The sequence below is a fragment of the Methylophilus sp. TWE2 genome, from assembly GCF_001183865.1.
Taxonomy (GTDB): Bacteria; Pseudomonadota; Gammaproteobacteria; order Burkholderiales; family Methylophilaceae; genus Methylophilus.
The window spans coordinates 115343-171149 of record NZ_CP012020.1; the positions used below are offsets into that span (position 1 = coordinate 115343).

Annotated in this window: 59 protein-coding genes and 1 riboswitch (2 of these 60 cut by a window edge); of the genes, 26 read left to right on the top strand and 33 right to left on the bottom strand. The window is 48.7% G+C overall.

Annotated features, from left to right (window positions below; genetic code table 11):
- The 10 genes from lipA to ACJ67_RS00580 all read right to left on the bottom strand — a co-directional run.
- Positions 1–920, bottom strand: the 5' portion of a protein-coding gene (gene lipA, locus ACJ67_RS00535; RefSeq protein ID WP_049637449.1) for a lipoyl synthase. The gene continues 91 nt to the left of window position 1, outside the view; the window shows 920 of its 1011 coding nt (coding positions 1–920); its start codon is at positions 918–920; its stop codon lies off the left edge, out of view.
- A complete protein-coding gene (gene lipB, locus ACJ67_RS00540; protein ID WP_049637450.1) occupies positions 910–1524 on the bottom strand; it encodes a lipoyl(octanoyl) transferase LipB in 615 nt (204 codons plus the stop codon). The genes lipA and lipB overlap by 11 nt, the downstream gene beginning before the upstream one ends.
- Before the next feature lie 16 nt (positions 1525–1540).
- The gene (locus tag ACJ67_RS00545; protein ID WP_049637451.1) at positions 1541–1828 is read right to left on the bottom strand and encodes a YbeD family protein; all 288 of its coding nucleotides are present in this window, start codon (positions 1826–1828) and stop codon (positions 1541–1543) included.
- A gap of 22 nt (positions 1829–1850) precedes the next feature.
- Positions 1851–2948 carry a D-alanyl-D-alanine carboxypeptidase family protein gene (locus ACJ67_RS00550; protein ID WP_049637452.1) on the bottom strand — a complete coding sequence of 366 codons (1098 nt, stop codon included), beginning with the start codon at positions 2946–2948 and terminating at the stop codon, positions 1851–1853.
- 83 nt (positions 2949–3031) lie between these two features.
- Positions 3032–4054 (bottom strand): septal ring lytic transglycosylase RlpA family protein, encoded by a 1023-nt coding sequence (locus tag ACJ67_RS00555; protein ID WP_049637453.1) that lies wholly within the window; start codon positions 4052–4054, stop codon positions 3032–3034.
- Positions 4055–4083: 29 nt separating this feature from the next.
- Entirely contained in the window at positions 4084–5181 is a 1098-nt protein-coding gene (rodA, locus tag ACJ67_RS00560; protein ID WP_049637454.1) for a rod shape-determining protein RodA, read from the bottom strand.
- Complete coding sequence (gene mrdA / locus ACJ67_RS00565) at positions 5174–7117, bottom strand: penicillin-binding protein 2 (RefSeq protein WP_049637455.1); 1944 nt, start codon at positions 7115–7117, stop codon at positions 5174–5176. Before mrdA ends, rodA begins: the two co-directional genes overlap by 8 nt.
- Before the next feature lie 4 nt (positions 7118–7121).
- Complete coding sequence (mreD, locus tag ACJ67_RS00570; RefSeq protein ID WP_049637456.1) at positions 7122–7598, bottom strand: rod shape-determining protein MreD; 477 nt, start codon at positions 7596–7598, stop codon at positions 7122–7124.
- Positions 7595–8683, bottom strand: a complete 1089-nt coding sequence (gene mreC / locus ACJ67_RS00575; RefSeq protein WP_049637457.1) for a rod shape-determining protein MreC — start codon at positions 8681–8683, stop codon at positions 7595–7597. Before mreC ends, mreD begins: the two co-directional genes overlap by 4 nt.
- A 29-nt stretch (positions 8684–8712) precedes the next feature.
- A complete protein-coding gene (locus tag ACJ67_RS00580; RefSeq protein WP_018985380.1) occupies positions 8713–9756 on the bottom strand; it encodes a rod shape-determining protein in 1044 nt (347 codons plus the stop codon).
- 127 nt (positions 9757–9883) lie between these two features.
- Here ACJ67_RS00580 and gatC point away from each other — a divergent pair, with 127 nt between their 5' ends.
- Genes gatC through gatB form a run of 3 tightly spaced genes read left to right on the top strand, consistent with a single transcriptional unit; the run spans position 9884 to position 13159 of the window.
- On the top strand, positions 9884–10171 hold the full coding sequence (gene gatC, locus ACJ67_RS00585; protein ID WP_018985381.1) for an Asp-tRNA(Asn)/Glu-tRNA(Gln) amidotransferase subunit GatC: 288 nt from the start codon (positions 9884–9886) through the stop codon (positions 10169–10171).
- A gap of 50 nt (positions 10172–10221) precedes the next feature.
- Positions 10222–11712: an Asp-tRNA(Asn)/Glu-tRNA(Gln) amidotransferase subunit GatA gene (gene gatA, locus ACJ67_RS00590; protein ID WP_049637458.1), complete on the top strand. Its 1491-nt coding sequence runs from the start codon at positions 10222–10224 to the stop codon at positions 11710–11712.
- Position 11713: 1 nt separating this feature from the next.
- On the top strand, positions 11714–13159 hold the full coding sequence (gene gatB / locus ACJ67_RS00595) for an Asp-tRNA(Asn)/Glu-tRNA(Gln) amidotransferase subunit GatB (protein ID WP_049637459.1): 1446 nt from the start codon (positions 11714–11716) through the stop codon (positions 13157–13159).
- 78 nt (positions 13160–13237) lie between these two features.
- On the opposite strand, the gene ACJ67_RS00600 is transcribed toward gatB, so the two are convergent.
- On the bottom strand, positions 13238–13645 hold the full coding sequence (locus ACJ67_RS00600; protein WP_049637460.1) for a hypothetical protein: 408 nt from the start codon (positions 13643–13645) through the stop codon (positions 13238–13240).
- A gap of 137 nt (positions 13646–13782) precedes the next feature.
- Positions 13783–13895, top strand: a riboswitch (TPP riboswitch).
- Positions 13896–13925: 30 nt separating this feature from the next.
- On the opposite strand from ACJ67_RS00600, the gene thiC reads away from it, so the two are divergent.
- From thiC to ACJ67_RS00615, 3 genes are all read left to right on the top strand, one after another.
- On the top strand, positions 13926–15806 hold the full coding sequence (gene thiC / locus ACJ67_RS00605; protein ID WP_049637461.1) for a phosphomethylpyrimidine synthase ThiC: 1881 nt from the start codon (positions 13926–13928) through the stop codon (positions 15804–15806).
- A gap of 155 nt (positions 15807–15961) precedes the next feature.
- Positions 15962–17617: a hypothetical protein gene (locus ACJ67_RS00610; RefSeq protein WP_049637462.1), complete on the top strand. Its 1656-nt coding sequence runs from the start codon at positions 15962–15964 to the stop codon at positions 17615–17617.
- A gap of 156 nt (positions 17618–17773) precedes the next feature.
- Complete coding sequence (locus tag ACJ67_RS00615) at positions 17774–18238, top strand: hypothetical protein (RefSeq protein WP_231587207.1); 465 nt, start codon at positions 17774–17776, stop codon at positions 18236–18238.
- A gap of 38 nt (positions 18239–18276) precedes the next feature.
- Here ACJ67_RS00615 and ACJ67_RS00620 read toward each other — a convergent pair whose 3' ends face one another.
- Positions 18277–18819, bottom strand: a complete 543-nt coding sequence (locus tag ACJ67_RS00620; RefSeq protein ID WP_049637464.1) for a YaeQ family protein — start codon at positions 18817–18819, stop codon at positions 18277–18279.
- 161 nt (positions 18820–18980) lie between these two features.
- Here ACJ67_RS00620 and ACJ67_RS00625 point away from each other — a divergent pair, with 161 nt between their 5' ends.
- The 4 genes from ACJ67_RS00625 to ACJ67_RS00640 are packed head-to-tail and all read left to right on the top strand — an operon-like array spanning position 18981 to position 25318.
- The gene (locus tag ACJ67_RS00625) at positions 18981–19655 is read left to right on the top strand and encodes a TetR/AcrR family transcriptional regulator (RefSeq protein ID WP_049637465.1); all 675 of its coding nucleotides are present in this window, start codon (positions 18981–18983) and stop codon (positions 19653–19655) included.
- Positions 19648–21078, top strand: a complete 1431-nt coding sequence (locus ACJ67_RS00630) for an efflux transporter outer membrane subunit (protein WP_049637466.1) — start codon at positions 19648–19650, stop codon at positions 21076–21078. The genes ACJ67_RS00625 and ACJ67_RS00630 overlap by 8 nt, the downstream gene beginning before the upstream one ends.
- Before the next feature lie 2 nt (positions 21079–21080).
- Entirely contained in the window at positions 21081–22244 is a 1164-nt protein-coding gene (locus ACJ67_RS00635; protein ID WP_231587208.1) for an efflux RND transporter periplasmic adaptor subunit, read from the top strand.
- Positions 22245–22246: 2 nt separating this feature from the next.
- Entirely contained in the window at positions 22247–25318 is a 3072-nt protein-coding gene (locus ACJ67_RS00640) for an efflux RND transporter permease subunit (protein ID WP_049637467.1), read from the top strand.
- Positions 25319–26114: 796 nt separating this feature from the next.
- On the opposite strand, the gene ACJ67_RS00645 is transcribed toward ACJ67_RS00640, so the two are convergent.
- From ACJ67_RS00645 to nudB, 3 genes are all read right to left on the bottom strand, one after another.
- Positions 26115–26543: an HIT family protein gene (locus ACJ67_RS00645; protein WP_049637468.1), complete on the bottom strand. Its 429-nt coding sequence runs from the start codon at positions 26541–26543 to the stop codon at positions 26115–26117.
- Positions 26543–27640, bottom strand: coding sequence for a quinolinate synthase NadA (gene nadA, locus ACJ67_RS00650; protein WP_049637469.1), 1098 nt, complete (start codon positions 27638–27640; stop codon positions 26543–26545). The genes ACJ67_RS00645 and nadA overlap by 1 nt, the downstream gene beginning before the upstream one ends.
- Positions 27641–27740: 100 nt before the next feature.
- Positions 27741–28196, bottom strand: a complete 456-nt coding sequence (gene nudB, locus ACJ67_RS00655; RefSeq protein WP_049639688.1) for a dihydroneopterin triphosphate diphosphatase — start codon at positions 28194–28196, stop codon at positions 27741–27743.
- Between the two features lie 91 nt (positions 28197–28287).
- Here nudB and ACJ67_RS14765 point away from each other — a divergent pair, with 91 nt between their 5' ends.
- Positions 28288–28488: a hypothetical protein gene (locus ACJ67_RS14765; protein WP_156171614.1), complete on the top strand. Its 201-nt coding sequence runs from the start codon at positions 28288–28290 to the stop codon at positions 28486–28488.
- Positions 28489–28630: 142 nt separating this feature from the next.
- On the opposite strand, the gene ispH is transcribed toward ACJ67_RS14765, so the two are convergent.
- A complete protein-coding gene (gene ispH, locus ACJ67_RS00660) occupies positions 28631–29596 on the bottom strand; it encodes a 4-hydroxy-3-methylbut-2-enyl diphosphate reductase (protein WP_049639689.1) in 966 nt (321 codons plus the stop codon).
- 104 nt (positions 29597–29700) lie between these two features.
- Between ispH and purU the strand changes: the two genes are divergently transcribed.
- Positions 29701–30555, top strand: coding sequence for a formyltetrahydrofolate deformylase (gene purU, locus ACJ67_RS00665; RefSeq protein WP_018986955.1), 855 nt, complete (start codon positions 29701–29703; stop codon positions 30553–30555).
- A 64-nt stretch (positions 30556–30619) separates the two neighbouring features.
- On the opposite strand, the gene lysA is transcribed toward purU, so the two are convergent.
- Entirely contained in the window at positions 30620–31864 is a 1245-nt protein-coding gene (gene lysA / locus ACJ67_RS00670) for a diaminopimelate decarboxylase (RefSeq protein WP_049637470.1), read from the bottom strand.
- Positions 31861–32055, bottom strand: a complete 195-nt coding sequence (locus ACJ67_RS15210; protein ID WP_369799108.1) for a lipoprotein — start codon at positions 32053–32055, stop codon at positions 31861–31863. The genes lysA and ACJ67_RS15210 overlap by 4 nt, the downstream gene beginning before the upstream one ends.
- Here ACJ67_RS15210 and ACJ67_RS14770 point away from each other — a divergent pair.
- Genes ACJ67_RS14770 through ACJ67_RS00705 form a run of 7 tightly spaced genes read left to right on the top strand, consistent with a single transcriptional unit; the run spans position 31997 to position 39400 of the window.
- Entirely contained in the window at positions 31997–32167 is a 171-nt protein-coding gene (locus ACJ67_RS14770) for a hypothetical protein (protein WP_156171615.1), read from the top strand. The genes ACJ67_RS15210 and ACJ67_RS14770 overlap by 59 nt on opposite strands.
- A gap of 14 nt (positions 32168–32181) precedes the next feature.
- Positions 32182–32592, top strand: a complete 411-nt coding sequence (locus tag ACJ67_RS00680) for a type IV pilin protein (protein ID WP_049637472.1) — start codon at positions 32182–32184, stop codon at positions 32590–32592.
- Positions 32593–32594: 2 nt separating this feature from the next.
- A complete protein-coding gene (locus ACJ67_RS00685) occupies positions 32595–33107 on the top strand; it encodes a GspH/FimT family protein (protein WP_049637473.1) in 513 nt (170 codons plus the stop codon).
- Positions 33101–33505, top strand: coding sequence for a hypothetical protein (locus ACJ67_RS00690; protein WP_049637474.1), 405 nt, complete (start codon positions 33101–33103; stop codon positions 33503–33505). Before ACJ67_RS00685 ends, ACJ67_RS00690 begins: the two co-directional genes overlap by 7 nt.
- Complete coding sequence (locus tag ACJ67_RS00695) at positions 33502–34659, top strand: PilW family protein (RefSeq protein ID WP_049637475.1); 1158 nt, start codon at positions 33502–33504, stop codon at positions 34657–34659. Before ACJ67_RS00690 ends, ACJ67_RS00695 begins: the two co-directional genes overlap by 4 nt.
- A complete protein-coding gene (locus ACJ67_RS00700; RefSeq protein WP_049637476.1) occupies positions 34649–35344 on the top strand; it encodes a pilus assembly PilX N-terminal domain-containing protein in 696 nt (231 codons plus the stop codon). Before ACJ67_RS00695 ends, ACJ67_RS00700 begins: the two co-directional genes overlap by 11 nt.
- 9 nt (positions 35345–35353) lie before the next feature.
- Positions 35354–39400 carry a pilus assembly protein gene (locus ACJ67_RS00705; RefSeq protein WP_231587209.1) on the top strand — a complete coding sequence of 1349 codons (4047 nt, stop codon included), beginning with the start codon at positions 35354–35356 and terminating at the stop codon, positions 39398–39400.
- A gap of 260 nt (positions 39401–39660) precedes the next feature.
- On the opposite strand, the gene ACJ67_RS14905 is transcribed toward ACJ67_RS00705, so the two are convergent.
- Positions 39661–39810, bottom strand: coding sequence for a hypothetical protein (locus ACJ67_RS14905; protein WP_018986944.1), 150 nt, complete (start codon positions 39808–39810; stop codon positions 39661–39663).
- Positions 39811–39976: 166 nt separating this feature from the next.
- On the opposite strand from ACJ67_RS14905, the gene ACJ67_RS00710 reads away from it, so the two are divergent.
- Positions 39977–40387 carry a hypothetical protein gene (locus ACJ67_RS00710; RefSeq protein ID WP_049637477.1) on the top strand — a complete coding sequence of 137 codons (411 nt, stop codon included), beginning with the start codon at positions 39977–39979 and terminating at the stop codon, positions 40385–40387.
- A 4-nt stretch (positions 40388–40391) separates the two neighbouring features.
- On the opposite strand, the gene ACJ67_RS00715 is transcribed toward ACJ67_RS00710, so the two are convergent.
- From ACJ67_RS00715 to ACJ67_RS00735, 5 genes are all read right to left on the bottom strand, one after another.
- Complete coding sequence (locus tag ACJ67_RS00715; RefSeq protein ID WP_049639691.1) at positions 40392–40895, bottom strand: DUF1993 family protein; 504 nt, start codon at positions 40893–40895, stop codon at positions 40392–40394.
- A 10-nt stretch (positions 40896–40905) separates the two neighbouring features.
- Positions 40906–41508 carry an ATP-binding protein gene (locus ACJ67_RS00720; RefSeq protein WP_053092870.1) on the bottom strand — a complete coding sequence of 201 codons (603 nt, stop codon included), beginning with the start codon at positions 41506–41508 and terminating at the stop codon, positions 40906–40908.
- Between the two features lie 150 nt (positions 41509–41658).
- Positions 41659–42027, bottom strand: coding sequence for a hypothetical protein (locus ACJ67_RS00725; RefSeq protein WP_019880923.1), 369 nt, complete (start codon positions 42025–42027; stop codon positions 41659–41661).
- Positions 42024–42398 (bottom strand): HTH domain-containing protein, encoded by a 375-nt coding sequence (locus ACJ67_RS00730; protein WP_019880925.1) that lies wholly within the window; start codon positions 42396–42398, stop codon positions 42024–42026. The genes ACJ67_RS00725 and ACJ67_RS00730 overlap by 4 nt, the downstream gene beginning before the upstream one ends.
- Before the next feature lie 47 nt (positions 42399–42445).
- A complete protein-coding gene (locus ACJ67_RS00735) occupies positions 42446–42874 on the bottom strand; it encodes a hypothetical protein (protein WP_019880926.1) in 429 nt (142 codons plus the stop codon).
- A gap of 124 nt (positions 42875–42998) precedes the next feature.
- On the opposite strand from ACJ67_RS00735, the gene ACJ67_RS00740 reads away from it, so the two are divergent.
- Positions 42999–43355, top strand: coding sequence for a helix-turn-helix domain-containing protein (locus tag ACJ67_RS00740; RefSeq protein ID WP_019880927.1), 357 nt, complete (start codon positions 42999–43001; stop codon positions 43353–43355).
- 173 nt (positions 43356–43528) lie between these two features.
- On the opposite strand, the gene ACJ67_RS00745 is transcribed toward ACJ67_RS00740, so the two are convergent.
- The 5 genes from ACJ67_RS00745 to ACJ67_RS00765 form a co-directional block, all read right to left on the bottom strand.
- Positions 43529–45118, bottom strand: coding sequence for a hypothetical protein (locus ACJ67_RS00745; RefSeq protein ID WP_019880928.1), 1590 nt, complete (start codon positions 45116–45118; stop codon positions 43529–43531).
- Positions 45119–45158: 40 nt separating this feature from the next.
- On the bottom strand, positions 45159–45344 hold the full coding sequence (locus ACJ67_RS00750) for a hypothetical protein (protein WP_019880929.1): 186 nt from the start codon (positions 45342–45344) through the stop codon (positions 45159–45161).
- A 510-nt stretch (positions 45345–45854) separates the two neighbouring features.
- Positions 45855–46304: a DUF6527 family protein gene (locus tag ACJ67_RS00755; protein ID WP_019880930.1), complete on the bottom strand. Its 450-nt coding sequence runs from the start codon at positions 46302–46304 to the stop codon at positions 45855–45857.
- On the bottom strand, positions 46294–47463 hold the full coding sequence (locus ACJ67_RS00760) for a ThiF family adenylyltransferase (protein WP_019880931.1): 1170 nt from the start codon (positions 47461–47463) through the stop codon (positions 46294–46296). The genes ACJ67_RS00755 and ACJ67_RS00760 overlap by 11 nt, the downstream gene beginning before the upstream one ends.
- A complete protein-coding gene (locus tag ACJ67_RS00765) occupies positions 47438–47719 on the bottom strand; it encodes a multiubiquitin domain-containing protein (RefSeq protein WP_019880932.1) in 282 nt (93 codons plus the stop codon). Before ACJ67_RS00765 ends, ACJ67_RS00760 begins: the two co-directional genes overlap by 26 nt.
- A 128-nt stretch (positions 47720–47847) precedes the next feature.
- Between ACJ67_RS00765 and ACJ67_RS00770 the strand changes: the two genes are divergently transcribed.
- The 5 genes from ACJ67_RS00770 to ACJ67_RS00790 all read left to right on the top strand — a co-directional run bounded on the left by ACJ67_RS00770 (position 47848) and on the right by ACJ67_RS00790 (position 51143).
- The gene (locus tag ACJ67_RS00770; RefSeq protein WP_019880933.1) at positions 47848–48435 is read left to right on the top strand and encodes a sigma-70 family RNA polymerase sigma factor; all 588 of its coding nucleotides are present in this window, start codon (positions 47848–47850) and stop codon (positions 48433–48435) included.
- Positions 48432–48836 (top strand): hypothetical protein, encoded by a 405-nt coding sequence (locus ACJ67_RS00775; protein WP_019880936.1) that lies wholly within the window; start codon positions 48432–48434, stop codon positions 48834–48836. The genes ACJ67_RS00770 and ACJ67_RS00775 overlap by 4 nt, the downstream gene beginning before the upstream one ends.
- 487 nt (positions 48837–49323) lie before the next feature.
- Entirely contained in the window at positions 49324–49752 is a 429-nt protein-coding gene (locus tag ACJ67_RS00780; RefSeq protein ID WP_019880937.1) for a ProQ/FinO family protein, read from the top strand.
- A gap of 106 nt (positions 49753–49858) precedes the next feature.
- The gene (locus ACJ67_RS00785) at positions 49859–50581 is read left to right on the top strand and encodes a ZIP family metal transporter (protein ID WP_019880938.1); all 723 of its coding nucleotides are present in this window, start codon (positions 49859–49861) and stop codon (positions 50579–50581) included.
- 115 nt (positions 50582–50696) lie between these two features.
- The gene (locus tag ACJ67_RS00790) at positions 50697–51143 is read left to right on the top strand and encodes an MgtC/SapB family protein (RefSeq protein ID WP_231587210.1); all 447 of its coding nucleotides are present in this window, start codon (positions 50697–50699) and stop codon (positions 51141–51143) included.
- A 352-nt stretch (positions 51144–51495) separates the two neighbouring features.
- Here the strand turns inward: ACJ67_RS00790 and ACJ67_RS00795 are convergent, their stop codons facing one another.
- The 4 genes from ACJ67_RS00795 to ACJ67_RS00810 form a co-directional block, all read right to left on the bottom strand.
- Complete coding sequence (locus tag ACJ67_RS00795; RefSeq protein ID WP_049637478.1) at positions 51496–52551, bottom strand: DMT family transporter; 1056 nt, start codon at positions 52549–52551, stop codon at positions 51496–51498.
- A gap of 39 nt (positions 52552–52590) precedes the next feature.
- Entirely contained in the window at positions 52591–53031 is a 441-nt protein-coding gene (gene flgB / locus ACJ67_RS00800; RefSeq protein ID WP_019880941.1) for a flagellar basal body rod protein FlgB, read from the bottom strand.
- 35 nt (positions 53032–53066) lie between these two features.
- Positions 53067–55313: a cation-translocating P-type ATPase gene (locus ACJ67_RS00805; RefSeq protein ID WP_231587211.1), complete on the bottom strand. Its 2247-nt coding sequence runs from the start codon at positions 55311–55313 to the stop codon at positions 53067–53069.
- Positions 55314–55410: 97 nt separating this feature from the next.
- Positions 55411–55807, bottom strand: the final stretch of a protein-coding gene (locus tag ACJ67_RS00810; RefSeq protein WP_049637480.1) for an efflux RND transporter permease subunit. 2693 nt of this gene lie beyond the right edge of the window; the window shows 397 of its 3090 coding nt (coding positions 2694–3090); the start codon falls outside the window, past its right edge; its stop codon occupies positions 55411–55413.

Genomic DNA, 55807 nt, shown 5'->3' on the forward strand with positions numbered 1-55807 from the left:
GCAGCGTTGTCAAAGCCCATGGCATCCGCTTGCTGTTTAAACCAGGCAAACGTATCCGGGGTCACGTAACGCAACACCGGTAAATGATGCACGCTGGGTTGCAGGTATTGACCCAATGTCAGCATGCTCACGCCATGGGCGCGCAAATCACGCATGACTTCCAGTATTTCCTCGTCGGTCTCACCCAAGCCCAGCATGAGGCCAGATTTGGTGGGGACATCCGGATACATTTCGCTGAATTGCTTGAGCAGGTCAAGAGAGTGCTGGTAATCCGAGCCAGGGCGCGCCTGCTTATACAAGCGGGGCACGGTTTCCAGGTTATGGTTCATGACATCCGGCGGCGCTTCACGCAATATTTTGAGCGAAATGTCCAGGCGACCACGAAAATCCGGCACCAGAATTTCGATCTTGATATCGGGCGATTGTTGGCGGATGGCACGGATACAGTCGACAAAATGCTGGGCGCCGCCGTCGGGCAAGTCGTCACGGTCGACCGAAGTCACGACCACATAACGCAACTTCATCTGCGCAATGGTGCGGGCTAGGTTTTCAGGCTCTTTTGGGTCTGGCGGCAGCGGTTTTCCATGCGCCACGTCGCAGAATGGGCAGCGACGCGTACAAATATCGCCAAGAATCATGAAGGTGGCCGTGCCGCCGCTAAAGCATTCGCCAATATTGGGGCAACTGGCTTCTTCACATACGGTGTGCAGGTTGTTGTCGCGCAGCACGTGTTTGATTTCCTGGAAGCGGGCCGAATCCGGCACCTTCATGCGTATCCATTCCGGTTTGCGCAGCATGGGTTGCGGCACGATCTTGATCGGGATGCGCGAGGTCTTGGCGGCATCAATTTCTTTGACGCCTGCTATTTTTTTCGCCGGGCGCGCGTTCGCAGGATGCTCTGGGGTCGAATTATCTGACATGCGCCAGTTTCTCTTTCAATCGTTGGGAGAGTTCCGCTGCAATTTCAGTCATGTTCAGCGGTATGTTCAAATCCCGGGTTTGTGTCATTTGCATGCCAGCATAACCGCAAGGGTCAATCTCGGCAAACGGCTGTAAGTCCATCTCAATGTTCAAGCTCAGGCCATGATAGCAGCACTGGTTTTTCAGGCGTAATCCCAGCGAAGCGATTTTTTTGCCATTCACGTAAACACCAGGGGCGTCTGCGCGGGCTTCGGCAGATATGCCATGCGCTGCCAGAAACGCTATCAGGCTGTCTTCCAAGATGGAGACAAGTTGCCTGACATTCAAGTGGCTGCGTGCCAGATCAATGAGGCAATAAATAATGAGCTGGCCGGGGCCGTGGTAAGTGATTTTGCCGCCGCGGTCTACATTCACGAGCGGAATGTTGTTTTGAGGCAAGCGTACGCCGCGCCGGTTAAGGCCCAGCGTATACACGGGTGGATGCTCGGTGATCCAAAGCTGGTCAGGCGTCTCCGGGCCACGCTGCGCGGTGAAGGCCTGCATTTCAGCTAAAGTCGCAGCATAATCAGTCAGACCCAGCTGGCGGATTTCCAGGGCAGGCATGTAAAGCAAAGGGGGGTTAAAGCACAACCTTGACCATGGGGTGAGAGGTCAGGCTACGATAAATATCGTCTAGTTGCGGTTTTGAAGTCACGTATACCAGGCAGGTCAGGCTCAGGTATTTACCATTGCTGCTGCCACGGATTTCGATCAGGTGTGTATCGAACTCGGGCCAATGCGCCTGGATCGTGCGAGTGATTTCGCTTGCAAAATCATCATGTGTTTCGCCCATGACCTTGATCGGGAAATTGGTCGGAAACTCAATCAAGGTTTCTTCTACATCTGGCAATGGCTCGAGCTTGGTCATGGTTAGCTACCTTTGGTGATGATTACTGCAAATACAGTCGGACCTGGTCTATCATGCGCGAGAAGATATTGCTGGCTTCTACCGCATGTACAGTCACCAACGGTACGCTATGCACGACTTTGCCTCCCAGGCTGAAATCGACAGAACCGACTTTTTGATGTGCGGTTAACGGTGCCTCCAGCGGTTTGGTGATGCGTATATTTGCCTTCATATTGTCATACTCGCCTTGTGGCAAGGTTAAATATACCGGCTTGGCCACGGTCAAATCTATTTCGCTTTCAGTACCTTTCCAGACTTTCTGGCGGGTAATGGGTTTGTTGGCTGCATAAATCAGCTTGGATTCGTAAAACTGGAAACCAAAATTCAGCAGCTTCTGGCTTTCAGCTGCACGTACATTATCTGAAGTGGTGCCGAGGACCACAGAAATCAAGCGGAAGTCGTTCCGTTTTGCCGAGGAAATCAGGCAGTAACCCGCTGACTCGGTATGACCGGTTTTCATGCCATCCACCGTAGGGTCAAGAAACAGCAGGCGGTTACGGTTAGGTTGCGTAATCTTGTTATAGGTATAAGATTTTTGTGAATACAGGCGTGCATAGTCCTGAGGGAAGTCACGGATCAAGGCGTTGGCCAAGATGGACAAGTCACGTGCTGTCGTCGTATGGGTGGGATCGGGCAAACCAGTAGAATTGACAAAGTGGCTGTTTTTCATGCCCAAGGCAATGGCCTTTTTGTTCATGAGCGTGGCAAACAGCTCTTCACTACCGGCAATGCCTTCTGCCAGCGTAATGGCAGCATCATTGCCTGACTGGATAATCAGGCCATGCAGCAACTCATCCACCGTGACAGTCATGGTGGTGTCGATAAACATCTTGGAACCTTCGACTTTCCAGGCTTTCTGGCTCACCGGCAAGGTTTGCGTCAGTGCCAGGCGCTTTTGCTTCACTGCTTCAAAGGTGAGGTAAGCCGTCATCACCTTGGTCAATGAGGCAGGCTCCACCGGCATATCCGGGTTGCTGGCTGCCAGCAAGCTACCAGTGTTGGCGTCGCGTAATACAAATGCTTTGGCAGCCAACGTTGGGGTGGGCACATTGCCAGTGATGGCTTCAGCCGCCACAGTCATTAAAGGAATAGAAAGTAGAAAAGCAATAAAAGAACGCCACATGGTCATCATTTAACGAGAAAAAATACTTTAACGAGAAAAAGTTACCGGGAAAAAATTAGCGCAGGTAACTGCAGTTGGTCACGCATCTGGCTCGCGGCCTGTGCCGCCAATGCGTGATCTGGATAGGGCCCCAGCACGATCTGGAACACTTTTCCATTATACACTTTGTTGAGCAGGGATTGTGTTTCAGGCAAGACGCTGAAGATACGTTGTTGCAGGCGGTCAGCATTCTCTTCCTGGCCAAAGGCTCCTACCTGTACATATATTCCATTCGTCTCCAGTGCAGAAGCGGGTTTTGCCGATGTGACAGTGCGGGTGACCTGCACAACTTCTTTGCTAGATGTTTGTGTTTCTGCACTCGGTTGCGCGGTGGTCACGGGGGTGTCTAATGGCTGTGATGGATCTATCAATGTCACCTGTACCTGGGCCGAGCCATGGCGGATGATATCCAGCTGTTTGGCAGCGGCATAAGAAAGATCAATGATGCGGTCGCGACCAAAAGGGCCACGGTCATTGACACGTGCCATGATGGTTTTGCCATTGCTTAGGTTTGTGATGCGCACATAACATGGAATCGGGAGGGTTCTGTGTGCAGCTGTTAATTTAAACATGTCATACGGCTCACCGCTGGCTGTTTTGCGGCCATGAAACTTTTTACCGTACCAGGAAGCATGGCCCGTCTGTGTAAATGGCGTATTGATCTCGGACATGGGCGTTACCGTTTCACCGTTGACGATGTAAGGCTTGGTAGTCCCTTTGACAATCGGCTCCAGTTTAGGGGTGACAGTGGTTTCTAGCGGGGTGTTAGGGTCTATCCCGTCAGTGGGGTTGCCGGTGGTTTCCGGTTTAGGGTCTATATTAATGACTTTAGGTCCGCCCCCCGCCGGGTAACTGTTGGGTGGGGTCGTCATCGTGGTGCCAGGCGTTGCCGGGCGCTCTGATGGCATGGGCTTTGTTGCGGGCGGTACTGATGGTGGCGTTTGCCTTGGCGGCATGCTGCTGTTACAAGCCACCAGCCAGGCCGCCAGCATCAGGATACTTAATCGTTGCACGTAAGATGACATCTAAATCCTTGGAGTGTGTTCGTAGATGGCTAATCCGTGGCGACCAGCCGCTTGTGGGACTGCACACTCATCAGCAAGCCCATGCTCAATCCCAATGTCAGCAATGAGGTACCGCCATAGCTGACCAGAGGTAAGGGAATGCCGACCACGGGCAGGATGCCACTCACCATGCCCATATTCACAAAACAGTAGGTGAAAAAAGTAGCGGCGATACTGCCTGCCAGCAATCGGGCAAAAGTACTCTTGGCTTGTGACGCGATAATAAAGGCGCGGCCAATAATGATGGTAAACAGCAACAGTAGCAAGCTGCAACCCACCAGCCCAAACTCTTCGGCAAACACGGCAAAAATAAAGTCAGTCGTCCGCTCGGGGACGAAGTCTAGCTGCGATTGGGTACCATTGAGCCAGCCTTTACCGGTCATGCCGCCAGAACCAATTGCAATCGTGGCCTGAATAATATGGTAACCGGCCCCCAGTGGATCCTGGCTGGGATCTATGAGGATTTCAACGCGGCGGCGCTGGTAATCATGCAGCATGGACCACAGGATAGGGAGGGCAGCACCAAAGGCAATCGCGCTGCCAAAAATAAATTTCCAGCTCAGTCCCGCCAGGAAAATAACATAAAAGCCGGACGCAAACACCAGGGTGGCTGTGCCCAGGTCTGGCTGTTTGGCAATCAGCAATACCGGCACCAACAAAATCACACCTGCCACCACATAATCTGCGGTGCGTAACATGCTCTCGCGTTTGGAGAAATACCATGCAAGCATGATAGGCACAGCCAGTTTCATGAGTTCCGAAGGTTGTATTTTCGTGATGCCCAGGTTCAGCCAACGGCGTGCGCCATGACTAATATCGCCAATCAGTGCGACAGCAATCAGCAGGGTCAGCCCAAACAGGTAGGCTGGCAAGGCGATGCGTTCTATGTGCTGTGGCTGAGTATTGGCTACCAGCAGCATCACCACCATCATGACCACAATATTAATCAGCTGCGCATTCACCTTGAGCAAGGATTGTCCTGATGCGCTATACAGCACCATCAGTGCGACCACTAACACCATCAACACAGTTGCCAGCAGGATGGAATCGATATGCCGGATAAAATGGCCTATCCATTGTCTAATCATGAGGTTCCTCCTCTACTTCAGGCGCATTAATCACGGTGCTGTCCGCCGCTGGTGCTGTGCTGGGGTCAACGGCAGGGTCAACAGGTACTTTGCCCAGCAGGTAGTAATCCATGGCTTTGCGTGCAATTGGACCAGCGGTCGAACCGCCATGGCTACCGTTTTCCACAATCACTGCGATAGCAATTTTGGGGTCTTCGGCCGGGGCGTAAGCGATAAACCAGGCATGGTCGCGGTGACGTTCTGCAATCAGTTTTTCGTTATATTTCTCGTTCTGTTTGATGCCCACTACCTGTGCCGTCCCGGTTTTGGCCGCAATGTCATAACCTGCATTGGCTCCTACAGCTGCTGCTGTCCCGCCGGGCCGTGTAACGTCCATCATGCCCAGCTTGACGATTTCCAGATTCTCCGCGTTCAGGGTAAGCTGGTCTGCAGTCGTGTGTGGAAGCATTTTTACCTGATTGGTTTTGGCATCGACTATAGCGTTGACCAGATGCGGGCGGATAGCCTTGCCGTTATTGGCCAGCGTTGCCGTCGCATAAGCCAATTGCATGGGCGTGACCAGGGTATATCCCTGGCCGATACCGACAATCACGGTTTCGCCCATATACCAGGGTTGCTTGAAGCGTTTTTGCTTCCAGGTGGGGGTAGGCAGCAAGCCGGATAACTCGCCCTGAATGTCGATATTGGTTTTTTCGCCAAAACCGAAGTGGCGTACAAAGTCCGTCAGACGCTCGATGCCCAGCTCAACCGCCAGGCCGTAAAAAAACGTATCACAAGAGACGGTGATGGCTTTGCGCATATCGACGGCACCATGGCCGGAAGGCTTCCAATCGCGGTAACGGTGGCGGCTATTAGGCAGCATGAAATAACCGGGGTCACTGATAGTGAAAGGCGGCTGACGTTTACCTGATTCCAGTCCGGCCAACGCGACAAACGGCTTGAAGGTAGAGCCAGGCGGATAGATGCCCTTGAGTGAGCGGTTAATCAGTGGTTTGTCAGGTGAGTTATTCAGGTTGTTCCAGTTGTCGTAGTCAATGCCATCCACAAACAGATTGGCATCGAATGAAGGCATGCTGACCATGGCCAATACTTCACCAGTTTTCGGTTGAATGGCTACCAGTGCGCCACGGCGTCCGGCAAATTCATGCTCAACGATTTCCTGCAACTTGGCATCCATGGAGAGCACAATATTGTTGCCGGAAGTCGGCGAGGCACTTGAAAGCACACGTACGGCGCGGCCATCGGCATCAATCTCCACCTGTTGGAAACCGGTGATGCCATGCAACTCTGCTTCGTAGGCCTGTTCTACCCCCGCTTTTCCGATGTGTTCGGTGCCTTTGTAATTGGATAGCTGGTTATTTTCTTTGAGCTGTTTGAGGTCGTTTTCATTAATGCGGCTGATATAACCAATGCCATGGGTGCCCAATGTGCCGTACGGATAATGCCTGAATAAACGCGATTTGAGCTCAACGCCTGGAAAGCGGAAGCGATTGACAGCGAACTTGGCCGCTTCGTATTCATTGAGATGGGTACGGATGGGGATGCTTTCAAAAGTGTGGCTTTGTGCGCGGAGTTTTTTGAAGCGTTTTAAATCAGTGGCAGAGATTTCAACCAGCTCGCCCAGTTCAGCAATCGTATCCTGCAGGTCATCTGTTTTTGAAGGCGTGATTTCCAGCGTATAGACAAAAAAATTGTGCGCCAGAATAATACCGTTCCGGTCTGAGATGAGGCCGCGGTTTGGCGTAATCGGTACAATCGAAATCCGGTTATTTTCCGCCAGCGTCTGGTAGTAATCGTAGCGGTAGACTTGCAGGAAGTAAAAGCGCCCCAGCAATGCAGAAAAAGCAGTAAGAACCAGCAGTATCAGGAAAACCAGACGAACCCGGAACTTGTGCTGTTCGTTTTGATGGTTTTTGAGTTCGGTGCTATACCCCATGTGCTTATAACTTCTTTGGGCGTGTCAGTTCGCCAAACCAGATGATCATGAATTGCCACAGTATCAGGTCGGAAATGACGGGCAGGCCATAAGTCCAGTCTGGTATTTCCCCGCCTGCAAACAATTTGAGCAACAGAATCAGTGCACGCTGCACGCCAAACAGGAAAATGACGTATAAATAAAGTTGCCAGCGGTTGAACAACACCAGCCTGCGCTGGTAAATCAGGCCCAGAAAAGCGGTGACGGCAAAGGTGAGTGCATGCTGGCCTAGCAAGCTGCCCGTGGAGAGATCCACCAGCAAGCCGGCAAACCATACCCAGCCAATATTGCAGTGATAAGGTGCCTGTAATAGCCAGTAAATCATGATGACCAGCAAAAAGTCTGGCCGGATAATGATGCCGGAATTAGACCAAGGGTATAGCTGGAAGACCAGCCCCACCAGCATGGTAAACACGATAGTGCTGAATTTGACCGGTTTCATGGATGCTCCGGCGCGACTGGCGCGAGGGTGGTCTCGGGTGTTGGCCCTTGGCTGTTGGAGTTCGCTTCAGGCACGCCTGTATCAAGTACTGGCGTTTCGGTAACCGGATGTGGATCCACCGCAGCATTATTTTTTTGTAATACATCGACCACGGATTGATCAAGGTGCTGGGCGTTATTGCGTGGCAAGAAAGGCCTGTTTTCGTTGGTTTGGTTAATCACCGGTGAGTCTGGCACCTTGAGAATCAATACGTGTTTATGATTGTTTACACCAGCAATTGGGCGGCTGATGATTTTGGCAAAGGGGGAGTCCTGGCTCTGCTTGATCTGGGTGACCACAGCCACCGCCAGACCAGCAGGATAGACGCCATCAATGCCCGAAGTCACCAGTTTGTCACCCACCTTGATATCCACACTGGTAGGCAGGTAAGGAATATCCAGTGTATTACGCTTGCCTTCGCCAAAGGCAATCGCCCGCAACTGGTTGCGTTCGATCTGGATAGGAATGGATAATTTTTTGTCGGTGATCAGTGTGACTTCGCTGGTAAATGGATAAACACGGGTGATCTGGCCAACCACGCCTTGCTCATCAACCACCGCCTGGCCCGGCGTAATCTGGTGACGACTACCCCGGTTGAGAGTGATTATGTTGCTGAAAGGGTCGCGCCCCATATGCATCACTTCACCCAGTGTGGCTTGTGGAATGATGGGTGCATCTCCGTCCAGCAGGGTGCGCAAGTGTGCGTTCTCGGCATCGACCGTTGCCAGGCGTTGCAAGGCGGCGTGGTCTATCAGCGCCTGTTGTTTGAGTTTGAAATTATCCTGGATTAGCTGGTTGTGCGAGCTGAAGTAGGTGTTGATGTTGCGGGCCCACTCATTGGGGGCGCTGGCAACCACCTCAAGCGGGTGTAATGCGGTACTGAACCACTGCCTGACCTGGCCGAGGTAATCAAACCGCGCATCGACGGCCATCATGACCAGTGACAGCGCGCAAAAAAACATCAGGCGTGGAAAAGGCTTGGGTCCCTGGATAAAAAAAGCCGGGGATTCCTGCGGGTCAAGCTGTTGGTGTATGCCTTTTAGCATGATCGGGGATGCGCCAACGTTGCCCCGGATTATTCGCTAGCAAAAACGTTGCCCAGCTTGTCCATTTCTTCAAGGGCACGCCCACAACCACGTGCCACACAGGTCAGCGGGTCTTCAGCCACAATGACGGGCAGGCCGGTTTCTTCAACCAGCAGTCGATCCAGGTCACGCAGCAAGGCGCCACCACCGGTCAACACCATGCCTTTTTCTGCAATATCGGCACCCAGTTCTGGCGGGGTTTGTTCCAGGGCAGATTTCACGGCGCCAACGATGGAGTTTAATGGCTCTGTCAACGCTTCCAGGATTTCGTTGCTGGAGATAGTGAATTTACGTGGCAAACCTTCCGCCAGGTTGCGGCCGGTGACTTCCATTTCGAGCACTTCTGAACCAGGGAAGGCAGAGCCGATCCGTTTCTTGATCGCTTCGGCTGTCGGTTCAGAAATCTGCATGCCATAGTTACGGCGGATGTAATCAATAATCGCCTGGTCAAACTTGTCACCACCGACGCGTTCTGACTTGGCGTACACAATACCACCCAGTGAAATCACACCCACTTCTGTCGTGCCGCCGCCAATATCTACCACCATGGAACCCGTCGCTTCCGCCACGGGCATGTCCGCACCAATCGCGGCAGCCATCGGCTCTTCAATCAGGAATACCTGTTTGGCACCCGCGCGCTCGGCGGATTCTTTAATGGCTCGACGTTCAACCTGGGTGGAGCCGACGGGCACGCAGATAATGATGCGTGGGCTAGGGGAGAACCAGCGGGACTCGTGGACTTTGCGGATAAAAAACTTGAGCATTTGCTCGGTGATGGTGAAGTCGGCAATCACACCGTCTTTCATCGGGCGGATGGCCTGGATATTGGCCGGTGCGCGGCCTAGCATGCTTTTAGCGTCAGAACCGACGGCCAGCAATACTTTTTTGCCATTGGGGCCGCCTTCGGTACGGATCGCCACCACCGAAGGTTCATCCAGCACGACGCCTTTCCCGCGCACATAAATCAGGGTGTTGGCGGTGCCTAAGTCAATGGCAAGGTCATTGGAGAAGTAGCTGTTGAGTGAACCGAACATGTTTTATCCTGTGAATATACTGATTTGGCGCTGCCCGCTGGGTGCGGCATAAAATCAAGGTATAATAGCGCAAAACGCACATGAAATTAAGATGTGCTTTCAAAATCTTACAGACAATTAACCCGACATGGCACTGAATCTTGATGATATCAAGCGCATCGCTCACCTCGCTCGTATTGAGGTCAGCGACAATGAGGCGCAAGAAACCCTGAACAAACTTTCCGGTATCCTCGGTTTGATCGAGCAAATGCAGGCAGTTGATACTACCGGTATCGAGCCGATGTCGCATTCGCAAGATGTGACGCAACGTCTGCGTGAAGACGTGGTCACTGCCACCAATCAGCGAGAACTGTTTCAGTCGATTGCCCCGGCCACACAGGATGGCCTGTACCTGGTGCCTAAAGTCATTGAATAACAGCGTGTGTTCCAAGCGAAGTTCACGCCACTAACCTAATAGATACAGTTATGATCAACAGTAGTCTTAAACAGTTGGGCCAGCAGTTGGCCAGCAAACAAGTTTCCAGTGTCGAGCTCACGCAAGCCTATTTGCAGCGCATGGCACAGCTCAACCCCACCATCAATGCCTACGTTACCATAGACGAAGACAAAACCCTGGCGCAGGCCAAAGCCGCTGATGCACGCATCGCTGCTGGTGATTTTGGGCCCTTGACTGGTATTCCTTTGGCACAAAAAGATATTTTCTGTGCCAAAGGCTGGCGAACCACCTGCAGCTCGAAAATGCTGGAAACCTTTATTTCTCCGTATGACGCGCATGTCATCAGCCAGTTTGATGCGGCGGGTGCGGTGAATCTGGGCAAGACCAATATGGATGAGTTCGCCATGGGCTCTTCCAACGAAACCAGCTATTTCGGTGGCGTGAAAAACCCGTGGGATTTTGACCGCGTGCCTGGCGGTAGTTCGGGCGGTTCGGCTGCTGCCGTGGCAGCCCGATTGTGTGCCGCAGCTACCGGGACCGATACTGGCGGTTCGATTCGCCAACCCGCGTCACTCTGTGGCTTTACCGGCCTCAAGCCCACATACGGCCTGGTCTCCCGTTACGGCATGATTGCCTTTGCGTCTTCTTTAGACCAGGCAGGCCCGATGGCCAAATCCGCTGAAGACTGTGCGCTGATGCTGAATGTGATGGCCGGTTTTGATGAACGCGACTCCACCAGTGTCAACCGCGAAAAAGAAGATTACACCCGCGGCCTGACCAGCATGACCGGCGATCAGCCACTCAAAGGCTTGCGTATTGGTCTGCCTAAAGAGTATTTTGCCGAAGGCCTGAATGCCGACGTCGCTAAAGTCATTGAAACCGCGATTGCCGAATACAAAAAACTGGGCGCCGAAATTGTTGAGGTGAGCTTGCCCAACAATAACCTGTCGATCCCGGTGTATTACGTGCTGGCACCCGCTGAGGCTTCAAGCAACCTGTCACGTTACGATGGCGTGCGTTATGGTCACCGTGCGGCCGAGTACAATGACCTGCTTGAAATGTATATGAAATCACGTGCCGAAGGGTTTGGTGCCGAGGTCAAGCGCCGTATCCTGATCGGCACTTATGTGCTGAGCGCGGGGTATTACGACGCCTACTACCTCAAGGCACAAAAAATCCGTCGCCTGATCGCGCAAGACTTTGTCGAGGCCTTTAAACACTGTGATGTGATCATGGGGCCGGCTGCACCTTCCACCGCTTTTAAGGCTGGCGAAAAGACGAGTGACCCGGTTGCGATGTATCTGGAAGATTTATACACCATTGCCGTCAACCTGGCTGGTTTGCCAGGCATGAGTATCCCGGCAGGGTTTGCGACCAGCAGCGAAGGCAAGGCATTGCCAGTCGGTTTGCAGATTATTGGTAATTATTTTGATGAGGCACGCATGCTCAATGTCGGACATGCCTATCAACAAGTGACAGACTGGCATACACGCATGCCAGCCGGTTTGGAGAACATCTAACATGCAGTGGGAAGTCGTGATTGGGTTGGAAACCCACGTACAGTTACAAACCAAGTCCAAGCAATTCAGCGGGGCCTCAACCACTTATGGTGCCGAGCCGAACACCCAGGCTTGCGAAGTGAGCATTGCATTACCAGGCGTATTGCCTGTGCTGAATAAGAAAGCCGTTGAATGCGCCATCAAATTTGGCCTGGCGATTGATGCCGAGATGGCACCGCGTAGCGTGTTCTCACGCAAGAATTATTTTTACCCTGACCTACCTAAAGGTTACCAGATCAGCCAGTTTGAGCTGCCGGTCGTGGGTAAAGGCCAGATCACCATTCAAGTGCCCGCAGGTAAAAATACCCAAGCCTACGAAAAAGTCATCAATATTACCCGTGCCCATCTCGAAGAAGATGCTGGTAAATCGGTGCATGGTGCCGTTGAGGGCATGTCCGGCATTGATTTGAACCGTGCTGGTACGCCACTGCTGGAAATTGTGACCGAACCCGACATGCGTAGCGCGGCCGAAGCGGTGGCTTACGCCAAAAAACTGCACGAACTGGTGCAATGGATAGGCATTTGCGATGGCAATATGCAGGAAGGTTCTTTCCGCTGCGATGTGAACGTCTCCGTGCGTCCGAAAGGCACAGAGAAGTTTGGTACGCGCCGTGAGATCAAAAACCTCAACTCGTTCAAGTTCATGCAGCAGGCCATTGAGTACGAAACCCAGTGGCAGATTGAAACGCTCGAAGATGGTGGCACCATCCAGCAGGCAACGGTGCTGTTTAATCCGGATACTGGTGAAACGCGCGCCATGCGGACCAAGGAAGAGGCCAACGATTACCGCTACTTCCCGGATCCGGATTTACTACCCCTAGAAGTGACAGAAGCGGACAAGGCGCGAGTAAAGGCTGAGATGCCGGAATTGCCACAAGCTTTGCAGACGCGTCTGATTAGTGAGTACCAACTCTCCAGTTATGATGCCAGCACGCTGACATCCTCACGCAGCCTAGCCGATTATTTTGTATCAGTAGTCAATGCAGGTGCCGAACCTAAACAAGCCGCCAATTGGGTGATGGGTGCGTTATCGGCAAAACTCAACGCTGAAGAAAGAACCATCGTTGACAGTCCAGTGACTGCTGTGCAATTAGCAGCCTTGCTCAAACGCATTGCCGATAACACCATTTCTAATAATGCCGCCAAGCAGGTGTTTGAAGGCTTATGGGCAGGCGAGGGCGAAGTCGACGCCATTATTGAAGCTAAAGGCCTCAAGCAAGTGTCAGATACTGGCGCCATTGAAGCGATTATCAATGAAGTACTGGCGGCCAACCAGGCCATGGTTGATGAATACAAATCCGGTAAGGAAAAAGCGTTTAATGCCTTGGTAGGTCAGTGCATGAAAGCCAGCAAGGGTAAAGCCAACCCTGCCCAGGTCAATGAGACGCTTAAGAAAATGCTTGGCTAACTTTTGAGTGATACGACTCTCCTCATTAAAAAACCCCGCAATTGCGGGGTTTTTTAATGGCAACTGATTGACCGCTATTTAATGACACAATGCATGGCAAAGCAGTTGATAGCAAATTGTCAGGAAGCCCACGGTTGTAATGACAAAACTCAATGCAGAAAAGACTCTCCACCTGGTTTTGCTCCAAAAGTCGGTATCAAAGGCAGCAATGGTAAAAATGGTCGGGTTGGTAAAGCCGCCAATGGCAACACAGACACAGGCAAAATAATGTAACTCGATGCCTGCCGCTTTAGCAGCGCCAAAAAAGCCCAGGTTAAACAACGCCATCAAGGCATAATCGACGTGGGCACGTATCATGGTTTTGTAATCCACCAGAAAGTCGCCATCAATCCCTTTGATGGGGAACCAGCGGGCAAACGTCATCAACCATGCTGATAAAATTAAGGCGGTGGCGCACGCAACTGCACCGATTAATAACACTTCCATATGATCTCTCCTGAGTTCCTGATTGAAATAATCCCGGTAGTTTTTATCGTCGGGTGGCGTGATTGTAGACAGATCTGTCTACTTGTCAAGAGGAGGTCGTTTCTGCTTGCGTTATGAGGCGTTTTCCCGCACAATCCGTTCGTTGCTAGGGGTCTGTAAAGCCTTCATTTTCTGAACGTTTTGCAGTGAGAGTTACCCTTCGAACCTGATGTGGTTGATACCACCGTAGGGAATGCAAACCTCCACATGCATCCTTACGTCTTTTCTTTTAAGGATGCCAATGAACGCTATTGATAAAAATATCAAGTTCGTCAATGCTGATGCCAAAGTTGACGAAGCTGCCACCAAACCGTTTGCCAAGTCGCGCAAAATTTACGTTGAAGGTTCACGGCCTGATATCCAGGTGCCGTTTCGTGAAATCTCTCTGAGTGACACCCCTTCCAGTTTTGGTGGCGATACCAATCCACCAGTGGTGGTCTATGACACTTCGGGCCCTTACACCGACCCAAATGTTGAGATCGATATCCGTAACGGTTTGCCAGCTTTGCGTGCGAAATGGATTGCCGAGCGTAACGACACCGAACAACTGGATGGCCCAACCTCGGAATTCGGCCAGCAGCGCCTGGTAGACCCTGAGCTGGCGCAAATGCGTTTCAACCTGCACCGTAAACCATTGCGTGCCAAGCCAGGTAAAAATGTCAGCCAGATGCACTATGCGCGTCAGGGCATCATCACGCCTGAGATGGAGTTTATTGCCATCCGCGAAAACCAGCGCCGTGAAAACATGAGCGAGCTATTGCAGACCCAGCATCCCGGCCAGAACTACGGTGCCAGTATCCCAAAAGTGATTACGCCCGAGTTTGTGCGTGATGAAGTGGCGCGTGGCCGTGCGATTATTCCTGCCAACATCAACCACCCGGAAATTGAGCCCATGATTATTGGCCGTAACTTCCTGGTCAAGATCAATGCCAACATCGGCAACTCAGCGCTCGGTTCTTCCATCTCTGAAGAAGTGGAAAAAATGGTGTGGGGCACACGCTGGGGTGGTGACACCGTGATGGATTTATCTACCGGTAAAAATATCCACGAAACGCGTGAATGGATTATTCGCAACTCACCGGTGCCGATTGGAACCGTGCCTATTTACCAGGCGCTGGAAAAAGTGAACGGCAAGGCCGAAGACCTGACGTGGGAAATTTTCCGTGATACGCTGATTGAACAGGCAGAGCAGGGCGTGGACTACTTCACTATTCACGCTGGTGTGCGCCTGGCTTATATCCCGATGACCGCTAAACGGATGACCGGTATCGTGTCGCGTGGTGGCTCCATCATGGCGAAATGGTGTCTGGCCCACCATAAAGAATCTTTCCTGTACACGCATTTCGAAGAGATTTGCGAGATCATGAAGCAGTACGATGTGAGCTTCTCACTGGGTGATGGCCTGCGTCCCGGTTCTATTTACGATGCCAATGACGAAGCACAATTTGCGGAGTTGAAAACGCTGGGTGAATTGACTCAAATCGCTTGGAAGCACGATGTACAGTGCATGATCGAAGGCCCGGGCCACGTGCCCATGCACCTGATCAAGGAAAACATGGACTTGCAACTGGAGCATTGTGGTGAAGCCCCTTTCTACACATTAGGGCCACTCACGACGGACATCGCCCCAGGTTATGACCACATTACTTCCGGCATCGGCGCCGCCATGATAGGCTGGTATGGCTGTGCCATGCTGTGCTATGTCACACCAAAAGAGCACCTGGGCTTGCCGGACAAGGAAGATGTACGCGTGGGTATCATCACCTACAAAATTGCAGCGCATGCGGCTGACCTGGCCAAAGGCCATCCTGGCGCACAAATCCGTGATAATGCTTTATCCAAGGCCCGTTTCGAGTTCCGCTGGGAAGACCAGTTTAACCTCGGCCTCGATCCTGAAAAAGCCAAGGAATTCCATGATGAAACCTTGCCGCAGGAAGGCGCGAAACAAGCCCATTTCTGCTCTATGTGCGGTCCTCACTTCTGCTCAATGAAAATCACGCAAGATGTACGTGACTACGCCGCCACACAAGGCGTGAGCGAGCAGGAAGCCCTGGAAAAAGGCATGCAGGAGAAAGCGATTGAGTTCGTGAAGAAGGGCAGTGAGGTTTACCAGAAGGTGTAATTTTTGCGCTTTTCATAAAAACCGGCGTACTGCCGGTTTTTTTTGTTGCTTGCAAAGTGGTTATTTGATCTGCAAACCAGCTGTTTTTTCACCGATTCTCAGCTGGCATGCCACGGTATAGTGCACAGTCTATATCGCGGCTTAAGGCATCCATTATGGCGGACAACCTGCAAAGCAGTATCGTACGAGACTTCCGGCAAACGCTGCTGTGGCCTATCCAGTTGATGACGGATCACAGTAGTCTGAATGCTGTGAATTATCCATGGCAAGTGCTCAAAGACACGCCCAACTCACCTTGGGTAGAAATACAAGACGAGTTTTTGCAGGCCTCGCCGCACCTCAGTGAAACCAGGTACCAGGAGTTCGTCACTTTTCTGCCGTTTGCCCAGCGCTTTTTGTATGGCGAGGGCAAGCATGGCCGCGAAGCAGGCGGATATGGTGAATCTCCCATTCATATTTTCACGCGTAGCGACATTAACCAGGTACGTATTACCTTGCATGGCGATCAACAGCCCTTAGTATTGCGCGTCTCCCATGTGGAGTTGTATTTCTTTTTTGATATTGACGTCGCCATGCTGGCGTTTGAGGTGACTGGCAAAGACCTGCCATTAAAGTCCGCCATGGAGATCATGTACCGGTTGGGGCGTACTTATCCTAACTATTGGGACGATACCGGCGAAGCCGGCCATTGTGCGCAACTGGTTGAGTGGCTGGACCAACAGGGACAGGTGATTGCCCGCTCTGATTATGAAGACAAGGCGCGCTACCTGGCGTTTGTCAAAGAGAATCATGTGCCCTGCGTGTCCTTGCATTGGCTGGCGCTCATGCATCCCTTGGTGCCTCACTATTCTGATCAGGAAGGTGCATTGCGTTATCGTGAAATTGAATACCAGCGCATGCCGCTGATGGCCTACCTGTCGTTTGATGATGTGAGCCAGCTAAGCCGTGGTGACCTCATCCGTCTTGGGCTGGTGTGCCAACCCTGGCATTCTGAAACGCTGCCGTTTACCGAACAATTTTTGCAGGCATTCGAAAAAAATAATTGCTATGACCGCTACTGGGATGATGCCCGCCAGGATCCGTGGAGCACAACACGTATCATGTGCACCGGGCAAAATTTTGTCGTGGTCGGCAGCCATCAGCACCGCGTGTTTACCAATGAGCGCACTGGCATCAAACGCCATTACCAGAACCAGTACTTTTTGCTATTTTTGATTGCGCATTTCCAGAAAGCGGCGTTGCTCATGTTGTCTGACCGCATGGTGCAGGCCATCAGCCGATTGAATATCCAGAGTGAAGATTCTGTGAAAGCTTTCCGCAGCCGTATCCGTAACGCCACAGCCGTGTTTTTGCGCTTTACGCACCGCTACTGGTTTGAAAACGTCTCAGACCAGGCCGTGGCTAAAGACCTGTTTTCCTTGATGCTCAAACAGCTGGACTCCGTCAGCCTGTTTGAAAAAACACGCCGCCGTATTATGGATATGGCGGAATATCTTGAGGGCGAAGAAATCAAGCGCCAGGCCGATACCGTCGTTCGACTGACGGTGGTCACCATCCTCGGCCTGATTGGGACCATGACCAGCGGCCTGCTGGGCATGAACTTGATTGACCTCACGCAATCCAGCCTGCCTGAAAAACTGGCGTATTTTGCCATCGTGTTTGTGCCAGTGAGTCTGCTCACTTTTTACACGGTCATCAAGTCCCGGCGCCTTTCGCTGTTTCTGGATGCACTTTCAAATGAAGGTGCTGGGCTGGGTTACAAATTATCCAAACTGCGCAGTGTCTGGGTGGGAAGGCTTGATGATCACTAAACCGGTAGTTTGGCGATCCAAACACTTGTTAAAAAATGAATCTTTATGACGGGCTTCTATCCAATTTTGAAAGGCTAATACTGGCAATATTGATAGGAGAACATGATGAGACGCAGGCTCTATTTTGTTTTACCCAATATTAGAAGCGCACGGGCAATGATGAACGAACTATTGCTGGAAAGGGTGGAAGAAGGCCATATTCACTTCCATGCTAAAAACGAGCAGCTGTTAGGCAATCTTCCCAAGGCGAATGCAGTAGAAAAATCGGATGTCGTGTATAGCGCATTGGCAGGCTTTGTGTTTGGTGCGGTGTTTGGTTTGCTGGGTGGTTTGCTGGCCTATCTGGTGCCCTGGTGGTTTGGCGAAGTGACGTTAATGGTGATCCCTTATTGCATGGTGCTGGGTGCGCTTTCTTGTACCGCCTGGGCTGCAGCAGTCGCGACTGCCGCCCCTAGTTATCGCCTCAAATCATATCAATCCCAACTTGAGCAAGGCAGTATTTTAATGATTGTCTCGGTGCCATTGCGCAGATTGGGTGAAGTACGCCGTCGGCTCATGCAGCATCACCCGGAAGCGATGTATAGTGGCGTTTGGCCAGCAGAACACAAGCTTTTTCCCTAAGCCAGTCATGCTGGCTTGTTGTGAGGCGAGTTGGATGGTTATTCTCTGGCTTCTTTTAACCATTGCGGCTGAATTTCAAAGCTCCCACCATCATAGCTCGCCAGCATTTGCCGGTCTTGAATGGTGAAACTGATGGTCAGTCCACGTGTGGCTGCGGCAGCCAGTTGTTCTGTTTCTGGCAGGTTAATCACGGTGACGTTATCCAGCTTGAGTATGGCTTTCTGGTTCTGGGTCCACCACATCTCTGCCGTTCGGCCACCGTAGAGGACTTGTACCACGTGCGCTGCCCGTCCACACGCTTTGCGGATCTCGCGTTCGTCAGGCAAACCTACACCAATCCAGCGTTCAATCGCACCCGTTAAATCTTTCTGCCACAGATCCGGCTCATCGTCTTCACTCAAGCCTTTACCAAACAGCAATGCTTCATCGGCATACAGCACAAAAGCCAGCAAGCGTACCATCATTCGCTCATCAGTTTCTGAAGGATGTTTTGCCAGTGTCAATTGATGTTGCTGGTAATAATGCCTATCCATGTCGGCAATATTGACGTCGATTTTATAAATGGTGGACTTGAGGGCCATGTTTGCTGAAGTGTCTGCGTCAATAAAAGTGCTTCGAGTATAGCAAAGCTACTGCGCACCCTAGGCGTTTGTAACAAATAGAATACAAGAAAACACTTGCTGTTTTTTTTAAAACCCTTTTAAAATGAAAATGAAACATTTTATTTTTATTTTAAAAGCATATGATTGATCCACAGTTCAAAGCTGTCAGCAAATCTAAAACACGTGTCGGCCGCCCGAGAGCGGGCACGGCGCAAAAGCGGCATAACCAGTTATTAACCCGCGTGTTAGAACTATTTATGACAGAAGGCGTTACACAAACCAGTGTTGCCCGTATCGCTGCCCATTGCGGGGTCTCTACGCGAACGATATATGAACGTTACAACAATAAATATGATTTACTGATCGCCGCAGTGACGCAGATGGTGGAGCAGGACATGTCCGCGATGGTGCAAGTGGATAATTTGCATAAATACAGTCTGAACGAAGTGCTTACACTGATTGGCCGTTTCATTCTCAACCGTGTGCTAGAACCGCGCATGGTGTCTTTTTACCGTATCGGTATATCCGAGTTTTACCATGTGCCCGAACTGGCATTAGCCATGAAGCAAGCCGGCCCTGAACGCATCTTTCAAATGCTGGCTGAAGTGCTGGCTTTTTATGAGGCTAAAGGCATACTGCCGACAGTGAATTTTATGCAAGCAGCAGAGTCCTATTGCGAATTGCTGATCGCCGGGCCACGTAATAAAGCCTTGTTCGGCGCCTTGCCAGAGGATTGGGATGCCGAGGCACATATCAAATTTGTTGTGACACTATTTCTTAAAGGAATTACCGGAATGGAGCAGAATCATGGGTAAGCATGCCCGATGGTATTGGCTGTGCTTGATCGTGCCATTGGCCGGCTGTACGGTGTTGGAGGAGTATATCCGTCCAAAACCGGAGACACCGACCCAATGGCAAGCCCCACCGCCGCATGAAGGTAAGCTGCTTTCACTCAAGGATTGGTGGGGGCAATTTAATGATCCAGTGCTGAATGAGTTGCTGGCACAAGCACAGAAGGAAAACCCCTCGCTTGAACTGGCGCTGGCTAACATCAGCTCAGCACGTGCCAATCTTGGTACGGCATTCTCACAAGGAATCCCTTCACTGACTGCAAATGGTTCCTTTACCGAAAGCAAAGGGGCGAATGCTGCATTAGGTGCCAGTACGGTCAAGATCACTTCGGGCACACTGGATGCAAGCTGGGAACTGGATTTGTTTGGCAAAATAAAAGCTGGCAAGCAGGCGGCCATCGCCCAGCTGGAGTCCAGGGAGATGGCCTGGCATGATGCCCGCATCACACTGGCAGCAGAGGTTGCCAATAATTATGTCAACTACCGTGCATGCCGGGAAAACGTTGATGCCTTGCAGCAGGCACTTGATTCCCGACGCGAGACGGCTCGCTTGACCGGCATTTCCAGTAAGGCAGGCTTTACCTCACCAGCAGATCTATCGTTGGCTGAAGCTGCGATGCGCGCCAGTGAGTCAACACTCGATGGACAGCAGGCTGAATGCGATGGTCTGGTCAAGGCGCTGGTGGCATTAACTAACCTCCCAGAAGCGAAATTACAGAGTGTGCTTGCCCAAGGGAAAGGACTACCGCAACCTGCGCTGTTTGATGTTCAGGCTTTACCTGCCGAATTGTTGACACGCAGGCCGGATCTTGTCAGGGATGAGCGTAACCTGGCCGAAGCGAGTGCCAATATTGGAGTCAGTAAAGCTGCTTTGTACCCAAGTCTGAGTCTCACCGGGTCCATTGGTTACAGGCAAACCACGATTAACGGTACCGTCATCCGCGGCCAAACCTGGTCATATGGTCCCAGCCTCAAATTGCCTTTGTTTGATGGCGGCGCCAATAGGGCCGCGATAGAGGCAGACCGGGCAACCTTTGATAATTTACTGGCAACTTACAAGCAGAATGTGCGTAACGCTGTGAAAGAGGTCGAGCAAGCACTGGTTAATTTGAATAGTGCGACACGGCGTGTACAGTCTGAAAGTGAGAGTGCCGCTCAGTATCGCCAGTATTTCAAAGTGGCAGAAATGAACTGGAAGTCAGGCGGCCTGGATTTACTGTCACTGGAAGATGCACGCCGCCAGAAAATCAACGCCGAACTCAATGTGATTACCCAACAAAAGAATCGCGTATTACAGTGGATTGCCCTGTATAAGGCGTTTGGTGGGGACTGGCTTGAAACCCGGCAAACAGTCAAACCTCCATTGAAACCCATGGAAAAAAGGTAAGCATGATGGCAAAGAAACTGACAACAAAAACCAAATTTTTAATCATTGCAGCGTTATTGGTGGGCGTGAGTGCCTGGTTTTGGCAACACCCCTTGCACCAGGATGAATTGAAGGGGAAATCTGCCAAGAATCAAGCCCGTCAGTCAGCCCAGACACTCAAGGCTGCACTGAGTGTAGAGGCGACCCAGCCTGCGATTGTGCAATGGCCGATGACCCTGGTCCTGAATGGCAGCATTTATCCATGGCAGGAAGCCCTGGTCAGTGCAGAAATTTCTGGTCTTCGCATACAGCAGATCATGGCGGATGTGGGGACACAAGTCAGTAAGGGTGAGCCACTGGTGATGTTGGCTGACGAAACAGTGAAAGCTGACTTGCAAAAACAGCTGGCAACTGTAGATAGGGATAAAGCGGCGTTGGCTGAAGCAAAAAGCAATGCCGATAGAGCACGTGAAATCAAGGACAGTGGCGCATTATCCGCTCAAAAAATTAACGAGTATGTGATCGCCGAGCAGACTGCCAGAGCGAATCTGGCATTGTCTGAAGCTGAGTTGGAAAACCAGAAAATCCGCTTGCGCCAGACTAAAGTCGTCGCGCCGGATGATGGCGTGATTTCGTCACGTTCTGCCAACTTGGGCAACGTGGTCTCTTCAGGTGCCGAGTTGTTCCGTTTAGTGCGCCAGGGCCGTATAGAGTGGCGTGGGGAAGTGAATGCTGACCAACAGACTGCTCTGCACGCAGGCCAATTGGTAAGACTGACACTGTCTGGGGGCCACACCGTGAATGGCAAAGTGCGCCTGATTTCGCCAACGGTGGATAACAACACGCGCAATGCACTGGTCTATGTGGATATTCCCAAAGACAGTGCGAAACCTGGCATGTATGTACAGGGAGAGGTCGATATTGGCCAGCAGCAAGGCGTGGCGGTACCTCTGAGTGCGGTGACTTATCGCGATGGCTTTGCTTATGTGTTTGAACTGGCGCCCGCCGATGCGCAAGGCTTAAGCAAAGTCATCCAGCGCAAGGTGCAAACCGGCCGTTCGCATGGCGAGCAGATTGAGCTGCTGGGTAGTCTCAATACGCAGGCGCAGTTTGTGCTGAGCGGTGGTGCTTTTTTAAATGATGGCGACATCGTCAAAGTTGTCACCCAGACGAAGCGTGGGGCTTAAGTATGAATTTTTCCGCCTGGTCCATCCGTAATCCGGTTCCGGCCATCTTATTGTTTGTGGTGCTGACTTTTCTTGGCCTGAAATCGCTTAACCAATTAGGCAAACAGAATTTCCCTGATATCGAGTTACCGGTCATCACTGTGAGTGCGACGCTGGAAGGCGCGGCACCGCCGCAACTCGAAACCGAAGTCGCACGCAAGATTGAAGACAAGATTGCGACTATTGGTGGCATTGAGCATATGACCACCACCATCACGGATGGCAGCGTCAGCATCAGCGTGCAGTTCACCATTGATACCAAAAGTGAAGAAGCCCTCAACCTCGTACGCAACGCCGTGGATAGTGCCCGTTCCGAGCTACCTGCAGCCGTGACGACCCCCACCGTTTCAAAAGTGACCACTTCCGGCAATGCCATCCTGACGTATGTCGTTTCCGCAGAAAATATGGATGAAGGCGAGTTGTCATGGTTTGTCGATAATGAAGTCAGCAAAGCGATGCTGGCCGTCAACGGCGTGGGCAAGATCACGCGTACTGGCGGCGTAGACCGCGAGGTGCAAGTGAACCTCGACCCCACGCTGATGGCAGGGCTCGGTGTCAATGTGAGCGATGTCTCTGCGCAGCTCAAACGCGTGCAACAGGATGCATCTGGTGGCCGCGGCGATATTGGTGCCAATATCCAGTCGGTGCGCACCTTGGGTGCCTTGCATAGTGCCGATGAGGTACGCGACCTCGATATCCCACTCGGCGATGGCCGTCATATCAAGCTGTCGCAAGTGGCAGAAGTGCTGGATACCTATGCTGAGCGTACTACTTATGCCAGTTATGATGGCAAGCCCGTCATTCGTTTTGAAATTACGCGTAGCAAAGGCACTAGCGAGGTGACCGTCGCCAAAGATGTACGTGCGGCGCTGGAAAAATTTGAGCAATTGCATCCACAAGTCAAAATTGTGGAGGCGTTTAACATGGTCAAGCCGGTAGAAGATAACTACGAAGGCTCCATGCACTTGCTGTATGAAGGCGCATTACTGGCGATTCTGGTGGTGTGGTGGTTCTTGCGTGATTGGCGCGCCACCATTATTGCGGCGGTGGCTTTACCGTTGTCCATGATTCCTACTTTTGCATTTATGCAGTATTTTGGCTTTTCGCTCAATGTGCTGACTCTGTTGGCCATGGCGCTGGTCGTGGGTATCCTGGTCGATGATGCGATTGTGGAGATTGAAAATATCGTGCGTCATTTGCGCATGGGCAAAACGCCTTACCAGGCAGCCATGGAGGCGGCAGACGAGATTGGTTTTGCCGTGATTGCGACGACATTTACGCTGGTGGCGATTTTTCTGCCAACGGCGTTTATGGGCGGGATTCCGGGCAAGTTTTTCAAGCAGTTTGGCATCACCGCCGCTATTGCGATCTTGGGCTCGTTAGTGGTGGCGCGTTTGTTAACACCCATGATGTCCGCCTATCTGCTCAAGGCGCATCCTGTCGAAGAGGAAACCGACTCCGCGTCTATGCGCTGGTATTTGGGCTGGGTCAGCTGGTGCTTAAAGCACCGCAAAACGGTGGTGGCAGGCTTTATCCTGTTTATTATCGGTTCATTAAGCCTGATGCCTTTGTTGCCCAAAGGTTTCGTCCCGTCTTCCGACAGTAGTCAGACTAAGGTCAATATCGAGTTGCAACCGGGTACGCCCCTGGCACAAACACGGCAAGTGGTGCAGATGGCAGAACAACTCGTCAAGCAACATCCCGAAGTCAAGGCTGTGTTTACAGCGGCTGGCACGGCCAGTACCGGTGGTGGTGGGCCGAATGCTTCACAAAACACCACCGATGTGCGCAAGGGCAGTCTGGTGATCAGCCTGACCGACCGCAGTGAGCGCAAGCAAAAACAGTCTGAAATTGAGGCCGACTTGCGCGAGCGGTTGAAAAACCTGCCTGGGGCAAGGGTTACGGTCGGTATCGGCGAGTCAGGTGAGAAATTGCAAATCACGCTCGCCAGCGATGATGCGAATGCGTTAACCAGTGCTAGCCAGCAATTGCAACAGCAATTAAGGACCTTGAATGGTGTGGGCAATATTACCTCCAGCGCCAGTTTGCAACGGCCAGAGGTACAGATTATCCCGGATATAGACAAGGCAGCTGAGTTGGGCGTGACTGTGGAGTCCATCGCACAGGTGATTCGCGTGGCAACTTCAGGAGATTTCTCCAATACCATGCCCAAGCTGAATCTGCCGCAGCGGCAAGTGCCGATCCGCGTGCGTTTGGGACCTAGTGTGCGTACCAGTTTGCAAGAAATCGCCCAGTTACGTGTTCCGTCACGCAATGGGAGTGTTAGCCTGGAAACCGTCGCGACAGTCCGCATGGGTAGCGGCCTGCAGCAGATTGATCGCATGGACCGGATGCGCAATGTCACCTTTGATATTGAGCTCAACAAACGTCAGATTGGCGAAGTCATGCGTGAGGTGCAGCAACTGCCTGCCATGCAAAACCTCCCGCCTAGCGTGAAACAGCTTGAAGCTGGCGATGCCAAGCGTATGAACGAGTTATTTGCCAGTTTTGGTGGCGCCATGATTATCGGCGTGATGTGTATCTATGTGGTGCTAGTGTTGCTATTTGGTGACTTTTTGCAGCCCGTCACGATTCTAGGAGCCTTACCGCTGTCATTGGGTGGCGCTTTCTTTGCGCTGCTGGTGACCCATAACAGCTTCTCCATGCCAAGCGTGATTGGGTTGTTGATGCTGATGGGGGTGGTGACCAAAAACTCCATTCTACTGGTGGAATACACCATCATGGCGCGCAAAGAACGCAAGCTCAGTCGGTTCGATGCCATTATTGATGGCTGCCACAAACGCGCACGCCCAATTATCATGACCACCATTGCCATGGCAGCCGGGATGATGCCGATTGCGCTGGGCTGGAGTGCAGACCCCAGCTTCCGCTCACCAATGGCGATCACGGTGATAGGTGGATTGATTACCTCTACGGTGTTGAGCCTGGTTGTGATTCCGGTGTTGTATACCTATGTGGATGATTTGTTGGGGTGGTTGCGGGGTGTGGGGAGATTGGCGCGGAAGCACGTGTAATCTCTATAAAATGCAGTTGATTAAAATGAGGCGTGCTGAGAGGTGCACCTCGTTTTTTATTGGATGTATAAGAAGGTAATTCTTTAGTTTTTTGTTTTGGTGACGGGATTGAGGTCAGTTTCTTTTCGCCCCTTGGCGAGTTACTTTTCTTTGCTTGCCCAAAGATAAAGTAACCAAAAGAAAGTGCACCCTAGCTTCCGCTTTTATCCTGCGTTGCTCGACCTAGGACTTTCGTCCGTTGCTTTGCCAGACTTAGGCCAAGCGGTCACGAAACTCGACCTGGCAGCTCACAAAGTGCGTGAGCTGCTGCGGGACTCGAACAGTCGCTCCCTTTACTCTTGTTTTGTCTGCGCTACTTGGCGCGTCAGATAGGGGCCCATGAAAAGCACACGCTTTCACCTAAGTGGAATTCTTTGCATTGCATCACGCACGATTACCGTGAAAAAAGAAAATGATTTGTAGTTTCTGCTTTTAATTGAAAAGTGATTTAGCGCCCTGAATTTAACATGTCCAGCGAACGTTTCATCGTGGTGGGTTTGAACGGGCCCCTATCTGCCGCGCCGAGTAGCGCAGTCAGCGTGGGAGTATTTGGCCATTGGCTGTTTGAGTTCCGCAACAAGCCACGAAGTGTGTGGCTTGTCAGGGCGAGTTTCAATGGACGCCCACGCTGATGAGCAACGCAGGATAAAAGCGGAAGCTAGGGTGTCTTATTCTTTGCCTTCTTTCTTATGGACAAGCATAAGAAAGAACGGTCGCCTAGAGGCGAAAAGGAGAGCTGCTAATGAAAAACTAGAGCTTAACTCTCAAGCGCACATTCCACACACTCAATCACAATCTTCTGCAGTTTATCCCTCACTGCCTGACTCAATGGCTGCACCCCGGAATCCCGCATAGGCTCTCCCCAATGGCTATTAGGGAAGTGCTTGTCACTCTCGAATCTAGGTATTATATGCCAATGCATATGAGGGGTTTTATTGCCCAAGCTTGCCAGGTTGATTTTGTCTGGCTGAATCACTTCGCGCATTGCAGTTTCCACCGCAAACACGACTTTCATGGTGCGTGCGCGATCAGCGGGCGGCAGGTCAGTCATTTCTTTCACGTGTGCCAGCAGTTCGACGCGGCAATAGGCTGGGTAATCTGCATCGTGCAATAACACCACACGGCAAAAATCATCTTGCCATAGCAGGTCGTGCGGTGAGGGTTGGCACAGTGGACAGTCGCTCATTATGAGACTGCCAGCATTCTATCCAAAGTCAGTTTGGCCAGTTTGGCTTCGTGTTCAGGGACTTTGATCTGGTTGACCACATTGCCTTCAGCCAGGTTTTCAAGGCACCAGGCCAGGTGTTGTGGGTCAATACGTGCCATGGTCGAACATTCACAAACAACATGACTCATAAACTGCACCAGTTTGTTTTGTGGTTTCATTTCTTCTGCCAGGCGAGTGACCAGGTTTAGCTCAGTCCCCACCAGCCATTTGGTACCAGGTTCGGCTTCACTGACGGTACGCAGGATATATTCGGTAGAGCCGACATAATCAGAGTTAATGCAAACTTCAAATGCCGTTTCCGGGTGGGAAATCACTTTGCCATCCGGGTGTTGCGCGCGGAACTGGTCGATATTTTGTTTGCGGAACATTTGGTGAACGGAACAATGACCTTTCCATAGCAGGATTTTGGCATCCTTGATTTGTTGCTCTGTCAGGCCACCCATGGGCAGGTCTGGATCCCACACCGGCATTTGTTCCAGCGGGATACCCATTTTGTGGCCACTCCAGCGACCCAGGTGCTGATCGGGGAAGAATAGGATTTTTTCGCGCTGGCTAAAGCCCCATTCCAGAATTTTTGGCGCATTGGTACTGGTGCAGACAATGCCGCCATGCTCGCCGCAGAATGCTTTCAAGTCGGCAGCCGAGTTGATATAAGTGACTGGCGTGATGGTCTCATCAAAATTGAGGACTTTATTCAATTCGCGATAACTGCGTTCTACCTTGGCCAGGTTGGCCATATCTGCCATGGAGCAACCAGCTGCGAGGTCAGGCAGAATGACAATCTGCTCAGGACGGCTCAGAATGTCTGCCACTTCGGCCATGAAATGTACACCGAGGAATACGATGTACTCGGCATCCAGGCTGTCGCAATATTTAGACAATTTCAGCGAATCACCAGAATAATCCGCATGGCGGTAAACGCTTTCGTGTTGATAATGATGGCCCAAAATCACCAGGCGGTTACCCAGTTTTTTGCGGGCCGCCAGAATGCGTGCCTGACAATCGTCGTCTTGCGCGGTTTGGAATTTCTCAAATTGGATAGTGGCAGTTTGCATGCTTTCCAGACATCGGGCCCAGCCCGGCTTTCATAAAAATGATATTTTACAGCTGATTAGGATTTATCCCAATCAATCCAAGACGATAAATGCATGTTGATCATAGTGTTAGATGGTGGTGCTCACCTAGTTTTTTCAAGGCATCCACATTGGTCCAGCTAAATACTTTTTTTGCAGCCACACGCCAGTCTACCCACTCGTAATGTGTATGCTCGTCTGGCGCCAGCGTGACGGGGAGCGTTGTTGGCAGGCACAAACCAAACAGGTGCTCGGTGTTTTCGGTGATCCCTGGCGCATAACGGTAGCGCCAGTGCGGGTAAATTTCATAAACATTGCTGGCTTTCCAGTCCTGGAAATCGTAGGCAAGCGCGTCAAGTCCGGTCTCTTCTTTCACTTCACGAATGGCGGCGTCACGAGGTGTCTCCCCAGTCTCTATACTGCCAGTCACCGACTGCCAGAATCCGGCTTTGTCGGCACGCTCCAGTAGCAAAACCTGCAGATCAGGCGTATGGATCAAAATCAGGGCAGAGACGGGGATCTTATATGGTTGTGTCATACAAACATTGTCTATAAACATCACCATATTGTCTATGGTGGCTAAAGAGCACAGGGAATCCTTTTGCACTTTACTGCTGCCGCTGTCGCTTGTGGCTGATATACAACGCGATTGTTCAAGGAGTAAGCTGGTTTTAAAAAACCAATCTGGTGGTTTATTTCAGCCATTTAGTGGATTTTCTTGTAAGTGCCTTCTAATTATTTCCATTAAAAATCAATTTGTTATTGTTATTTTTGGAATTGGCACGGTAAATGCAACTAAACAAACAGCCACTCAGCTTGAAGCCGGGTGACGATGCAATCTCCATCACTTAAGTATTGAAGCAACTGCATATAACCACAACAAGAAGCATCTTTCCCCGATTATCCTTTCCCGAGGATATTGCTTGCCCCAAGCTCTCGAGCTTGGGTTTTTTTTGCCAACAATATTAACGGCTAGCCTTGCTTGCGTTTTTCGGCGTTAACCAGGTTTTTCGGCAGTTGGAACACCACGTTTTCAACCACCCCTTGCAGTTCTTCAACCTGTGCAGCGCCCATGGTTTGCAAGGCAGCAATCACCTCTTTAACAAGTACTTCGGGCGCAGAGGCACCAGCCGAGATGCCAATTTTTTGTTTGCCTTGTAACCACTCTGCTTTCAAGTGGCTGGCATTATCAACCATATAGGCTTCCACCCCCTGGTTTTTTGCGACTTCACGCAGGCGGTTAGAGTTTGAGCTGTTGGGTGAGCCGACAATAATGACGAGATCGCAGTCCTTAGCCATGATTTTGACTGCGTCCTGGCGGTTTTGCGTGGCATAACAAATATCATCGCTTTTAGGGGCTTTAATATTCGGGAAGCGGTCTTTCAAAGCATTGATGACTTGCGTGGCATCGTCTACGGAGAGTGTGGTTTGTGTCACGTAGGCGAGTTTTTCAGGGTCTGCGACTTGCAAGGCGGTGACATCTTCCGGGGTTTCCACCAGGTATATGCCGCCAGCTTCCGATTGGCCCATGGTGCCTTCTACCTCGGGGTGGCCTTTATGACCTATCATGATGATTTCCAGGCCGTCTTTGCGCATCTTGGCCACTTCGATATGCACCTTGGTCACCAGTGGGCAGGTGGCATCAAAGGCAGTCAGCCCACGCGACTCTGCCTCTGCGCGTACCGCTTTGGAGACGCCGTGTGCGCTGAAAATGACAATGCTGCCTGCTGGAATTTTTTCCAGCTCGTCGACAAAAATGGCGCCTTTTTCGCGTAGTTGCCCCACGACGAATTTATTGTGGACAACCTCATTGCGAACATAAATGGGCGCGCCAAATTTTTCCAGCGCCTGCTCGACAATAATGATGGCACGATCTACCCCAGCGCAAAATCCGCGCGGGTTGGCCAATACGATATTCGGTAAAGCGTTTGTTTGCATAATCCATTCCGTGAAGGAGAGTGCTGCATTATGTGCAGTGAGCCACAAGGTCTGGCAGGCATCAGGTATAATCTGCGTTTTGTCGCTAACAATAACCATCAGTTATGAAAAACACTGCTACCTTGCTGATTACCTGCCCCGATACCAAAGGAATTGTGGCGGCGATTGCGCAATTTTTGTATGAGCACAATGCCAATATTTTACACGCAGACCAGCATCAGGATGCGGAAAATAATCTGTTTTTGATGCGCGTAGAGTGGGACCTGACTAATTTCAATGTAGCCGTGGCCGATTTTGAACAGGCGTTTGGGCCGGTGGCACAACGTTTTGACATGACCTGGCAACTCAAACTGTCTGAGCAAAAAACACGTATGGCCATCATGGTCTCGCAATATGACCATTGTCTGGTCGACTTGTTGCATCGACATCATAGCGGCGAACTGGCGTGCGAGATCCCACTGATTATCAGTAATCACCGTGACACCGAGAAGCTGGCGCAGTTTTATGGCATCCCGTTTCACTACCTGCCGATGACCAAGGAAACCAAGGCTGAAGTTGAAGCACAGCAGTTTGCCTTGTTTGACCAACACAAGATTGATCTGATTGTGCTGGCGCGATACATGCAGATTCTGTCACCGGATTTTGTCGCACGGTATCCGCAGCGGATTATCAACATCCACCACTCATTCCTGCCGGCCTTTATCGGCGCACGTCCTTATCACCGTGCGTTTGAGCGTGGCGTGAAACTGATAGGTGCGACCAGCCATTATGTGACAGAGGTGTTGGATGAGGGGCCGATTATTGAGCAGGACTTGGCGCGCATTTCACACCGCGACCAGGTGGAAGACCTGATTCAGAAAGGTCGTGACCTGGAGCGGGTCGTATTATCAAAAGCGGTACGCTGGCATATTGAGCATAGAATTTTGCTCTATGCGAACAAGACGGTGATCTTTGATTAAAGGGATTACTAAAAATAAAAAACCGAAGCTTAACGGCTTCGGTTTTTTATTGGTTGCTTGAATCTTATGGCAGCGTACGTTCCAGTTTAAACAGGTCGGCAATCTGTTCACGTTCACGGATCACATGCACCTGATCCCCGTCCACCAGCACTTCTGCCGCACGCGCACGCGTGTTGTAATTGCTGGCCATGCTCATGCCATAAGCCCCTGCTGAGTGAATCGCCAGGTAGTCGCCTTCAGCAATCGCCAGGCTACGGTCGTGGCCCAAAAAGTCGCCACTTTCACACACCGGGCCAACGATTTCATAGAGTTGTGCGGGGGCTGCAGAAGGGGCAATGGTCGTAATGTTGTGGAAAGCATCATACAAAGCCGGGCGCATGAGGTCGTTCATGGCGGCATCGACAATCGCAAAGTTTTTGGTTTCGCCAGGTTTCAGATATTCGACCTTGGTCAGCAGCACACCGGCGTTACCCACCAGGGCGCGGCCGGGCTCAAACAGCACTTTTACATTCCTGCCTGCCAGCTTTTTAAGAATCGCTGCAGTGTAGGCTGCAAAGTCTGGTGGCGTTTCGTCGCTGTAAGTAATGCCAACCCCGCCACCCACATCAATATGCTGGATATGAATGCCTTTGGCAGCCAATGCATCTACCAGGCCCAATACTTTATCCAAGGCATCGAGGAAAGGTGACAGCTCAGTGATTTGCGAGCCGATATGGCAATCGACGCCATGTATGTCAATGTTTGGCAGTTGCGCCGCTTTTTCATACAGGCCCAAGGCATCTTCAAATGCCACACCAAATTTATTGTTTTTGAGGCCGGTGGAAATATAGGGATGGGTTTTGGCATCCACATTGGGGTTCACGCGCAGGGAAATAGGCGCTTTTTTGCCCAGGCTGGCCGCCACCTGCTGGATGCGGTCTAGCTCATTCACTGATTCCACGTTGAAGCAGAGAATGCCCGCTTCAAGCGCGGCTTTGATTTCCGCATGGGATTTGCCCACACCAGAAAACACCACTTTTTTCGGATCGCCACCCGCGGCCAGGACGCGTGCCAGCTCACCACCGGACACAATATCAAAGCCTGCCCCCAATCGCGCAAACAGGTTGAGAATGGCCAGGCTTGGGTTGGCTTTGACAGCAAAGCAGATCAAATGGTCATGCCCAGTCAGGCCAGCCTTAAAACGCTCGAAAGCAGTGGTCAAGTCGGCTCGTGAATAGACGTAAGTGGGCGTTTGATGCGTTTGTGCAATGTCACGCAGGGCTACATTCTCGGCATGTAGTAGGCCTTGTTGGATTGAAAAAGCTGTCACGATGAAGACTTATCTTGTTGAGGCGTTTGAGGGTATTGGCGCTCAGGAATATACAGGTCCCCTTTGAGACCACAGGCACTCAATTGTGCCAATAGCAGGGCAAGCGCCAATAATCTCGTATAGAAGGAAAACATGTTCACAGTCCAATGTAAATTGGGTGCCATTTTACCATTAAACCTGCAGTCGCTCATGGCGCCAGTGACTGGGCGGTTTAGTGGTTTGACCGTTTGTCGGGCAATCCTGACCATTGGTCGGCCGATGCTGGACATGACAGCCGCCTGTTTGCATGATAAGGCTATCTAAAAAGGGGTTTGATAATGAAGTGCTCAAATCAGTACGGATTCAGCCTGATAGAAGTCATGGTCGTGGTGGCGATTATGGGCATCTTGGCAAGTATTGCCTTACCAGGCTACCAGGATTACGTCAAAAGCGGTAATGCCGCGGAAGCGCCAGCTAACCTGGCCAATTGCCGTGTGCAGGCCGAACAGTTTTATCAGGACAATTTCACTTATGTGGGGTTTGCCTGTGTCCCCAGTGATGCCAAATTTTTTGATTACAGCATTGAGAACCAGTCAGCGACCACTTATACCTTAAAAGCCACCGGTAAATCCGGTCAGAATATGGGTAATTTTTCGTTTACTGTGAATCAGGATAACGCCAAAACTTCTACGTTTGATGGTACAGCGGGGGGTACATGTTGGCTCACTTCTTCTTCAGGTAGCTGTTAAGCATGCGGCAAAAGGGATTCACTTTGGTAGAGCTTGTGGTCACTATGGTGGTGCTAGTGGCTGTTTCTACCATCGCGATTCCAGCCTTTCAAACGGCGATTGGCAATGCGCAAATTCGTACTGTCGCTGAATCTATCCGTGATGGTCTGCAGCAGGCCAGGGTAGAGTCCATCAAACGTAATGCCCGGGTGAGATTCACGCTGCAGACTAATAGTGCATGGCAAGTGGGTTGCGTGACAGAGGCAACAGGGTGCCCTGCATTGATTACGCAGAAAAGTGCGACTGAAGGCGCCTCTAGTAACACTGCCGTGTCGGCAGATAATTACACGGCGGTGTTCAGCAGTTTTGGCACACGTGATCCAGCGACACCGGTCGGATTGTCAGTGGTCAATATCACCAATACGCAAGTAAAAGCTGAGGAGCGTAAAGCATTACGTGTCGTGTTGGCGGCCGGTGGGAATGTCAAAGTATGTGACCCTTCTGTGACCACTGAAGGAGATCCCAGAGCATGTTAAATCGTTCAAGACACGAAAACAGGTTACCAAACACCGTCCAAAAAGGATCGGTATTGATTGAGTCACTGGTCGCGCTGGTGATTTTTAGTATGGGCGTTCTGGCCCTGGTAGGTTTGCAAAGTGCCATGATCAAAAATAGCAGCGATAACCGCTATCGTGCGGAGGCACAACTGATTGCACAAACGCATATCGCCAATATGATGGCTTATGGGGGAGATGCAGCCAACTATATTACTCAGGTGGATAAAGACAAAATCAAGTCGCAGTTGCCTAATGGCACGCTGACTTTTTCGGCATTGACCAATACCATGGTGACGGTTACTGTGGGCTGGCAGGTGCCAGGCGGCAACCCTCACCAGGTCAATGCCTCAAGTTATCTGTTTGATGTGATGCCATGACAACTAAGCCTGCCATCATTTTCTTAACGATACGCCGGGCCCGCTTTCAGGCTGGCTTAAGTCTGGTCGAGCTATTGGTTGGCCTGTTGATCGGCTTGATCGCAACATTGGCGATCAGTAACCTGTTCAGTGGTTTTGAAGCACGCAAGCGCATGATTGCGGGTGGCGCTGATGCGCAATCCAGTGGCGTGCTGGCCATGTATTATATGCAGCGCGATGCGCAAAATGCAGGCTATGGCTTGCCACTCTATAACAGCAGCGATCCCTCGCCGCTGCTATGCCCGATCGATACTTCTATCAACCAGGCGGGTGTAGTCATCAATCTGTCTCCTGTCATCATTGTCGATGGCGGCACGGGTAATGATATTGTGCGTATCCGCTATGGTAATCCTGCCAGCGGTGGCGCTTCTCTGAGAGCAACTGGAACCATGATTGCGCCTACTCTGGATGGACGACTCATTGGTTGCCAGGAAAATGATGTGGTGTTGTTCCATCAGACACCGGCTAATCCCAATTGCAGCCTGGGACGCCTACAATCACTACGCGCTGACCGAACCATTAATACGCTTTCTGAAATTAATACACCGCCGACTGCAAGTCCGGTATCCATTTTAAATGGTGCCAACCAAGTGCGCTTCTCGTGTTTGGGCGTATGGAATCAATATGAATATAGCGTGAATGAGGCTATGGAACTCACCCGAACCGGCGGTACCCCAGGCGCCGCGCCATTCCCCAATAGCACTGCGGTACCGGTGGCGAGCGATATCGTGGCATTGCAGGCCCAATATGGTGTTACCAATACCATAGACCCCAGTGCAAGCAACGCAACAGCTGCGGCCTATTTAAACCGTGTTGACCAATGGGTGGATGCGACAGGGACTTATGGGCCTTCCATCGCCTTGCTGGATAGGAACCGTATTCGTGCCATCCGGGTCTCCGTGATTGCCAGGGACGGAAACTTGCAAAAGGGCGTGGTCAGTCAGGCATGCAATGGTGCAGCCGTCGGTGTAAGCAAGGTGTGTATCTGGCAAGCTGACGCAACGCCTGCGAATGTGGATTTAAGTAGCATACCTAATTGGCAGCGTTACCGTTACCGTACGTTTGAAGCCACTATCCCGCTCAGAAATATCATCTGGAACCGTGATGCGTTATAGCCATTTATTCACAATAGAAATGCAGGCTGCTTTCAGCCGCCAGCGTGGCATTGTATTGTTTTTTGCCTTGCTGGCCTTAGCCGTCATGTCGATCGCTGCAGTGGCATTGATTCGGAGTGTGGATACCAATGCTTTATTGTCTGGCAACATGGTATACCGCCAGTCTGCAAGTACAGCTTCCAATGTGGCATTGGAAGGTATTGCCCAAAGGGTCGCTAACAGTGTGACGTTGGCTGACAGCCTCAGTCATCACCCGGAGCAAGGTTATTACGCTAATTGCAGCCAATTTGATACGCAACCTGATGCATTGGTATGCGATGGGAATCAATTAACCACGATGACCTGGAACGACGCTAACAGTAGCCTTGCGCCTAATCAAACAGACGGCAACGATGAAATCCGCAACGGGGTTGATCGTCAGGGCAACGAAATTCGCTATGTGGTTGAGCGGATGTGCAACTACAGCGATGCAGAAATCAATGGCGGGAATGCGCAGAGTGATGCCACGCGTTGCATGATGGCTAGCTCTCCTAGTAATGGAGAGAACTGTTCGCATAACATCGCCAATCTTGAGTTTTTCAAGCCTTGTGTCGCTAGCTCAGATTCGCCTTTGTATCGTATTACGCTGCGTATCGCCGGGCCTAAAAATACCCTTACGTTTATGCAATCGTTTGTCTCCAACTAGGCAGGTGGCATGATGACAACTCAGCACTGGATAAAAAAACTTCTTTGTTTGTGTATATTGTTGCCTGGCGCGTTGCAGGCCGAGTTTTTGGACCTCGCCACCGTGCCATTGCAAACTTCAGGAAGTTCGGATGTCAAGCCGAACCTGATGTTTGTACTGGACAACTCTGGCAGTATGGCCTGGGATTATGCGCCAGACTGGGCCAACTCTTCCTCAGACTGGCTGTTCGCAAACTCAGACTACAATACACAGTACTACAATCCTGAGGTGCAATATAGTCCCCCGCTCAATTACCTCGGCGTCAGTATGTCCAACCAGACGAGCTTTAATGCGGTCGCCAATGAGGTGAATGACCAGGGACAAACCAAAAACGGTTCGTCTGACCTCAGGTCATCTGCTTATTATTATGCTTTTGTGCCGGGAGAGTATTGTTCAACCCCTGGGCTGACAAGTTGCGTGATCTCTAAGGTAGCTACCGGCGAGTACATTTATCCTGCGCCTATCCGTTGGTGTAATTCAGGCACGGCTGCCACCAGGCGTACACTGACGACCTCGCAGCGCTGTCAGAAAATCCGCAACGCCAGTACGACGGTTAATGACACTGGGAATACTTACACCAATCTGCGCAGGCCGGTTTCGACCTATACGCTGACCCTGAACAAAACCAGTAGCAATGCCTCAGTACAAAGTATCAAGATTAATAATATGGAACTGTTATCCGGGACTGTGTCGGCTAATTTTTTTGACAACAGTTCTAACTTGGCTTCTGATGTACTTTCGGCCATGTGCAGAAGCAGCAGCCTGAGTGGTAATTGTAAATTGGCCAGCAATACGGTGACCCGCAGTTCTAACGTGCTTACTATTGTTACTTATGCTGGTGAACCGATCAATCCCGCTTCGCCCATCCAGGTGACAATGACAGGCGGAAACTATACGGCGCAACTGGCCACCAACACCACGAGTGATATTCCTGGCAGCATGGTTTACGTCAGTATTGTCAACACGATTGATAGTTATACCGCGCCAGGCAAAACCGTAAAAGGCAATGACAGGGCGGATTGCGCCAGTCCAACGATCTGCACCTATACAGAAGAAATGACCAATTTTGCTAACTGGTGGGCGTATTATCGCACCCGTATTCAATCCATGAAAACAGCTGCCAGCCAAGCATTTAAATCACTGGACTCGCGCTATCGAGTTGGGTTGGTGACCATTAATAGCTCTAGTTCCAATTATCTGGCGATAGGCACCTTTGATAGCAGCCAGAAGCAGTCCTGGTACCAAAAGTTGTTTGCGGTTTCCCCAAGTGGTAGTACGCCTTTGCGTACAGCATTGGCCAATGTGGGACGTCAGTATGCCGGGAAAAAAATATGGGGCTCTGATGACCCTGTACAATATGCCTGTCAATCCAATTTCACATTGCTGACCACCGATGGCTACTGGAATGATTCCAGCACGCCGGTTCGAATTAATGGCAGCTCGATTGGCAATCTGGATAGTGGCACGACACCCAGGCCCCAGTTCGACAGTAGCAGTAAGTCCAATACCCTAGCGGATACGGCCATGTATTACTACGATACGGATATCCGTGATGGCACATTCTCAAATTGTACCGGGGCCTTGGGTGCTTCAGTATGTGGTAGCTCCAATGATTATCCCAAGCAAAACATGGTGACCTTGACCCTGGGGTTGGGTATTGATGGCACACTGGTCTATACCGATGACTACAAAACGCAGATATTGGGGGACTTTAAAGATCTCACCAATGGGACAAAAAACTGGCCTGACCCGACTGCCAATGAAGACGGCACGCGAATAGATGATTTGTGGCATGCTGCCGTGAATGCGGGAGGCACCTATTACAGTGCCAGTAACCCAAAACTGTTACGGGACTCCCTGGCAAAAGGGTTGTCCGAGATCAAGTCCCTGCAAGGCGCAGCCGCTGCAGCTGCAGCCAGTAGCCTGGCACCGACTACTGGGGATAATTTTCAGTATGTGGCCAGTTACCAGTCTGTGAAGTGGATAGGCAATCTGGAATCGCGGACTGTCAATGTGAATTCTTTGCAAACGTCTCAAACGGCAGTGTGGTGTGTGGAAAATGTAGCAGCAGAGTCTTGTACAAAGCCTGCAGTTTCTTATTCAGGGCCGGATGGAAACTTGTATTGCAAAACCACAAATTCGAGCCAGACGGACTGTGACGCGGCGAAAGGTTCACTAGGATCCTCACCTGCATTGAACTTTAGCGAACCGGCTTCATGTTATGTGCCGATTGCCAGCAGCTGTACAGGTAAACTGCGCGGCCAGCTTGGGTCTAGAAATATCTATTTTAACGGTAATAATGCGTTGGTACCGTTTAATGCTGGCAATTTGCCAGCGCAGCATACTACTGCTTTATCCAATGGATATCTGGCATTAAGCCAGATGCAGGGATTGCAGGCGACGGACCCGAAGATTACGGATGCCAATAAAGTGGTTAAGCTGGTGGATTATCTTAAGGGAAATAAAACCTATGAGGATACCAGTACGAATACAGTGTCGGATAACCGGCTGTTTCGTGAGCGCCAGGCGGTATTGGGAGACATTTCGCAATCCCGTCCAGCCTATTTCAAAACATCAAATGCTGGTTATCTGGATGCCAATTACAAAACGTATAAAACAAATACTGCAACCCGTACTCCAGCGGTCTATGTAGGCGCTAATGATGGTATGTTGCATGCATTCAATGCCACTACAGGGCTTGAAATGTGGGCTTTTATACCGACACCAGTGATTCCTAATCTGGCCAATCTGGCTGATAAAGAATATGGCGCTAATTACCACACCAATTTCGTTAATGGCAGCCCGGTTGTGGCTGATGTGTGTATTTCCGGTTGTTCGGGCTCCAGCGCCGTCTGGAAAACCATCCTTGTATCTGGTCTGAATGGTGGTGGACGCGGCTATTTTGCGATTGATGTGACAACCCCGGAGTCGCCAGTATTATTGTGGGAGTTCTACGCGCAACCATCCGGTGCAAACAGTAGCTTAGGCTATACCTTTGGCAACCCCGTAGTCACCAAAATGCAAGATGGTCGTTGGGTGGTACTGCTGACCTCTGGATATAACAATGGAACCTACGCCAGAAAACTAAGCGATGGTACTTATGTGAACAATAACCCGGCTGGGGATGGTGGTGGCTATTTGTATGTGCTGGACGCTAATACTGGCAGCCTGCTCAAGACTTTGTCTACCGGGGAGGGCAGCGCAGCGGCGCCAAGCGGTTTGGCGAGAATCTCTGCCTTTGCCGACCAAATGTTTGAAAACAATACCGCACTCAATGTCTATGGCGGAGATTTGAATGGCAATATCTGGCGCTTTAATATCAACACCAACGCGGTGACCAAGATTGCATCCTTACGCGATGGCGGCGGTACATCGCAAAAAGTCACCACGCAACCAGAGCTGGGCAAAGTGAACAGTAATATTGTCGTGATGGTGGGGACCGGTAAGTTCCTGGAGCTGTCCGATTTAACCAATATGCCATTAAACTCAGCTTACGCTTTTAAGGATAATGGTCAAACCACAGCCATCAGCCGCAGCCAGCTGGTATTGCAAACCATCAGTGGGGATCGGCAGGTGACCTCGACTGGCACGGTTAACTTCGATACCGGTTATGGCTGGGTGCTGGATTTCCCTGCAGGCGAGCGCGTCAACCTCGACCCCCTGTTATTGAATGGTGCGCTAATGATGCCAACCATGGTGCCCAGTAGTGAGGCTTGTAGTGGCGCAGGCTATGGTTGGTTCAACTTCTTTAACTATAAAAAGGGAGGCTCCTTGCTCCCCAGTGGTATTGTGTCCGAACGCATGATTACCCCGGCCGTTGGTTACAACATTGTCTACGATGGTAATGGTGTGCCCCATGTGGTGGTGACTGGCAGTAATGATCCTACCCCACAGCAACTCAGTCTGGATGAGCAGGTATTCGGGCTGTCGGCCACTAACAAGTCAACGGTCATCTTTAAACAAAAGGATAATGGCAGCTATGGCACCAAACAGAGTTGGCATGAGTTGATACAGTAGCAATAAAAAAGCCCCGATCGGGGCTTTTTTATTGCTGGATTCATTGCATGAAGACTACTTCACCTTTTTTGCAAATACATACAAGATGACGCAAATTGCGACGACGACGCCAATCAGAGTATAGATGCCTACCGCGCCTAAAAACATGGTTGCCTCCTGTCAAATGATGGTCGAGGCTTTATTTTAGGCAGACAATGCGGGACTGTCTAGTTGCGGTTAGTAACTGGCTTGCGCAAATAGTCCTGGTGTCGTATACACAATTACACCACTTCCAGGGAAAGTTCGGCTGGTTTGTAAATCGACTGGATATTATTGTCCGCTGTAATGTCCTCAGCCAAGTACATAATGTCTTGTGCTGTCATTAATTCTGGTACGCTGTAGGGCAGTGGCTCGTCTGACCATTCGTTCATGATTCTTCCTTTATTCACTAACGGATATAATGGTATTAACGTCATGTTGGCTCCATTCTTAAATGATGTATTTCTTTTATTCGTGGCGACTTGATTAAATCTATGTTAACCAGTCTGTATGACGCTTTAATGAAGCAATTACTTACCTTAGATTAAGGATGGCCTGATGAAACGTTCACAAGTGATCGTGGTGCTGGTAGTGGTGCTACTTGGATCTGCGGGTGTGTGGTATTGGCAATGCCTGACCGAAGTGGAGCCGGGTAATCAGCAAACTGACATGGGGCAGGCGATTAACCAGTGCGATCTGATTGCCACCAAGGCCGCGGCAGAATTGCCTGAGGCACTCCCTTTCCAAAAGCTGGAAAAGGCGGCCAGGCAGTCACGCGTGCTGGATCGTTGTATGCAGGATAGAGGCTATCAGGAAAATCCTGTCTGGGTCAGCGAGACAAGTAAGCGGGTGCCTGATATTGCGCGTGAGCAAGGCATCTCGGAGAGCGAGGCATTTGAGACGTTGCGTCGGGATGCCATGTTGCAGTCGAAAGGGAAATTACCTGCCTACTGGCGTAAGCGTTCGTAACAAATTATCTCTTTTGACCCAGATAATCAGTTTTGCCCAGTGGCACACCTAGATGACGCAGGATGTTGTAGGCGGTTGTCGTGTGAAAATACACATTGGGCATTGCCCATTTCTCCAGGTAATCAAGGCCGCTAAACGTTAAATCCACTTTGCGGATCGTCAATACCACCTCTTTGCTTGCAGCGCCTTCAAGCTGTGCAGGCTGAATCTGCATCAAAAACTCTACTGTTTTATCTATACGCGCATACAGCATTTCAAAGCTGGTTTCATCGTCTGCATATTGCGGAATTTCAAGGCTTGCCAACCTGGCACCGGCTCCTTTGCTCATATCGCTGACAAGTTGTACCTGTTTGATCAGAGGATACATGTCAACAAACAGCCGGCTATTCAAGAGAACTTCTGGCGCAACTTTTTTCTGCTCTGCATACTCTTCGCCCTGTTGCAAAATATGCCTGAGATTTTCCAAATTGCGTATCAACGGGGCGATGCTGACATCGTATAAGTGCATGGTATGTTCCTCAATAGTCATAACGCCGATATTGTAGCGCTTCCGCAATGTGTGCATCGCTAATATGTGGCGAGTCAGCCAGGTCGGCAATAGTCCTGCCCACTTTCAGGATGCGGTGATAGCTGCGGGCCGAAAGCGAGAACTTTTGTAAGGCCGTCTGTAACAGGTGGTTGGCCTGTTCACTCAATTGGCAAAAGGCAGAAATTTCCATTGGGCCCAATGCCGCATTCGTTTTTTGCTGGCGTTGCAGTTGTCGCTGTCTGGCAAGCTCCACTCTGGAGCGCATGCTCATGCTGCTTTCACCAGGATGAGGATGGCTGATTTCTTCCGGCTTAAGCGCAGGGACCTCTATATTCATGTCAATGCGGTCCAATAGGGGGCCCGAAAGTTTGTTTTTGTAACGAAGAATCTGTTCCGGAGTGCAGCGGCAGCGCTGGTTGTAATGGCCGTAATAGCCACAAGGGCAAGGGTTCATGGCTGCAATCAGTTGGAATTGGGCTGGAAAAGTCGCTTGCCTGGCAGCCCGAGAGATGGTGATATGTCCACTTTCCAAGGGTTCACGCAGCACTTCCAACACTTTGCGATCAAATTCAGGTATTTTGCTTTTTACCATGCTTTACAATAAATGTAGTCCATATCTTGATAAGCCACTACTTTTTTGTTGTATGCGAATTAACTGGAAACTCCTGAATGCGGTCGACAGTAATCCGGATCAGCTCGTGATGGAAGATAAAACTTACTGATTTTCTCTGCCAACGCTCTCTTAAAGGTCAATTTTAGCGTGCTTATTTTCTTCGGTAACCATTGATATCAACATGGCGAGATCTGTTTGATCAGTGTTTATTTGTTGATCTTCTGAAGACTCATTAAACAAACTTGAAATTAATTTGAGCTCCAGATCTTGTGGGGATAATCGGGCTATTGCCGCCAATTGATCGGCAGTTGGCAGGCCGTGATCAGAAGAGTATGCAATTTTTAACGAATTTCTTAAGCTAATGAGTACTAACTGAATCAACGCTTCAATAGATGTTGTACCAGTGATTGTCATGAGCGCATTAGCTGTTTCCAAGCTAACTGAGGTCTCAGTGTCGCTTTCAAAATGTATAGTTATTTGCGTAGAGTGCGCTTTCATGTGAATCTGCATTCAAGGGTCACTTGTTCGACAACAGCGCATACCACTTTAATACGCCTGAGACCCGGGTGGACTTTTTCTGTTACGATGATCATGCCTGCAGCTTGCATAGCATCAATATCGCGCTTTACAGTGCTTCTATTTCGCTTAAGTCTTTTTGCTAGAGCAGTAATTGACCCAGGTTCTTTCTTGATAGCTCTGAATAAATTTAATCTTGCACCGGAAATTAGTTTTATAAGGTCACTTGGATCTTCAAACGTTAGAATTAGTTTACTGGGGGCTGGCTTACTTGCATCTAACGCTCTAGAAATGAGAACCCCTCTTTTGAAAAAGTCTGCATCAGATCCAGTTTTGATTGGGACTTTCTTCATTTTTGTTCCCTTAAGGCGTGTAGAAGATTGAGCGCACTAATAACCACTTAGCTGAACTTTAAGATTGTATCGAATTTAAGATTTAGTAAATCTCCACCAAACCCACCAAGATCGTAATCTAAAAACTTACCGATTTCAGTTTCAAATCGGTAAATAATATTCGCGTAATCTTCAATTTGGTAGATCGCTTTTGAAATCGACCTCAGCCTTTGAATAGACCAGCTTTCAGTCTTATTCAAATTAGCTGGGGTTACAATGTAAGTCTTCTCAATCTCATTCATGCTTGCAAAATGATGAAGATTAATTACATCACCAATTAGGTGAGTCGATCTGAAAGTCGCCTCCACAGAGCCCTTTTCAAATTGAGGTACCTCGCACATAAACCAGGGCGAAAACGAAATAAGTTCCACACCAGAGAAGTTAAATGAATCCTCCCAAAATGAAGGAATGAAGTTGTCTTTGTTGGCAATGAACATGAGGTCAAACACAATATTATGAACAATATATCGTTCATTATCTCAGTATGTTATTCAAAGATATACTAATTCTTTAAATATAACAGCTTGCCATTAATAGTATAAATACATGGCCCACTCCTAAATGACCAATATATTGCGTGGTTATATATTGGTCGGTAAGCAAATATTCAAGCTTCCTTTTGACTGGAAGTTTGCTGTGGATATTAAACAAGCATTTGGGAAAACTTTCGCAAAAGCAAGAAAGAGTGCGAAGTTGGTACAAGACGATTTTGAGCAGGTTAGCTCAAGGTCTTACATTAGCTATATTGAGCGGGGTAAGGTTTCAATTAGTTTGGAAAAGTTAGATGAATTGTCTGAAGTCGTTGGTCTGCATCCCGTCTCTTTATTGTTTCAGACTTACTTATCAACTGACAAAGATAATTCTGCGTTAGATTTGATTTCTAGGATTATGGCGGATCTTAAAAGATTTGAAGAGTAACCATTATGAAATGATTTCACTCTCACATCCTAACTGATAGCAGTTGCAAACTTCTATTGCCTGGAGCTTTGATTATGTGGCATAGAGCTTCCAATTATTTACGATCTGTCGTTATACATTCGCATGTATCTTGCTGCATATTTTGAAGAAGTCTTTGCTACATTAAATGATCATTAGGGCGTCCGGCCCCTGATTGGCTCCAAAGGAGTGTTATCAGTGGTTTGAGTGCCCGACTTCACCAAGCCATCTTGGAACTGAAGGAATGTGCCAACCTCGATGATATCTAAGGGATAGTTTTTGTTTAGATAGAACATTAATATGGAGTTCGCAACTGTGTCGCCCGTTGGGTCGATTAACGCGAATGCTACTAAACTAGGGACTATGTTTTCTTTATCGTGGGCACCGTAAACAGCTTTTAAGTGTAGCTCAAGTATCCATACTCGCTTAGGAAGATGCATCGTCCTAAGTTCGTCTTGCAGCTCTTTTGGCATAGTTGTTGTTGTTGCCCAGGTTCTGAGTTTCCGTTTTTCAACTAATAGAACTCTAATAGCAATATCTGATGCGGACAGTTCGAGTGCTTCTTTATCTGCAGCGGTAGCAAAGCCTTCATATATATCTGAAACGACAGTTAAACCAATACTTAACGCCTCCTCACCAGACATGAAAACATCAGCTGGTAACAATGGCAATGCGTACACCATTTGTTCCATTGAGTAACCTGTGCCACCTCCAGATGAAGAAGGAAACGGCATGTATGGACCAGAATTATCATTATTGATAATGAAGTCTGGAATCCAACTCGAAGCATGTACTAACCTTAAATCTAGGCTTGCTGAATTTGAGACCTCTACCGTCTGGAATTCTGTGGTGTTGGCATTCCATGTATGGCCAACTGCAACAACTGCATGTCCGCCAATTTTATGGATTAGTAGTAAAACGACTGGTATTTCAGATTCAATGTATGGGTGGATAGTTCGTTTTGCTGTTTGAACATCAGCAGGATTCATGGCATCTAGGCTTTGGTTATGCCACTGCCCTAACCAAATAGAATGTGGAGAATAACCTGCTGACCTAATCGCTTCCATCATTTGAATCTGAGTTAATCCTTGGCGATTCGGTTTGATACGTCCGTTGGCGTTATAGCGAGTAGCAGCATCTGTAATTTGTGCGGGATCGTGAGCTCGATCACCTTCCCGTTTACGGAGTGTTCTTAGGGCCATCCAAATGGAGGCTTGAGCACATGCGCCTACAGCATTATCTTGCTGCATAAATGGTGTTCCGAAGACAGACAATTCTCTGCCCATAATATGCACAGGAAATTTATCGGCGCTTCGTATAAATCCAGGTACGACTTCTGAGCTTAAGATTGTCGCACCTACTGGACTCGTAATAACTGGTCTGAGAGTAATAAAACCTAAATAATGTTCAGGTGGTGTCGAGTCAATATATTCCAGTTGGGTTAACTCGGTGGCTTTAGACTCTTTGAAGAAGTGCAGTCTTGTACAGTAGCGACTGACTTCATTGAATTGCTTGCTGTAGTACGAGCTATATTCTGCTAGAAAATCTGGATCAAGCACTTTGTGTTGAGCCATTATGGTTATTGCGCCAGCCTGAAAAAGCGCTTCACAGCATTTTAGTAATGGATTCTGAGTGTCAACAGATTGTTGAGGTTTACGGCGTGAAATGGACTCAAGTTCTGAATATACAATACTCAGAAGAGAATTATAGTCCGTGATATTGTGAATTGTTATTCTTGGATCCATAAAAAAGCCGTCCTATGACGGCTCTATTATCCAATAAAAATCAAAAGACTGTAATATTTAATGACTCTTCTACAGCTCGTCTTTGTTCATTACGAATTTCTTCAATTTTGGTCGAAATCTGATTAGAAAGATTGTTTCGAATTTCCTGTGCTTTATCTTCAGGCATCGGAACGGTTTTGCTTTCACTCTTTGCTACTTCAAGAACGAATAAACCTAGATTAGACATGGTTAACTCCAATATTTAAGCATGATAACGACGCTTAATCTGTAAAGTTTAATAACTATGTTTTAATTTGAAACCTTAGATGAGATAAAGGTTTCTTGTTGTTATTAAATAATCACGCAAAAAAATAGAGATTGCTATCAATCTCGACTTAAGTATCTATATTGTTTGCAAATTATCTCTTTGACAATTTTGGTTGTCAATAACGGGACCTTGTGAATGCGATGACTTCGATGGCTGCGAATGGCGCTTAATCTTTAGGCGTTGCCTTATGGCGCGTGCGGAAGATTATTGGTGTAGTTAAGGTGGATTTTGGAAGATATCGGCTAAGAAGTGCGTTCATTTGCATTTTAGGCAGATGTTTATTCGATCTTTAAAAGATTCCGCTAATAATCTTTTAGAAAAATGTATCTTTTTTGTAACAAGCGCAACAAATTCGATGAGTTTGGATCAGTTCGAAGAATTTTCAGTAAGAACAAGTTATTCGTTTGGAGCGATAACTTGTTTTTAGGGTTATTGAAAAAAGCGAGATATTTTTCTGAAAAGAGTGATGATTAAATTCTGATCGATCTTCTCGGGCTGAGCGTTAGAGTTCGGACGATGATTCTCTTGCATATCGGCAACCTTGTAGTGCTGAGATTTTGCGTATTTGTCTCTTTTCCTTACTTCGTCGATTTCTTCTTTGGTAAATTTCCCAGACCATTTGATGCTGCCATTTTTGATCCAGTAATGGGATTGACAAGGAAAGCTCCAATTCCCGATTGAAGGATGTAACGAAACATTCTCACCGTCAAACATTAGCTTCCAGTCAGTGGGGGATAGTGGTGTCACGACTTTTTCTCCGCAGCCACAACAACAGCTATGAATCGCTGTTCCATACGCCATGGAAACGTAAATGACTCCCTCTTCTAAAGAGGGAGGCATAAACTCTACGAACTCTGGTTTAAGAAATTTAGTTTTCATTTTCACATTCACTTAAGTACAAGTTTGTATCGACTGTGTAAGTCGAATGATGCTCGTTTTCGTGATCATGGTAAAAACCACTGAGTTTTTTCCATTTAATGACTGCAAGTGATGCGTTTAATGAGTTCAAATCCGCGATCTGAATATTCTGTGCATACTCATCATCATCCCTGTCATGGAGCGATACTTTTCTAGCAACGTGGTCACGTTTGGTCTGGGTGCTTGTTGTGACACGTACTGTAGCAATTAAGGCATCGTTTATTGCTTGCACACCAATTCCAACATCTATAAAAGATGTACCGTCACCTTCAAGTTTTGCGATAAGCAGTTTTTTAATCTCTCCCTTATCAATGCATATGAAAACGAAATCAAAGTCAGGTAACTCATTGATGTTGGACTCATTGAGATATTCAGAATGCGCAATTATGTTTTTATGCATATTTGAATAGATGCTTCTGAAGTGATCTACTTTGAAGCTTTGTGCATTTAACTGCTCAAGACTAACTGCACCTGGCGCCCGAAAGGCATTGTGCTGTAGAAATTTATCGCCATCATATAAATGAATTTCAGCCACAGGTGTTTTAGCTACTAAATCCAATACATATGATCCAGTGCCGCCAAGCCCAATAATCGCGATCTTTTTATGTTTGAATTTATCGTTTATTGTTGAAATACCAGCTCTGCTAGACCATGAGTCTAGATAGTGAAAAACGGATTCAGAATCGACCGATTCAATAGTCTTAAACGTACATGCACTCAATCCAGTTGGTGCTGAAATGATGTCGATATAGCGTTTCATTTTTTCGTAGTAATTGGGATAGCCGAAGCCATCACGAGGTTTACTAGAAAATGAATGGTTTATTTCAACACCTTCTGCCAAGGTTTGATTGTGGGATGCGTGTCTAAAGCCTTCGATAGGTGACCCATCTTTGTGGCAAGGGTAGTCACCTTTAAACATTCCCACATGGGTGTCAGGCTTGGTTGTGACATTGCCCGCAAGATGAAGGGTCGAAACCAAAGTGCCATACTTCAGTTCTCGGTTCGAGTTAATATAAGGTACGCCTGAAATCAATAAGTGGCCTGATTTTATTTGAACCTCATATCCTTCATCACGTAACCTTTTTAGGTCGGGACTATGATTTATCAGTTGGTGTGACATTGAATACCATGCCTTTCTTTGCTTTAACTGTATCGCCAACATCCATAGATCCTTGTTGATTAGAGGAGGGGCCTTTTCTGTATGTGACGGTGTAGATTACATTGCTACCAACAACCGCACCAGGGAAGCCTAGTTGAACCACCTCTAAATAGGTTAGATCTTTGTCTTCTACTGTATGCTGGGTAGCATTTACGATGATTGTAATTTCGTGGCCCTTTGCTTTGTCTGCTTGTGATTCTTTTTCAATTTCACTCATGATGTTCTCCGTTAAAAACTATATTCATATACTGCATAATTGAAAGGGCTACGAAAGGATGGCATTCAGACATTTAAAAAAAGAATATTTTTTTGTCTGCGACTGGGGTTTTTAGAGCCATACATTCTATGGAACATAAATTGGCGCTGAGCGATAAAAATTTAGAAGATTTTTTAACCATATCTGAAATAAAGGTAGGCTTTGACGCTTTTACTGAAGCTCAATGGATAAAGCTTGGTAAGACAGCAAATAACCTATGCAGAGGTTTGCCAATTGAGGGTGCTGATCTTTTACATATCGTGATCTGCAGAGCTCTTGAGGGTAGGCGGAGATGTCGAAGAGAGTTGCCGATGGAGGTCTTTATTTATCATGCAATGGAAAGTGTTGTGGATGCTTTTATTAAGAGGCGTAAATCAGACCCCTTGGAGAACACGATACATCCATTAGATAGTGAGGATGCTATAGAACTGATGGATATGCTGGACAGCAGGATTGGCACACCTGAAGAAGAGATGATTGCCAACCAAACACTGCAAGCACTCAAACAGTTATTTGAGGGGGATGAAAGGTCCATGGAAATTTTGACTTATCAAATGGACAATTTGCAGCCCGCAGAAATACAGAAGCTAATGGAATTAACACCCGTACAGTATGCAAGTGCCTTAAAGGCAATTAGGCGTAAGTATGACAAGTTAGGGTTACAGGAATCGTTATGACTAAACAATCAAAGCAATCTATTGAGCAGTTATTCAATATAGCTAAAGCGGTATCACATCAGGTGATAAAGCTGCCTGATAGAGAGGTACTAGATGAAGACAATGACTCTTTTACGAAGAGTGAGGGCTTTATGGCGAAGAGAGCATATCTAAAAGCGCTCCAGACAGTAGGTGCCAAAGATACTAAGCAGGTTGAACCAAAGGTGCCAAGTTTCAATTTAGCGAATACTCTAATGAAGGGAGTGAGTGTAAAGGTGGCGCGGCAAAAACTCATGGGACTGAATGCGGCAAATGATCCCTCGTTACAATTAATTGCGAATTCAGCCAACCTCTTGAATGATGAGGAAATATTAAAAACCTACCAAGCCCTTTTATCTGCAGGGCTATTGGATATCGGGTAACTGGACTTCAGCCGCTCTGCTAGACACATCATAATTTCTAAAACAGAACGGCTGAAGTCCAATGTGGCCAAATTTTGAGGGTTGAAATATTTGTTGTCGTCAGAAACTTACCTCAAGATTCAGCGTCACTATAAGTTGGTAAGGTTGCTAAAGTTTTGCAAACCATCTACCTTCGTAGCATGTAACTTCGGGTGTGTCCCACCAAACCCTAGTGCTTATGCTGGTGATGTAAATCAGGGAAATGCTGGTGACTGTGATTTAATGCCATATGTTCATGCGGGTGCATATGAGGCTCCGATCCATCCCAATCAAAATCATGTGTATGTTGATGGTGTTCGTCATGAGAGTGAATATGTTGATGACGTAATTCCCTGTGATGATGTAGGTGAGCATGATGTTCGGTTACCCCCTCTCAAATCGATTGCATGTATATAACTATCTGTTAGAAAATTCGTCTTAAGAAAAACAACCAACCGCATTTATTACCATGGGCCTAGAAAAACTCGCCGAACTCAAAAAGCAGCTTGCGGAAGAAATTAAACAAAAGCAGCCAGCAAAGCCAGCTAAACCCAAGAACACTGCTCGAGTAGATCCTGTGGTTTTGATCATAGGCAAACTTCAGAAGTTTTACCCCAAAGCATTCCCTAAAAACCCGATACCTAAAGTACCTTTGAAGATTGGGGTTCTAGAAGACCTTCAAGCACGATCCGAAGAGATTGGCATTTCAAAGGAAGACCTACAGCTGGCTATTAAAACTTGGTGTAAAAGTTCACGCTACTGGCAAGCATGCAAAGAAGGAGCAAACCGATTAGATTTAGACGGTAATCCGGATGGTGTAGTCGAGGCGGCTGGTGCTGCCCATGCTAGAGGGATGGTTCGAAAACAAGCCAAACCGAAACAAACTTCACCTGAGTAATTTAACCTTAGGGTTTGGGTAATAAAGCTTATTGTTTTAAAACTTACAACGAAAACTATGATCATTCTCTGGATGTATTACTAAATTAGATAGGAGATAACTTTCTATGCAGGCGGCGTTTAGCATTCTCACATTTGCTTTTTATCCTGCATTGGCCGTAATCTTTGGAGGGTTGATTGCGCTGTGGCGGCCGTTGAAACCGGGGACTGTTAGTGCTATACAGCACTTTGCTGCTGGCTTGCTTTTTTGCGCCCTAGCAACTGAGCTCCTGCCGGACCTAATGCACCGAAAGCTTCCCTGGATTACTCTAATTGGATTCACCTTGGGGGTGATGATCATGCTGGCAGTTAAGCACTTTGCCGAGAAATTAGGGCAAAACACAATCAGTATCGCGACTACTCCAACTAGCCTGATCGCAATTCTTGGCATTGATGTGGCCTTGGATGGTTTGTTAGTGGGGTTAGGGTTTGCTGCCGGCCAAAAGCAGGGCTTGCTGCTGACCATAGCACTTACCCTTGAAGTTCTATTTCTTGGATTGTCAGGGGCATTAGCATTAGCTCAAGCCGGAAATAGTCGCAAGAACACCCTCATGGTGTCTATCGGATTCTCTCTGATATTACTCATCGGAGCACTTGCCGGCAGTGCCTTGCTCGTTTTTGCGAGTGACACCGTAGTGGATGCAATCTTAGCATTTAGCCTTGCTGCCCTGCTGTATCTGGTCACAGAAGAATTGCTTGTTGAGGCTCATGAAGTACCCGAAACCAGTTTCCAGACAGCGATGTTTTTCTTGGGCTTCATCTTGCTGCTCACCATTGAAATGTTAATGTAGCTCTGCTTTATCAATTAGACGAAACGAGACTTTTGATGCATTCAGAATACGCGCCAAACAACTCCAACAACCAAGGAAAGCGAACTAGCTGGCCGCACAAGTGGAGGGGCAGATAATGGATTGGGATACCGAACTATTGCTGACCTTCCGCATTTTACTGGCTGCCGTGCTAGGTGGCCTTATCGGCTGGGAACGAGAAAGCCATAATCGAGATGCCGGCGTTCGAACCTACATGGCAGTTGCAGTAGGCTCCTGTGCCTTCAGCATCGTATCCAACCACATTCCTGGTGTAGACACCCGAATCGCTGCGCAAGTCGTTTCAGGTATGGGTTTCATCGGAGCGGGAGTTATCCTACAGGTACGAGGCCGGATTCAAGGATTGACCACAGCTGCGACATTGTGGGCAACGGCTGCTGTTGGAATGGCGAGTGCCTTCGGTATGTATCTGCTCGCTTGCCTAACCGCCTGCCTGATTTTTGGTACGCTTATTCTGAATCACTTTCCAGGTTGGGCAAACTTCTTCAAAAGACATCACCCCGACTCTGAATCTACTAATGAGTAAAGGCAAAAGGCATAAATATGTAATTTGTAGGAAAACCAAAACACGATTTTTGACTTTTGATAGCGCTAGATCTAGTGAATCAATAAGCGTGCGGATCAAAAATACAACTGGATCAGCGAGTAAAATTATGAGAATTATTATATTCTTCAAATTTTTGACGATCTAATGTTTTTTAGGGTTCTCACCATACATCTTACGATAATATTTTAGAAAAGGCTCATTCAAACTTAATTGAGATAATTATCACTCGCTTGAGAGAAGCATAAAATTGCCACGAGACGGAAATGAAACCATAAGCTGGCCGAGTGACATGAGCATAACTTGGTCTTGGGAAGGGTATATCCCACAAAAATTAATGCTTATGTTGGTGATGCAAATCAGGGAAATGCTGGTGACTGTGACTTAATGCCATATGTTCATGCGGGTGCACATGAGGCTCCGATCCATCCCAATCAAAATCATGTGTATGTTGATGGTGTTCGTCATGAGAGTGAATATGTTGATGACGTAATTCCCTGTGATAATGTAGGTGAGCATGATGTTCGGTTAAATGAAGCCATACACCGATGATCATCAAGACCATTGCTGCCCAGAACAAGCCATCTGGCTGCTCATGTAGTAATAGAAAAGAACAGATTACGCCAGCAAAGGGAGCAGCAGAAAAATATGCTCCTGTCCTGGCCGTACCAATGTGGCGCAAAGAAATGACAAACAATACCAGGCTGACTCCGTAACCCAAGAAGCCGATAATAGCCGCACTTACTCCCGCAGAAAAATCAGGCAATGCTTTACCAAGGCTTAATGCGATTGCCAGATTCACAAAACCAGCTACCAAACCTTTGATACAAGCAATTTGTAGAGCATCATTGGCCGATATTTTTCTCGTGAGATTGTTGTCAATTGCCCAACACGCACAGGCTCCTGCGATCGCCACCGCACCCCAAGGAAAAGCAGTATTCAAATGCTTAGGCCATGATAACAACAAGCTGCCACATACAATACTGGCCATCCCAATCAAGATACGACGATCAAAATGCTCCTTGAATATGAACCAGGCTAGTAGTGCAGTCAGGACGCTTTCAAGATTGAGTAATAGTGACGCCATCGAAGCAGGTGTGGATAGCAATCCTTGCATAAGTAAGACTGGTCCAAGCACACCTCCACATACTATTGCACCTAATAACCATGGTAAATCCGGTGCCTGGATAGGCAGGCGCTCATGATTATCGCGTTGAAATAATCGAGTGAAGCCATACAGCAGAAAAAGGCCAAGTCCACTACCTGCATACAATAAACCGGCGAGCATTTGTGGTGAAACATCACTAATCAAAAGCTTGGCGACGGGGGTTGCCAAGCCAAAAAGAATGGCAGCTAATATCGCATAAATTGCATCAGGATGTATGGTCATAGATTAGTATTTCGACTCAGCATAATGCCATAGTGACCGTTATTTATCTTGCCCGTTAATAGCCGCCATCACCTCTTTGATTTTATCAGTCATCATCGTGAGGCTTGCTTCGTAGCGAATTCCATTATCTACATAAGCGTTTCGCTCTACGTCCATATCAACGGTATTGCCATCTACGGATCCTTGTCTCAATGATCGGAATAATACGTCACCTGATCCGGGGTAACCATTGCCAGCATTACCATTCATATGAGCATTATTGGTTTGCTGCATTTCACTTGCAGGTTGTGTTGCAGGACCAACTCCAGCACTTTGTTGAAGCGCTGACTGCATTGCAGATTGAAAGTCAATGTCACGCGCTTTGTATTGGGGCGTGTCAGCGTTGGCGATATTTGATGCGAGTAATTCTTGGCGCTGGTTGCGTACGCGCAGTGCTGCTTGGTGAAAGTTAAGTTCAGCATCTAATTTCTTAAGTATCAATTTAGACCTCCTAAAATAAAAGCTGTTTATTTGTATTAGGTTCTTGATTGCCGATTGAAGTAAATCAATCTCAAACCATTAAATACCACTAGCAAACTTGCACCCATATCAGCAAAGACAGCCATCCACATAGATGCATTGTCAAATAAGGCAAGATATAAAAATACAAACTTGATGCCCAAGGCTAGAGCAATGTTCTGCCAAAGAATGGCATGCGTTTGTTTTGAGAGGCGAATTGTTTCAGGCAACCTACGTAAATCATCATTCATTACCAAAACATCTGCTGCTTCCATCGCAGTGTGTGTCCCAGCTGCTCCCATCGCAAAACCAATATCAGCTCGTGCTAATGATGGCGCATCATTGATCCCATCACCCGTCATCGCAGTCACACCAAATTGTTGCTGAAGGGATTCAATTTCCTTTAATTTATCCTCTGGCAAGAGATTACCTTTGACTTCATTAATGCCAGCCTGGATACCTACCGTTTTAGCGGTAGCAAGATTGTCCCCAGTTAGCATTACAGGTGTGACTCCAAGTCGTATGAGTTCTGAGACCGCTTCTTTTGAAGAGGATTTGATCGTATCCGCTACCGAGCAGACTGCCAGCACCTTTTCGGAAGTGGCCAGTAAGCTAACCGTGCGACCGGCATTTTCTAGTTTGGCTAATTGCATTTCCAATTCGGAGGAGCAAAGGTTCATCTCCTCAATCCAGCGATGGTTTCCCAAGAAAAAGGTACTGTTTCCAATTTTGGCCTGTACTCCACGTCCAGCAACAGCTTTGAAATTCTTCACATCCTTAGTTTGCCCAGATAAGCCCTCAGCAATTGCTTTTGACACGGGGTGATCTGACCGAGATGCCAAACTATAGGCAATACTTTTTAACTCAGTGGGATTAGACTGCACATCAAATACATCAAAGCTAGATAGCTTGGGTTTTCCTTCAGTAATCGTTCCTGTCTTGTCTAGCGCAACCGCTTTTATCTTACGGGCCTCTTCAAGATAAACTCCACCTTTGATGAGTATGCCTCTTCTCGCTGCTGCTGCAAGGCCACTTACTACGGTAACAGGCGTCGATATCACCAACGCACACGGGCAAGCAATCACCAGTAATACAAGTGCTTTATAAATAGACTTCATCCAGGTCCATTCCAGTAAGAATGGCATCCAGAGAGCCACGATTAGCGCAAGAACAAAAACCGCGGGTGTATAGATCGCCGCAAAGGAATCTACAAATCTCTGTGTCGGCGCCCGGGAACCTTGGGCTTGCTCAACCGCATTGATGATTCTGGATATTGTGCTGTTCGAAGAAAGGGCAGTGATTCGAATCTCTAATTCAGCCGCTTGGTTGATAGTTCCGGCAAACACTTGATCATTTGGAGACTTATCCACTGGTAGGCTTTCGCCGGTAACAGGAGATTGGTCTATAGCACTCTGCCCGGAAATCACAATGCCATCTAGCGGGATACGTTCACCTGGTCGAATACGCACTTTTGCATCAATTGGAATATCTTTGACCAATTCACGCTTCCATGCCCCATCCGATTGCAAAACCTCAGCATCTTCTGGGGTTAATTCCATCAAGCTCTTAATTGCGTTCCGTGCTCTATCTACAGCCTTAGCTTCGATAGCTTCTGCGATTGCATAGAGCGCCATCACCATTGCAGCCTCAGGCCATTGACCAATGAAAAATGCACCGGTGACAGCAATGGTCATTAATGCATTGATGTTTAAACGTCCATCATTAAATGCTTTGAGTCCTTTTATATAAACATCTAACCCTGTCAAAGCGATTGAGAGACCAGCCAAAGCCATTCCAAGATATCGAATTTCTTGGGTACCTGTAAATGCAAACTCCAGGACTTCGGCTGCTACTGCCAAAACCAAGCCGGCAATTGGTTTGCCCCAACTGCTCCAAAATCCTTTTGGAGACGCTGTAATGACTTCAGAGTTTTTCTCATCAAGGATTAATTCAGTTTCAAAACCTGATTTCTTGATTGCCTCCATAGCTAATGGGATGCTATTCGCATCTGCATCTATGATCAGTTCACGTGCGCCCAAATTAAATCTTAAGCTTTTGATTGCATCAATCTTTGCAAGCGCACGTCTAATCTCAGCTTCCTCAGAAGCACAATCCATGGATGGAATACGAAATCTTGCTTGATCTACAGTAGATAAAGAGGTTGTCAATGTACCCTCTGAAAGTGCAGTAGTAATTACTGGTTCTTTATCAATGCAATCACTGCATTGCTTAGCTTCATTTTTATGATTCTTAGATCTATTCACGATATTCTCCTCAATGGAATCATGAAACATTTATGCTAATGATCAGGCTGCTACAAATACAACCTGATCCGATCACTTAATTAACCAAAACTCCAAATCAATTTGGGTTTTTAGCTTCGTTGAGCTCCCTCCTTGTTTCCATCCAGTCGTACGCAACCGGCAGGAAAACCAAGGTAAGTGCCGTAGCCGTGAGAAGGCCTCCAATAACCACGACAGCAAGTGGTCTAAGGATTTCTGAACCGACACCGGTTGCAAGTAAGAACGGGATCAAACCAAAGATCTCTACCATGGCCGTCATCATCACAGGCCTTAATCGGAGAGTGGTACCTTCCAGTACAGCCTCATCTACGGACTTGCCTTCTTCGCGTAAGCCATTGATAAACTCCACTAAGACAATACCGTTCAACATGGCCACCCCGAACACTGCGATAAAGCCAATCGCCGCAGGCACCGAGAGGTACTGGCCGGCAATTGCCAGAGAGAAAATGCCGCCG

What these genes read in the sequence shown, in the direction of transcription:
- gatC (WP_018985381.1), top strand. Translation starts at nt 9,884, where the DNA reads ATGGCACTGAATCTTGATGATATCAAGCGCATCGCTCACCTCGCTCGT.
- thiC (WP_049637461.1), top strand. Translation starts at nt 13,926, where the DNA reads ATGAACGCTATTGATAAAAATATCAAGTTCGTCAATGCTGATGCCAAA.
- ACJ67_RS00775 (WP_019880936.1), top strand. Translation starts at nt 48,432, where the DNA reads ATGACTAAACAATCAAAGCAATCTATTGAGCAGTTATTCAATATAGCT.
- ACJ67_RS00790 (WP_231587210.1), top strand. Translation starts at nt 50,697, where the DNA reads ATGGATTGGGATACCGAACTATTGCTGACCTTCCGCATTTTACTGGCT.
- ACJ67_RS00720 (WP_053092870.1), bottom strand. Translation starts at nt 41,508, where the DNA reads ATGGTAAAAAGCAAAATACCTGAATTTGATCGCAAAGTGTTGGAAGTG.
- ACJ67_RS00765 (WP_019880932.1), bottom strand. Translation starts at nt 47,719, where the DNA reads ATGAGTGAAATTGAAAAAGAATCACAAGCAGACAAAGCAAAGGGCCAC.
- nadA (WP_049637469.1), bottom strand. Translation starts at nt 27,640, where the DNA reads ATGCAAACTGCCACTATCCAATTTGAGAAATTCCAAACCGCGCAAGAC.
- ispH (WP_049639689.1), bottom strand. Translation starts at nt 29,596, where the DNA reads ATGCAAACAAACGCTTTACCGAATATCGTATTGGCCAACCCGCGCGGA.
- ACJ67_RS00545 (WP_049637451.1), bottom strand. Translation starts at nt 1,828, where the DNA reads ATGACCAAGCTCGAGCCATTGCCAGATGTAGAAGAAACCTTGATTGAG.
- ACJ67_RS00715 (WP_049639691.1), bottom strand. Translation starts at nt 40,895, where the DNA reads ATGCACTTATACGATGTCAGCATCGCCCCGTTGATACGCAATTTGGAA.
- ACJ67_RS00750 (WP_019880929.1), bottom strand. Translation starts at nt 45,344, where the DNA reads ATGTCTAATCTAGGTTTATTCGTTCTTGAAGTAGCAAAGAGTGAAAGC.
- ACJ67_RS00735 (WP_019880926.1), bottom strand. Translation starts at nt 42,874, where the DNA reads ATGTTCATTGCCAACAAAGACAACTTCATTCCTTCATTTTGGGAGGAT.
- ACJ67_RS00690 (WP_049637474.1), top strand. Translation starts at nt 33,101, where the DNA reads ATGTTAAATCGTTCAAGACACGAAAACAGGTTACCAAACACCGTCCAA.
- mreD (WP_049637456.1), bottom strand. Translation starts at nt 7,598, where the DNA reads ATGAAACCGGTCAAATTCAGCACTATCGTGTTTACCATGCTGGTGGGG.
- ACJ67_RS00600 (WP_049637460.1), bottom strand. Translation starts at nt 13,645, where the DNA reads ATGGAAGTGTTATTAATCGGTGCAGTTGCGTGCGCCACCGCCTTAATT.
- ACJ67_RS00615 (WP_231587207.1), top strand. Translation starts at nt 17,774, where the DNA reads ATGATGAACGAACTATTGCTGGAAAGGGTGGAAGAAGGCCATATTCAC.
- ACJ67_RS00625 (WP_049637465.1), top strand. Translation starts at nt 18,981, where the DNA reads ATGATTGATCCACAGTTCAAAGCTGTCAGCAAATCTAAAACACGTGTC.
- ACJ67_RS00740 (WP_019880927.1), top strand. Translation starts at nt 42,999, where the DNA reads ATGACCAATATATTGCGTGGTTATATATTGGTCGGTAAGCAAATATTC.
- ACJ67_RS00795 (WP_049637478.1), bottom strand. Translation starts at nt 52,551, where the DNA reads ATGACCATACATCCTGATGCAATTTATGCGATATTAGCTGCCATTCTT.
- ACJ67_RS14905 (WP_018986944.1), bottom strand. Translation starts at nt 39,810, where the DNA reads ATGAACGAATGGTCAGACGAGCCACTGCCCTACAGCGTACCAGAATTA.
- ACJ67_RS00610 (WP_049637462.1), top strand. Translation starts at nt 15,962, where the DNA reads ATGGCGGACAACCTGCAAAGCAGTATCGTACGAGACTTCCGGCAAACG.
- ACJ67_RS00550 (WP_049637452.1), bottom strand. Translation starts at nt 2,948, where the DNA reads ATGACTGTGGCGGCTGAAGCCATCACTGGCAATGTGCCCACCCCAACG.
- ACJ67_RS00700 (WP_049637476.1), top strand. Translation starts at nt 34,649, where the DNA reads ATGCGTTATAGCCATTTATTCACAATAGAAATGCAGGCTGCTTTCAGC.
- ACJ67_RS00695 (WP_049637475.1), top strand. Translation starts at nt 33,502, where the DNA reads ATGACAACTAAGCCTGCCATCATTTTCTTAACGATACGCCGGGCCCGC.
- ACJ67_RS00635 (WP_231587208.1), top strand. Translation starts at nt 21,081, where the DNA reads ATGATGGCAAAGAAACTGACAACAAAAACCAAATTTTTAATCATTGCA.
- ACJ67_RS00645 (WP_049637468.1), bottom strand. Translation starts at nt 26,543, where the DNA reads ATGAGCGACTGTCCACTGTGCCAACCCTCACCGCACGACCTGCTATGG.
- rodA (WP_049637454.1), bottom strand. Translation starts at nt 5,181, where the DNA reads ATGATTAGACAATGGATAGGCCATTTTATCCGGCATATCGATTCCATC.
- ACJ67_RS00745 (WP_019880928.1), bottom strand. Translation starts at nt 45,118, where the DNA reads ATGGATCCAAGAATAACAATTCACAATATCACGGACTATAATTCTCTT.
- ACJ67_RS00755 (WP_019880930.1), bottom strand. Translation starts at nt 46,304, where the DNA reads ATGAAAACTAAATTTCTTAAACCAGAGTTCGTAGAGTTTATGCCTCCC.
- ACJ67_RS00685 (WP_049637473.1), top strand. Translation starts at nt 32,595, where the DNA reads ATGCGGCAAAAGGGATTCACTTTGGTAGAGCTTGTGGTCACTATGGTG.
- gatB (WP_049637459.1), top strand. Translation starts at nt 11,714, where the DNA reads ATGCAGTGGGAAGTCGTGATTGGGTTGGAAACCCACGTACAGTTACAA.
- ACJ67_RS00620 (WP_049637464.1), bottom strand. Translation starts at nt 18,819, where the DNA reads ATGGCCCTCAAGTCCACCATTTATAAAATCGACGTCAATATTGCCGAC.
- ACJ67_RS00680 (WP_049637472.1), top strand. Translation starts at nt 32,182, where the DNA reads ATGAAGTGCTCAAATCAGTACGGATTCAGCCTGATAGAAGTCATGGTC.
- ACJ67_RS00725 (WP_019880923.1), bottom strand. Translation starts at nt 42,027, where the DNA reads ATGAAAGCGCACTCTACGCAAATAACTATACATTTTGAAAGCGACACT.
- ACJ67_RS00730 (WP_019880925.1), bottom strand. Translation starts at nt 42,398, where the DNA reads ATGAAGAAAGTCCCAATCAAAACTGGATCTGATGCAGACTTTTTCAAA.
- ACJ67_RS00785 (WP_019880938.1), top strand. Translation starts at nt 49,859, where the DNA reads ATGCAGGCGGCGTTTAGCATTCTCACATTTGCTTTTTATCCTGCATTG.
- lipB (WP_049637450.1), bottom strand. Translation starts at nt 1,524, where the DNA reads ATGCCTGCCCTGGAAATCCGCCAGCTGGGTCTGACTGATTATGCTGCG.
- ACJ67_RS00780 (WP_019880937.1), top strand. Translation starts at nt 49,324, where the DNA reads ATGGGCCTAGAAAAACTCGCCGAACTCAAAAAGCAGCTTGCGGAAGAA.
- ACJ67_RS00760 (WP_019880931.1), bottom strand. Translation starts at nt 47,463, where the DNA reads ATGTCACACCAACTGATAAATCATAGTCCCGACCTAAAAAGGTTACGT.
- ACJ67_RS00705 (WP_231587209.1), top strand. Translation starts at nt 35,354, where the DNA reads ATGATGACAACTCAGCACTGGATAAAAAAACTTCTTTGTTTGTGTATA.
- mrdA (WP_049637455.1), bottom strand. Translation starts at nt 7,117, where the DNA reads ATGGGGTATAGCACCGAACTCAAAAACCATCAAAACGAACAGCACAAG.
- ACJ67_RS00630 (WP_049637466.1), top strand. Translation starts at nt 19,648, where the DNA reads ATGGGTAAGCATGCCCGATGGTATTGGCTGTGCTTGATCGTGCCATTG.
- gatA (WP_049637458.1), top strand. Translation starts at nt 10,222, where the DNA reads ATGATCAACAGTAGTCTTAAACAGTTGGGCCAGCAGTTGGCCAGCAAA.
- ACJ67_RS00710 (WP_049637477.1), top strand. Translation starts at nt 39,977, where the DNA reads ATGAAACGTTCACAAGTGATCGTGGTGCTGGTAGTGGTGCTACTTGGA.
- ACJ67_RS00770 (WP_019880933.1), top strand. Translation starts at nt 47,848, where the DNA reads ATGGAACATAAATTGGCGCTGAGCGATAAAAATTTAGAAGATTTTTTA.
- ACJ67_RS00640 (WP_049637467.1), top strand. Translation starts at nt 22,247, where the DNA reads ATGAATTTTTCCGCCTGGTCCATCCGTAATCCGGTTCCGGCCATCTTA.
- purU (WP_018986955.1), top strand. Translation starts at nt 29,701, where the DNA reads ATGAAAAACACTGCTACCTTGCTGATTACCTGCCCCGATACCAAAGGA.
- ACJ67_RS00580 (WP_018985380.1), bottom strand. Translation starts at nt 9,756, where the DNA reads ATGTTCGGTTCACTCAACAGCTACTTCTCCAATGACCTTGCCATTGAC.
- ACJ67_RS00555 (WP_049637453.1), bottom strand. Translation starts at nt 4,054, where the DNA reads ATGTCATCTTACGTGCAACGATTAAGTATCCTGATGCTGGCGGCCTGG.
- mreC (WP_049637457.1), bottom strand. Translation starts at nt 8,683, where the DNA reads ATGCTAAAAGGCATACACCAACAGCTTGACCCGCAGGAATCCCCGGCT.
- ACJ67_RS15210 (WP_369799108.1), bottom strand. Translation starts at nt 32,055, where the DNA reads ATGAGCGACTGCAGGTTTAATGGTAAAATGGCACCCAATTTACATTGG.
- ACJ67_RS14770 (WP_156171615.1), top strand. Translation starts at nt 31,997, where the DNA reads ATGTTCACAGTCCAATGTAAATTGGGTGCCATTTTACCATTAAACCTG.
- nudB (WP_049639688.1), bottom strand. Translation starts at nt 28,196, where the DNA reads ATGACACAACCATATAAGATCCCCGTCTCTGCCCTGATTTTGATCCAT.